Source organism: Pelotomaculum isophthalicicum JI, assembly GCF_029478095.1.
In the GTDB taxonomy this organism is placed as follows: Bacteria; Bacillota; Desulfotomaculia; order Desulfotomaculales; family Pelotomaculaceae; genus Pelotomaculum_D; species Pelotomaculum_D isophthalicicum.
On record NZ_JAKOAV010000019.1, the window covers coordinates 1 to 57,095 of the forward strand.

Consider the following 57,095-nt stretch of genomic DNA (forward strand, 5'->3'; position numbering starts at 1 on the left):
GATACCATATACGGAACTAAAAGCATACGCAATGCTGTGAGTCAATTTCCGAAGAGCCCGGTGCGGGAAATCTGCACGCCGGGTTCCGTGGGGGTTGGGCCACCAATTGGTGGCCTTTCTACCCAGAGGATAATGCTGCAGAAAATTACTGCAGCATTACCCTACTCGATTTGAATTGTTCTCAATTTCTTTGCATTTTCAGACAGCGTAACTACGAAGATAGACATGAAAATGCTGTTTATAGACATAATCCATAGACAAATTCTTTTATTAATGCTAAATTATTATCACCAGAATATGGGTGACGAAAATCTGTATGAAGGGGTGATTCCAATGGACCTTTTAATAAAAAGTGGTTCGTGAGGTAGCTCAGGGTCAGCCGTGCTAGCTAATTTCCCAAAAGTATCCTAACAAACCACTATCATTATTCTATCATCCTTTATCCCTTTATGTAATAGGGATTAATAAAACAAGGAGGTTATATAATGATTAAGAGAAAGACTATCATTTTTGTTACACTAGCTATTTTAATGTTTATTTGTATGCCTGCTGTTGCATCAGCTAATGCATTTGTTGGAGGAGCATGGACTTCATCATCATCTAACATAATAGGAGTAAAATGTGATATATATACAGCAGCATATGGAGTCTTAAATTCGCCCCATTTTACGTGTGCATGGCCTATGGTTTATGTAACCGGTACATCTTCATGGGCACAAGTTGGTTGGGATGTTGATCCAGATATAGGTGGCTGTCGTTATTTTTATCAGAGCTGCGATGATGGCACTCCCTATGAAAGTATCAGCTGGACCGGTCCGGCTTGGAATAGTTGGCATACTTACAAAGTATTAAAAAATAGTTCTGGGTCTTGGGTTGGAACAGAAGATGGTGCAGTTATAGGTTCACAAACTTTTTCCATGTCTCCCAATAGAGTTGAATATTATAATGAGAATGATTCAACTAGTACGCAGTATATTGGCACAAGTTCTAACAAACTAGAATTTTCTCAAGTTTCTTACACTACTAATGGAACTTCATGGTCCAAACCTTCACTGTCATTTAGTCACAGTTCTAATTCCAGCATTGATACTAGTCCATGGAGCAGTGGTGGGTATTGGTATTCTTGGGATTCTAGATATTAGGGAGGGAGTATTAATGAAAAAGAGTATTTTAAATAAAATCATATTGCTAGGTATTGTAGTGGCAGTATTGGTTTTTACTAGCTCATCTATAGTAAGTGCAAAAGATAATCTATCAACAAGCAACCTCAAATACCAATTTAATTCTGATATTAGTAAGACTATACAAGATTTGGATTCACTTAAAAAAAATAGTACAATATTAGAAAGCACATCAATTATAGCTAAAATTACTCCCGACCAGGCTTTTGAGACGGCTTCCAAGCTTGCACCCAAATATGCTACTCAAGCCGAAAACATTGTTGTCGAATATTATCAACTTACAAACACCGGTTTTAATGCGTTTACTGATAGTGCCAAGCAAAAAAATAATTCTCTTTCAAAAGATGGTATTATGAAAGTCCCATGTTACATCGTTACTTTTAAAGGAATAACAAGAATTGGAGAAGCACCTATGGGGATACAAGCTCCCATTTTTCACAATTTTAACATTGTAATTGATGCTAACACTGGTGAACCTCTTTACGGTTTTTCAACTATCTAATGAAGTCTATTTCGCTTAAGTCGTAACTGAAGGAAACGAAGCTTTCGGTGGATCTTCACTGCGTTCGGCTTCACCCGATGGGCAGGACCTTACTCCCTCTATAACAGGATATATCCCTGCAGATGGGTGTGCCTTTAACCCCGACGGCAGCGGCTTGGCCTTCGAAAACAAACATACGGATGTGCGGGCCACGCTGATATACAACTTGGTCTGGAACAAAACCCCAGTACCATTGATTACATCAGGAGACGGTGACTATGATGCGGACGCGCTCTGGGCAGAATCCTTTTCCTGGCGGTCGGTAAGCAAGGGGACGTTCTTTTTGCATCTTTGTTTCCTTTACAGGTTTCGAGGGCATATGAAACTGGAAATCTAGGAAACATGCCTTTATGATGAAATTAAACAAAGGAAAACCGATGGTGAAGTAAAGGCAGAGATTGAACTATGTTGAATGGGGAGCCTTTAACGATATTGCAAACCATTGAGAAGCAGAAGCGTGATGAGGTACTCAGACTGATCAAAGTTATTAAAGGGGCAACACAATAGCAGATCGCCCGGGTGACTGGATTGAATCAAAACATGGTCTTTAAGGTTCGAACAAGGAAGCAAAAGGAACGTCCCTTAGCTTCTACTCCTTAGCTTCTAGAGCGCTTGGAGCAATCTTTTGAAAATTCGGGAATGTGTGATACAAAATCTAACCTGTCATGGAAGGCTTTATTCGCTTGTGGAACAAGTGTCGGAGCGGCCTACATGAGGTCATTGGGTAAGACCACCGGAGGTGGGCAAGGTGTGGATGGGAAAGACGCCTAAAGTGACTCCCTATACCGAAGATGATTACATGGATTTTGAAGAAGACGAAGAGATGAAAGAAAAAGAAGCAGAGAAGAAAGAAGAAGACGTAGAAATGAAAAAGTAGATGTAATACAAAGATCAAGAAGGCAGGGGACTTACGATCCCCCGCCTTTTCAATGCCCATTCTTAATTAGTCTAGAATCCGTTACTGTGGATTGATCGCACCGTATACTACAAATTCCCCTTTTTCAACCATCTCCCAGACCCTGCCGCTAAAGTCATATTGGTAAGACTTGTTTGTCGCGGTGTTTACCCTGAACGCCACGGCTACTTTTATGCAATAATCACCGTTTCTGATTGCCGGGCGGTTGGGGTTAAACGGGTAGGGCGGATCGTCCCTGTCAATCGTCCACTGCGACCGGTCAGGAGTTACCGGCTCCGATAAAGGAGTAACAAACCGGTAAGGGCCTTCCCCATCCAGAGATGACTTACCGTCGCTTCCGGCTACGATCTTTGTTTCCATTAGAGGGAATCCATCGCGCTCGTAGGCGAGCAGGTAGTGCAGGTCTCCCGCCAATTGCTGGCCGTTGGTGTAGCCGGCTTGCGAGGAGAAGCCGATCCAGGGGTATTTGTTGTAAAACTTGCCCTGAGTATAGCTCTTCTTCAGATCGCTGATCACGAAGTTTCTGCTATAGCCGTCCGCGGCAAATACCGTGATGTCGGTCGCGTCATCCCTGACACCGGCGTCCTGGAGAAGCCGCCATACGTCCACACCGGCGTAAGTGCCGAAGTAGTCACCTGACTTGGCCGTGTCCACTGCCATAAACTGCGTTGTTTTGGCCAACTGCCTTATCTTCTCACTAGTGTAAACTACAGCTGGCGCCTGAACCACGTTCGGGTTGTCATTGCTGTCGCCGGGCAGGCGGCCGGCAAGGATTTCCTGCCCATTACTAAATCCGTCCCCGTCGGAGTCCAATGCGTCAATTGCCGCAAACGCAGCCGCGTCCCGCCCCGCGTTGAGGTAGGCTGTGCCATAAGTGTTAAGTGTCGCTGCGATGTTCCCGTGCGGCGGCTTAAATCCGTATTTGAAATGGCAATAGTCGCACGAATCCAAGTACTTGTTTGAGGTGTTATAGCCTCCGGTGTGACACAAGTAACAATTGTCCAGTTTTGTGCCCACCGCCGACGGGTAGGTCTGCAGGAACAGGCCCGCATCCGCGTCCGTGTTGTGCGCCTTGTAAGAAGCCGTGACAGGATGGGCCGCGAGCAGGAGAAGAAAAGATACTGTCAGCAGAAACCCCAGCCAGCTTTTATTAACCTTAACCATTTCCTACTCACCCCTTTCTAAGTTTAAGCTGTTCAGCACCCTGTACAGCATTACTGCCGCCTCAGCCCTGGTAGCGTTATTCGCGGGGGCAAAAAGCCCTCCCGACCCTTTAATGATTCCCTTGTCAACAGCCATGGCGCAGGATTCCGCCGCCCAATCGGAAATCAGGTTCTTGTCCGCGAACTGGTCTAGAACATCTATACCGGCGCTTTCTTTTGCGTTTTTATAGCGCAGAGCGTTTGCAGCCATCATAGCCGTCTGCTCGCGGCTGATTAGACTGTCGGGGGCGAAGCTGCTATCACTAATACCCTTTACAATCCCTGCGGTATAAGCCTGCGAAACAGCGTTGCGGAACCAGGCGTCTTGCGGCACGTCGGCAAACGGGCACTGCTGTTCCCCTAAGAGGCCGAGGCAGCGTGCCAACATAGCAGCGAATTCAGCGCGGGTGACGTTGTTCTCAGGGGCGAACAGGCCGCCGCCCACACCTTTTAGATAGCCTTTACCGGCCATAAACTCAACTTCTTTTTGAGCCCAGTGACCCTGAATGTCGCTGAAGGTTACAGGACCACCTAATGACTCCTTATAGACGAGCGCCCATTTGGACAGGTGGCTGGTCTGGAAGGAAAAGGCACCCTTTTCCGCGTCGTAAGTCCCGTTATCCAACGAAACCCATGAACCTGATTCCTGATCATAGTAAGCGGCTGTGAGTTCTCCACGCTGGGCGGCCTCTTTTGACTCAGCCGTCACCGGCAGAGCAACGCTGATAGTCCCGGCAAGCTTGTCTATCGATTGGGTTTTGCCATCCTGCATTAACGCTGTTATCGACAACTCGAAGACCTTCCCGGCAATCATAACTGCGCCGCCCGCGGGCGTGGCGCCGCTGTCGACAACCCTGGCGCCTATGCTGACAGATTGGGCCGTACCCTGTATACCGCCGAGCAAGGCGGCCGGATCCAGGGTCAGATTTACGTCAGCGTTACTTACCGTAACCTCTACCGGTTTGCCCATGGAGGCAATGGTACCCAACTGACTGATGGTTAAGCTCAACCCGGTGGTTGAACCTGAAGTACTCAGGGTTACTTTTGGAGATGTTTCCGCATTCTTCAGAGCACTTGCCACATCGGCATCGGAAAAGCTGGAAGTAAGCCCGCTGTTGGTGGCCGGACTTGTGCTGGAGGAGACAGGGTTGCTGCTTCCGCTGCTGCTTCCGTATGTCGTGAAGGACCAGCCAATTAAACGGTTATAGAAGCCCTGGCATACCGTGCCCTCAAGAGCCAGTTCGTGGAAGACCACCTGGTATGCAGTCCGGTAGCTAAGGGCGGCGGAAATAGTCACCGTGCTCCCGTCCACGGACACCTGGTTTTTCGTAACCGGTTTTCCGGTGTTCTTCTCATAAACCTGGATCTTGTCGTTATCCGTAATCCTCACCGGCTGGTTGAATACTGCAGTAATTGACCCGCCTATCGATGCATAGCCGCCGTCAACTGGTGTGGACTGCTGCAGGGTGACTGCCGGGATCGCGACCGCTACAGGCTGGGAAGCGGGACCATAGCCGTACTGGTTACCCGCCCTAACTTTAAAGTAATAGGTTTTACCGGCTTCAAGACCTCCGTTGCCTGTCCCTGAATAGCTGCAGGAGTTACTTGTCAATGACCACTCCTGACCCGGGTCAGGCTCTTTGCCGAAGTCACAAGCCTGAATATAAGTTCCTTCCGGGTCGCTGGAATACAACAACTGGTAGCGGGTAGCCCCAACTACAGTATCCCAGGTTGCGTTCACTTTTAAAGAATTTGCCGCAACGACCCCAAGGTTTGACGGCGCCGAGGCAGGCGGGTCGCCAAGTGTTACAGAAGCGCTTTTAGTATAACTGTTGCCGTTAGCCCCATAGACTGACAACGTAACCGTACCGGTTCCTACTGCGGGTGCATTGACGACCCCCGGAACGACCATGTAAATGTTGATGTTAGCGTTAGTATAAACCGAGCCGCTGACGGTAGGCTGGAAAATGAACCTGTATACATCTCCCGCGACGCTGACATCGCCATTGAGGACTGACCAGTATTTATCAGTGCTATTGTTTTTGTATTGGATACTGGCCAGAGTGCAGCCAGGATCTTCGCTGCTGATGCTGTTTTGCACAAAAGAAAAACCCTGCGGGAAATTAACATACACGTATGAACCAACCGACAAGTTCAACTGCTCTCCCGACTTAAAAGTCAGCGTGTAACGGCCCTCCTGCCCGGGAACATAAGTAGAGGATTGTACGCTCAGGCTTGTAAGATCCGTTGCCGAAGCCGAGCCCAGGAAAAACAGAAAGCATAATAAAGACAACAGGATGCCGGCTGACCGGCTGTTAAGTGACATAACGCTTTTCATCTCCTTTCTTGCCAATATTGTGCATCGCGCTATTACAGACAACATCACCTCCCCAATAAAAAAACCAATAAAAAAACCGGGCCTGCGGAAAGAACCCAGCCCGGCGTGTAAGCACATGACTTGGCTGGTCTCCTTTCCGGCGGGAGGCGCCGGCGTTTCCACCGGAACCTATCGGCCCTGGTCCATGGACTGATTCATTAGGTCCCAAGGGCTCGGAGACAATATTATTGTTTTGTTTCTAGTAGCTATGCGCCCCCGGCAACAGCAAGGTAACCCCTATGAGGGTGAAAACAACCGCTGCAAATCCTATCACGGCTATCAATGCGGCAAACCTGCCCTCCCATTGCCTGGCTCTGCGAAAATGCAGGTACACAGCATATATGAGCCATGTAATAAGCGCCCAGGTTTCTTTGGGATCCCAATTCCACCACGATCCCCACACTTCCTCAGCCCATATTGCCCCTGTCACCAGGACCAGGGTCATAAACGGGAAGCCGGCTGCTATGAAATAGTAAATTAACCTGTCCAAATTGCGGTCCGAAACGAAGGTCCCGTCTTTGCCTTTTTGCCATAGGTAAAGGATGGCGGCCGCAAAGGAAAGGGCAAAAAAACCGTAGGCAAGAACCGCAGCAGCGACATGCAGTTGCAGCCAGACGCTTTGTAGCGCCGGGATAAGCGGGCCGGCAGCCGTCTTTACCGTCAGGGCATACCCCAAAAACAATACCTCCAGCGGCAGGACTACAACACCGGCAATGTGAATCTTAAAACGGCGACACCCAATCAGATAAAGCACAGCCAGTCCCCAGCAAAAAACAATAATAAACTCGTACATACTGGCAAAAGGAAGGTGGCCGCCAGCAAGACTCCTTGCCGCCAGGGCGGCTGTATGGAGGGCCAGGCCTGCGGCAAAGAAGCCCGTGCCCGTACGGAGAGCCCTACCCGCCTGGAACCAGAAGGCGGCGAGGTAAAGGACGGAAGATATAAGATAAGTGATAAGAGCAGCAAAAAAAAGGTCGTTTTCAGGAAGTAACACCATGCCGCCTCCCTAATAAAATTAAAACCGACCCCGCAGCCAGCGACAACAGGCCTGTCCGGACAAAAGGGAGACCTTGTTCGGATTTTACTGTCAGGCCGCTGATATTACCACCGGGCGCTGTCCTAAAGGTGGACTGGTATATCTTGATTTCTTTATAACTGGCGGGATGGTTGACTGATATATGTTTTACGTCAACTTCCCGCCCGCTTTCCAAAATGCTGATAGTAGTGAAGTATTGCTTTACGGCCCCGCCGGCATAGTATTCAGCCTCAATTACCTCTGCCCTGACGGCGATGGGGAAACCCTCATGCTCCAGGTCCACCGTCTCGTGCTCTTTTATTTGAATGTAAGCGCTGTGCTTCGGCCCACCCAAGAGGCCGGCCAGGATGATCAGGGCAATGCCCAAGTGCAATAAAAGATCTCCCAGTTTCCTTGTTGTTATGTTGCATGTAAGACTCCTGAAACGGGCAATCACGCAGGACAAAATATTTAGGCACAATACCACAAACAAAATAGTCCTGAACAAAAAGCGCGGATTCTCCGGGATATACTCCATAAATACAAAATATACGCAGCAAACTGATATAGCCAAAATACCGAATGGCATTGAATTAAATATCTTAATTATTTTTTTCATACACCCTGCACCATGACTTTAATAAAAAATAAGGCTTTGTCCCATTTAAAGGAACAAAGCCACAAAATTGCTTCTAGCCATGTTCTCCTTTCCACAATGGGAGGCGCGTTTGTTTCCCAACACACCCTAACGGCCAGACAACCATACCTGCTACCGGCTAAGGTTTACCTGACTCGGAGATCTTTAATTTTAACATGTGAGTAAAGTAATTCTACATCTTAGAACAAATTCCTGCATGAATGATTAATTATTGTTACTATAACAAATGAAATTTCATCCCTGAATATCTTTATTTATCTTCATAACCTTCTTTTGTATATCTGTCAGCGGTTTCTCCTGCGGCCCATTTACTTGGTTTTCTATTTGCTGCAATTGCATAAAAAGTTTCTTATCTGATGTAACATGTACATTATAGTCTCTGTTCGATTCTTTAATTTTATTATGCACTTCTTCTTTAATTGGTTTTAAGCGCAGCCTGTCAAAGCCGCTCACTTTAATTGCTGTTTCACATGCCTCTTCCAACATTTTTCTTTCTGCTTTCTCATAACTATCCTGCCCGAGCCATATATCGCCATGAAGGATATCGAAATCCTCAGCTAGGGGCCCCTTGGCCTCAAAGGGTCCCCCAACGGCTGCCGCGGACAAAATGGTGGGCCTGTTGGGAAAGACCCAGGTTTGGTGTCCATGCAGCATGCTAGGAGCCTCCTAACAGTGTCAATATAGTTTTAATGAGGGCAACCACAAAGGCGGCAAAAACTCCATAGACAATTACCGAACCTGCCAACTGAAACATACTTGCCCCAACCCCCAGCACAAATCCCTCACTTCGGTGTTCGATAGCAGCCGAAGCGATGGAATTGGCAAACCCGGTTACCGGCACCGCTGTTCCGGCGCCTGCCCATTGGGCGATATGATCGTAGACACCTGAAGCAGTTAGAATAACTGAGAGTAAAATCAATACAGCCACTGTCGGATCTCCCGCTGTCTTCTCGGTAAAATTAAAATTCCAGAGAAAAAAATCTTGAATAAATTGACCGAGAAGATAAATTGTCCCCCCTGCTGAAAACGCCCTGATTACGTTTAGCAGAACTGGTCGTTGAGGCTCCCTGGCTTTAGAAAAGGAATGATACTGCTGTTGTGCCGGAGTTAATTTCTTCTTTTTCTTATTGGACAATTGCGAAAGCCTCCTTTACCAAATTAGGGAACAATGCCAAGAGCTATCGGGGACATTCCCCAACCGCATAGGAATACCCAAGATAGAGGTGTGTCCCCTTACCTTTTTAGCAAAGGCTCTAATTCCTGAATTACTTCCGACAATATCTCAGAAGATTTTTCGTACATCTTCTTAGCCTGCGGTTGTTTAGTACCTAAGGCGTATAATTCACAGTCCGCCTGACATTTTTTCATGGTAGCATAGGCAAGTTCTTTTGTTTTGGGCTTAGGCACCTGAATAGCATCGTCAAACAAGTCAAGATATAATTGTCCTACGGAATCCACTTGGCCAATAAAGACGTTTTCAGGCGCCACGCCCACTTTTTCCAGTTCTGTATGCAGCCAGCGCCTGTTTAGTCCCATTGCCGCAAGCGGTTCATCCATTATAATCCCGTCAAGCATAACCGTCTGGGGTACGCTTTCCTGCCCAACGTTTATACCCAGATTCTTGGCGGTAAGAGGTTGTTTATCTTTCTTGAGAAGGGTACTTACCTCTCCGGTAGGTTCAAGCACGGCGAATTCCACGTCGGCAAAATTAAAAACATTTTTCTTCCGCAGCTGGCTTAACAAATCTTCAAGTGTAAGACGGGCTTCCAATAATTTATCTTCCAGGACTTTACCATGGTTAATAAGGACTGTTTCTTTTCCGTGGATGATATCTCTTACCGTTTTGTATCTTATTGATAAAACGTAAATTAACGCTGGGAATACAGTCCAAACCGCCAGGGCAACAAGACCGTTGGCCAAGTCTTTGATCAGGTTCAAGGAAATGGCGGCAGCCATAACCCCGGTTACAATACCGGTAATTAGATCAAAAAAGGTCAACCGGGAGGTTTGCCTTTTTCCTATAAGACGAACAAGAAGTAAGGTGAGAAAAAATAAACCGATGGAACGGAGCAAAATGGTTAACCATTCAGGCATTAGGTTACTCCTTAATAATGTAATTGCTAGAAGCCTTTATATTGCGGCTCTTCAAATTCCAAAACACCAAGTCTTTTTTCCATGTCCCGTATAACATGGTTGATTCGTTGCGTATTTCGACTTAGGATAGCCTTCGCTTCTTGGTTTTCCTCGGATAAAGCAAAGGTTTCCAATGTGGCCTGAACGCCCTTAAGGCTGGCCACGGTTTGCTTGACCTGCGCACTGATTGTCATGTTTATTTACCTCTCTCGCTTTACAGTATTCTGTATAGATAATAAATTTATGCACCAAGGCCTGTACAAGCAGAAGCGAAAAAGAACGTCCCTTTGCTATAATGGTTCACCAAAGACAACACGGTAATGGTTAGGCCAATGGAAGATAGGGGAGGGTTAAGAGAAGTACCCATCGCCGAGTTGGTTGAAGGAACTATAATAACCTTGGCGAATATAAAAACAAATAATATTAAATAATTGACCGCCCATAAAACGGCGGTCGTTATTGTTTATATGCGATTCGACACAATAGGACAAATTATTCAAAGCAAATTAATAGTATATGGATGAGCCCATGTTTACACAGGGGCCTAAAACAACTCAAAATTCTCATAAAATTTCAGAAAAACATGATAAAACAAAAACGATTGAGCCAAAATCCACGCAAAGTGGTTTACCCCCTGGCTTCTTACAAACTCAAGAAAATATACTGCAACTCCAAAAAACAATCGGCAACAGAGCCGTCATACAATTGTTAAACTCTCATTTCCAGCAACAACCGGTAAATGACGATCCATTATATACGCCTGTAGTTCAGAGAATGAGAAATAAGCCTTCAGATGAAGAGATCAGAAATGCCGTGTCAAATTATGTTAGCTCTGAAAAAGGCACTTGTGACACTAAAGCGCCATTGGTTCAACAAGCATTAGAGGCATTTGTCGATAGTAAAAGTGAAATCACCGGTTATTCTTTGGCTTGGTGGCAATTGGAAGAGAATAGATGGGAAGCGCAGAACCATACTGCGGCCGCTGTTAAATGGAATGAAGGAACATATATAGTTGATACTACAATATCTCAATTTGGGCAGGTGGATAATAATATTCAAATATTGCCACTTAATGATTGGATTGGTCTAATCATGCGTTTGACACATGGTGAAAGACCCTATTGTGAGGAGGGAATAAGAAAAGGTAATAGCCTATTCTTTTTTGAGCCACAAGAGGAACGACCAGTTATCAGTGAAGAAAAGGAAAATAAGAAAGAGGAACTTCCGGAAAAAGGAAAGGGCGGTGGTTGTTGCTTCCTTACCTCTGCTTGTGTTCGGGCACGTGGCCTTTCTGATGATTGTGCTGAACTTACTACTTTGCGCGCATTCCGGGACGGCTGGTTAAGCTCTTTGCCGGAAGGACCGGAACTCATCGCGACTTATTATAAGATTGCTCCAATTATCGTTGACGCAGTGGAAGCATCAGGCGCCGCGAAGGAGATTTGGAACTACGTTTACCAAGTTATAATTGAATGCATCAGAGACATCGATAATCGACGACCTGAGCAGGCATTAGTTCGCTACCGTGACATGGTGTTCAGGATTAAACACACACTGGCAGTACTAACCTTAACGAGAATATAATTTTTAGAATATAATTGTCGTACTAATTATTAGTATACTAAGGGGATTTATTCATACAATTGGATTTATTCTTAACGTAACCAATGCAAAGGTAAAAAATGAATTGTGCCGAAATCTGAAGCCATATGATATTACACCGGAACAATGGGGACTGATAAATATTTTATTCAGGAAGGATGGTATTTCTCAAAAAGAGTTATCCGAAAAATCCTTCAAAGATCAGCCGACTATAACCAGAATATTAGATAATTTGGAAGCGAAAGGGATGATTGAACGTAAAATTAATCGTGAAGACAGAAGGACTTTTATGATTTTTTTAACGAATGAAGGACGTGATTTAAGAGATAAACTACTTCCTATTGCTGAAAAGACTTTGCAGAAAGTCTTAACAGGTTTTAAAGAAGAGGAAATAGAGCAATTAAAGATATGGTTAAACAAAATCTATAACAATTTAATTTGAAAACCATGGGGAAAGCGTCAATAATCTTTTAGCATCTAGTTTTGTGCAAATGGTTAAATTTACATGTAAGGAGATGACCATTTGTGGAAGATATACATGAGTTGCTAAAGAACCTATTTAAAGACACTTTACAAAAAATATTAGAAGCTGAATTTAACTGTCACCTTGATTATAAGAAATTCAGCATGGGAAGTAATAGTACAGGTTATAACCGTAATAGGTACGTTAATGCGGTAAGGAACCGTAAAGGTAAATTTGGGAATAGCAAAGGGAAGTTCTTTTTGCTTCCTTAACAGGTTTCAAGGGTATGGAAACTGGAAATCCAGAGAACATGCCTTGTTACAGGTCTCTCCAATACCATCTGGGAAACCATAAGGTAAAAACCAGAAATAGGGGAGTGGTAATGTTGCCGTACAGACTGCTCACCGTGTAATACAGGGCAGCTGGAGTCGAAAGCAGCAGCACCACGCGCAACAGCGCCTGGGATATTGATAAAATTCCCCATCCGGCTGTCAAGATTGTCCATGCCGAAGCGTATTTGGGGTGCGCGCGTAATGCTTGTGGAAAGGCATCCTTCATCTCGTATTCCGCAAATATCTGAATCAAGGGCCTGCCGAAAAGTAAGGATCCGAAGAATATAACGGCCAGCACCACATCCAGAATAATCGGAGACGCCAGGTAAAAAGTCGGATTGCTGGAAATGATTGTCCCAATCAGCCCAATAACAGAAAACCCTGCCACTATCATCGCATAGACGTTTACCCGGCGTTCCCTGGCTAATTTGACGGTGCCTGCCGCCAGTGCCCAGCTTCCTGCCAGGATGGTTCCCGGTAGGGTCATGTTGTAGCGGCTCGAAACAGCCAGGATGATAATCGGAATAATCACGCTTATGATGAATTCCCTGTTAAATATATGTCTTAATACTTCTCCTCTCTGTATTACACGTGCTTGTTCGAGCTTTTCAGCCATAAATGTTCGAACCTCTTTCTCTAGGCTTGAGATTATTACCTGTCTCCCAAGCTTGCTAATTACCCGGCAGCCGGTTTGGCGCCGTCGACGATCCTCTTCAGATCGGCAATCATGCCCGGCTTCATCTGCTTCTGGAACTCCCGGCGCGTTTTCGGCAGGCTGTTCATAGCCGCAAACAATAAGTTCATCATCCGTTGCCGCAGGCCTTTATGTTGGTCCTTGTACAAACCGTGTTTCTTATAGAATATGTGGTCGGCACGGAAGATGCCGCTCACCATAGGGACAAATTCTTTGAATAATAAGTGGAGACCATAACCCAGGTAATTCGGCGGCGCTTGGAGACCGTGCACCAACGCCCATACCAGTCTGTCCGCCAAGGCCTGCAACCCGGCGGTAATCGTCTCTGTGTCCCCCTCGTCGGTGGCAAAGCCGAGCAGAGTGCAGCGCTGAGCCTGCGTATGCGCTTCGAATATCTGCCGCAGGTTGGGCAGCTGGCGCAGGGGACCGGAGATGATGAAGCCGATCTGCTTCCCGCTTAGATAAGGGGTGTGCCCGAACACAAAGGTGCGGTCTATATACATTTTCCATCTGGAAGACAGGTAGCGATCCTTGATATTGCCGGCGTAAATGATCGCCTTCGCCGGCAACAGCTTCTCCTGGATGAACTGTTTCACACCGTCCTGGTAGACGCAGGTGTTGTCATAGGCGCAGTGGATGCAGCCCTGGCAGCCGCCTTTAATCGCAACATTGTTCAGGTCAAAAACTTCGACCGGGCTGGGCATGTGCCGCTGGAAGACCGAGATCATCCGGCCCAGGTTGCTTTCCGGGTCATTGCCATCGGTCAGTATTACGATCTTCCCGTCCCCTGTTCCGGGGTTTCCGGCGGGAGTGGCAGTAGCCTCGGCAAAATCTGCCGGTCTGTATGTGCCCGGGCTGTAGTTTACCGGTGCGAAGCTGCGCGGAGTTGGCGCCCCGGTTTCGATTGCATGCAAGAAGTAGGCCATGAAATTAATCAGGCTGGTGCGTTCTTTGGGGACCGTCAAGTCATCTGAGGCCGGAGTGAGCCCTCCCACAAAGCGCATTCCCAGGTCCTCGCTTATACCGGTAAGATAGTTCATGGCGGTGTGATCCATGCAGTGGATGGAGGTGACGAGAGCAGCCCCATACTTGCCCCGGAAGATCTCTTCCGCCCGCCGCTCCCAGATCAATTCAATGAAGCGCTTCAATTGCGAAGGCACCAGAAAGTAGTAGACCGGGGACGCCCACAGCACGCCGTCACAGGACTCTATCTCGTCCATGACCGTCTGCCGCTTTGCCTGGTCGCGCTCGAGCCCGTTGATTTCGTGGGCAACGCTGAGGATCTTTAGTTCATGCCCGGGGAACTGCTTCTGGAGGTACCTGACATACTGCACGGTGACGCTAACTTCCCCTTTAGGGCTACCGTTTAAGACAACGATCTTCATTATTCCCGGCTCCTTTCATGATCCCTAGTTTCCTGGAGGCCTTCTTTCTTCTCTATATCCCGGATGCATTCCTTAGCCCACTCAATGGCGGCCTTTGCATGGGCGATTCCATATTTCAGGGTCAGCCGCCAGTAGAAGCTCTCATCCGGATGTCCCGGAATCTCCGGCTGCTCGCTAATCAACCCGTCAACGGCCCCAAAGGCAGCCATTTGCTCCTGCTTCTCCCTTAGATACCGCTGCAGCTGGAACTTTAATTCCGATAGCGGCAGCCGGGATGCAAAGAAGATACGCACCAGCAGTTCATCCCTTACCGGGGTGGTTAGCGACTGGGGGAACTGCTTCAACCATTTCTGCAACTCCGTTTCTCCCGCTGCGGTGATGCTGTAAACCTTGCGATCGGGCCGGCCTTCCTGGGGCTCAACCCGCGAGTCCAGGAAACCCTTGCCTTCCAGGGCGGCTAATTCCCGGTAGATCTGGCTCTGGTGTGCCGACCAGAAGTAGTTGATGGAGTGGTCGAAATATTGCTTGAGGTCGTAGCCGGTCATCGGCTGGTAAGTGAGCAGCCCGAGAATGGCATATGGTAGGGACATGATCTGCCTCCTATTCTATAAATCATATATGTCTTATCTATTATTATAATTGTTATATATAACATGTCAATTTATTTTGTTGGTCCCTTTTTTGTTTTTCGGAATATTCCGGCCGGATAGGACAAAAATATAATTTCAGACACCCCAAATCTTGTGGATCATGGAGTATGTAAACATGGATTTTTCAAGACGCTTTTTGACGCTTTTTCTTTCCTTGCTGCCTATATTAGTTTTAGTTTCTGTTTTAACGATGCAGCCCTCCTTTGGCGCAAACGGAAAAACTCTCATTTATTCCATAAGCATAAACGATACGGTGACGGCGGGCACAGCTAAAAATGTCCAGAGAGGGATTCATCTGGCAGAGAGGGACGGGGCGGAAGCCATTGTTATATTGCTGAACACCCCCGGCGGTCTGGTCACAGCGACCCTTGACATCCTGCAGGCTATGTCCGCATCTGAAGTGCCCGTCATTACATATGTAAACCCGCAGGGCGCGATAGCTGCTTCGGCTGGCACTTTCATCTTTCTAGACGGGCATATGAACTACCCATGAACGCTAACGAAAAGCTCATACACGTCGTGAGCAATCCTATGCTGGCTATGATCTTGCTGATGCTCGGTATTTACGGGCTGATTATCGGCTTCCATTCACCCGGGTTTTACCTGCCCGAGATAGCGGGTCCAATCAGTCTCATACTTGGCCTTACAGGGATGGGCCTGTTCCAGGGAAGCCTGCCGGCCGTCCTGCTAATTCTGCTCGGGGTAGGTTCTATAGCGGCCGAACTGTTCACACCCACCCATGGCGTCCTGGGGGTGGGGGGGCTGATAAGCATGATCCTGGGCATCCTCTACTTCCCGGCAGAACCGTTAATGCCCCAGAGGTGGTTTTCCGTCTTCAACGCGGCGGCACTCGGGGTGGGGATTGGCGGTGCGGTTTTTGTTGCAATGGTTGTCCTGGGCGTATCCCGGTTACGACGGAGCAAGCCGGTTCACGGAGAGGCCGAATTCCAGAATGCCACGGCTTTGGTAGTTAAGGAGCTTAACCCTGGCGGGATGGTCAGAATTAAGGGTGAAATCTGGCAGGCTTTTTCAATAGATGGGCATACTATCCCGGAGGGAGAAAAGGTAAAGGTTTTGGAACGGCAGGGAATGACCCTTATGGCCGGCCGAATGCAGACAACGGGAAATGAAAACAGGAAAAAGGGGGATAACAAATGATTTACAACTGGATCACCACAATTATTGCGGCCTTTATTATTCTTTTTATCCTGACTTCGGCAATAAAGATTATTCCCGAATATGAAAGAGCCGTACTTTTCAGGCTGGGCAGACTGATCAATGCGAAGGGACCCGGTTTGGTATTAATAATTCCGTTTATCGACAGGATAATCCGGATTTCCCTGCGGGTGATTGTTTTCGATGTCCCGCCGCAGGAAGTAATTACCAGGGACAATGTCACCTGCAGGGTTAACGCGGTTCTTTTTTACAGGGTTGTCGCTCCGGACAAGGCAGTGGTTAACGTCGAAGATTTCCATGAGGCCACGAACCAGCTGGCTCAGACTACAATAAGAAGCATCGCGGGAACGGCCGAACTTGACCACCTGCTTTCCCAGCGCGAAAAACTGAACCAGACGATCCAACAGATAGTCGACGATGCCACAGACCCGTGGGGGATTAAAGTTGTCGGCGTGGAAATCAAGGACGTGGTGCTGCCTTCAGAAATGACGAGGGCTATTGCCAGACAGGCAGAAGCGGAAAGAGGCAGGAGGGCGGCGATCATTCAAGCCGAAGGGGAACGCCAGGCGGCCGAGAAGTTGGCCCAGGCTTCCGAGATTCTTACCGGCGCCAGCGGGGGGCTGACCCTCAGGATGCTTCGTTCGCTGTCGGAAGTGGCCAACGCGCCCAACACGACTGTGTTGTTCCCCCTTCCCGTAGAAATCAGAAAACTGTTCCCAAGTTCAGATTAAACAAGGGTATTTCCTCGCGTGTAATCATTTGGTTACACCCAAGAGGAGACAATATCTCGCATAGTTTCAAGATCAAATCGAAGAATTTCCGCCCCGCGACTCATGGTAATTTCATCTTTTTCAATAGCTTTACGAACTAATCTAGATAAACGATCCTCAACAAAGTGTGATGGTGATAAGGAATCTGGTTCTTGGGAACGCAATACTTCCGGTGATTGCTGAAATTTATCAGGGGATAGGGCTTCCGGTTCATCCTTAATACTCAAAGTTTTACCAGATCTCTGCTTGTAAGCACTCTGAAATTTACCCCATATAGAATTTCCCATACTTTCAGAAAGACGGTATAGGACAGTTTTGTAGCTAACCTGAAATATTCGCTTTACTTTAAGGACTCGGTCGACAAAGGATAAGCCGTAAGTATCGTCCCATTCTGATTTAAAAGCTTTTTCCGGCATTAAAAAATGGGAAGCAAAGACATTTGCTTCATTTTCCTGGTCTTCGTCTTCAGCACTTTCTTCTATGTCGTAGGTGTCCAGATGGAGAAGCAAATGGCCTAGTTCGTGAGCGGCGCTAAAAATCCACCGTTCAACGGAAATTCGTTCCCATACATTAACGATTACTGCAGGACCTCCATCTTCTTTGGCAACAGATAAACCAAAGAAACCGTCTGAAACAAGAATAAGAGGGTACACTTTTATTCCGCATGATTCTAGCAAACCAGCGATATCACGGATAGGCTCATTTTCTTTGAGCCTAATTATTCTTCTTGCTTGTTCGGCTGCATACTTAGCTCTATCATCTCCTCTGTCCATCGAAGACAATTTCCTGGTAAGAGCTTTGAACCGATAATCTTTACGGTCATCTAGTAATTTTTCCAGGTAATTAAAATCATCAAGCCACCGTCCTATTTCAATTAAAATATTGTCCCGGCTGTTCATCTTTTTGGATGCACGAAATCTTACTTTCTTTAAGGTACGTACCGGAACAAGCAGGTCCTGAAGTTTTACTCCAACACCTGAAGCAATATTTTGTAAGGTTGATACTTTTGGGATTGAGTTGCAGTTTTCAATATTCCGGTAAGCAACTCTTGAAATCCCGGCAAGATCGGCTACTTGGGATTGAGTCCAACCCTTTGCCTCGCGGATCCTACGTAAGTTTGCGCCAATAATTTTTTGATCCATGTTCACCACCCTTTATTTCTATTATATACATAAAAACAATATTGGTATACGTGATAATTAAACTTGCTAAAAAAATAATTCCGGTATATAATTGATTTCGACCAGTGGATATCCATAATAAACCAAAAGGGGGATGTTTATGGCTAATATCCATATGGTATACCGGGGAATTACCATCAAGTAAATATGGACCTGCTGAAGGAAAGCACTTTTAAGTTAAATAAGGCTAAGTTTTTTCTTGGACGAGACTTGAGCCATTGGGGGGGTATAATTTGATACAAGCAGTACTTGAAGGCAAGTCATTAGGTTATGAGTATACCGAAGATATCCTTACTTCAACTGTTTTTTGCACAGTAAAATATTTAAGGCCGGAAATGATATTAATACCTTTTATTGAATCATCGTTTTTATATAACGAGGAAAGAACAACTCTTTGGGAAAAATTAAATTCAGAAGGAATTGAATTGAGATGTTACCGCGAAGTTGAATATATATTTTGGACTTGGAATGAGAATTATGGAGAGCCGGATTTAATCCTTATATTTAGGGACCATGCACATGGTTTTGATGACTTGCTTCTTCTTGTTGAAGCTAAATTTAAATCCGGGAAAAGTGGAACAGAGGAAAATGATCAATTAGTGCGTTATTTTGAAGCAATAAATAATGATATTGAGAATTTTACAGATGCATCTGTATCATGCTTCAAAGGCAGAAAGGGATATATTATTTATTTGACAGAAGCCGAAGCTTACTCTGACATACTGGCAACTACGAAAATAATACAAAGCAGATATAATGAAATAAAAGAAAATGTATTTCATTTGAGATGGCATCAATTGTACAAAACAATTGAGAAAATGGATCCATTCTATTCATCATTTGAAAAGATTATTGCATATGACTTAATGAAATATATGGAAAAGCTAGGGTTGAGAGATTTTTCAGGGGTATCATTACCGGGTAAATCGTTGGATTCAGTGTTTTCATTGCCGTACCCAATCTTTTATAATGATGGGAATAATACTACTGAGAACAAAACTTATTTTGACCAATTGAACGATTCAAACATTTTTAAAGAAAAAAATATTTTTTATAGGGGGAACCAGCATGAGTGATATTCAAAAGGGTTACCAAATCACATCAGCTTTTCAATATATTCAACAAGTATTTAAAGAATGTCAGCGATTAATATTCAAGATCGACAACCAAATGGCTCCCGAATGGGGGAACTTATATGGCAATAGAATAACAAAAGATGTGAGCGCAAGCTTGCAGGAGGCTGACAGGTGGATTGTTGAAGCAATTTTCCGTGTTTATCAAAACAATAAAGATAAACTTGTAAATAAATGCATTACAATTACTTTTTGGGGAGATGAGGTGGAACAACCGATTATTACTGCCGGTAAAATTGTATACTCCGATGTTAATAAAAGGTCTCACTGGGATCTATGGTATATTTGGTTTGATTGGTCTGATGAAAATGAAGACAATAGATATGAATTGGATGGTAAAGTTAATGCATTCCGAGCTGCAGCTGATAATTGCAAGTATATTAATGAAGCGTTTGTTTTCAGTTTGCCACTCATTAGCATTACAGATGATGAAGCATTAATTGAAAAGATCATTAAACCGTTAAAAGAACTATAAGCAACCTTGCAAAATATTGCTTCCGGTGTTGGAGTAACATTGGGGATCAGATGGTCATAGAAGATTGAAAGGCTGTAACGAAATTGCCGGTTGATTCCATAGCATGAAAGAAATATAATATGGTTAGAATTCTGCTATAAGGAGTTGGTACCATGCAGATTAAACCTTCCGCAAGCATCCGGCAGAACTACAATGAGATTGCGGCATTATGCAAGTCCACCGGTGAGCCGGTGTATCTTACCAAAAACGGCGAGGGCGATCTCGTGGTGATGGATATAGGGGCTTTTACCCGCCGTGAAAAAATGCTGAAGCTGCGGGAAGAACTGCTGGCCGTTGAAGAAGACCGTCTGGCCGGTCGTGCCGGAACGACGCCGGATGAACTGGACAGCTATCTGGAAAGCATCATTGAAGAGGTGGAGCATGGAAAAGAAACCTCAATATAAGGTAATTGTTTCCGGACGTGCCCGTCAGATGCTGGCGGGCCATGTCCGTTTTCTGGCGCAGAAAAACCCCGCCGCCGCCCGCAGAGTGAAAAACGATCTAATAGAAGCCATCCTTTCCCTGCATCAAATGCCGGAGCGTTTCCCGTTTCTGAACGCTGAATTTATACCGCTCAACAAATATCACAAGATGTTCGTAGAGAAGTGGTATCTCATTCTGTATCAGATTAAGGATCAGACGGTATATGTTGAATATATCATGGATTGTAGGCAGGATTACGGGTGGTTGGTGCGGTAGATTTCGATATTATTCAAAATTTAAGATATTCGTCATGGTCTGGAGGCAGGGCAATAACGTAATTAATTCAAAAGTGTAACCATGAGAAGGAAAATGTAATTAATTATCGAAATATAAACAAAACATAATAATGTGCTGGTTGACCGCTGTGATTATTACGGCGGTCGTTGTTGTTTTTATGTGCTTCGACATAATTAGACAAATTATTCGAATTAATTATTCTCATGGAGGGGGCTAATGTTTACTAAAGCACCCAAAACGAACGGCAATAATCATGATATTTCCGGGAAACAACATGATAAAACAAAAACCTTTAAGCACAACACTGAGCAAAGGGGCTTACTCCCCGGCTTTTTAAGCAATCAAAAAAATATACTGCAACTTCAAAGAACAATCGGCAACAGTGCGGTTATTCAACTGCTAAAATTTCATTTGCAGCAACAGCCTGCCGGTCCGCCAATTCAGGCGACGGCACAGGCGGTGGAACTGCCGGTAAATGATGAACCTGCGCTAGAAAATAAGTCCGGTGTGATGGGTAGCAGAGCGGAAACAGCGCAAATGAAACGGGGAAAATTAGTTAAAATACCAGATATGCTGCCTTGGTTCTGGGGAGAAAATCTTAAAGCATCGTGGGGAGAATATGAAGTTCCCATTCATGCATGCCACACCACACATGTGGGGGTAAACCAGCTAGTGGGGGATATTCGGTAATAGATAAAGAAGGAAACTATAAAGAATCTAAAGTTTATGGTCCGTACGATCCCAAAGAAGGAAAAAAAGATGTTGGACATGTAGAACGACAATTTATGTCTGATGCGGAAGGTCCATTGAAAACAGATATGGCTGATGATAAAAAATTTGGGGATGATGTTCTGGCCTTAGTAGAGATTCACCAATGGTTCACACCATGCAGTGGGGGAAAGGGCTGCACAACATTTTTGGATCAAAAGGTGCAAGAGTTAAATGGCGAGTATAATGAAGTCCGCGTTAGTGGACGATTAAGCGCCGAATATCTGTATAGCCAATTATCAGAAACACACCCTAAAAAAGCAAAAAAAGAATTTATAACGGATATCGATGACGATACCGATTATATGGAGCTGGATGATGAGCTTAGCAAGAAAAAGTCGATGATCATGCATAACAATCCGGGAGAATTTGGATGAGAGCGCCTAAAAGCTACATTCATCCGCCCGGTTTCCTGACGGAAAGACCTTTTAAAGATTGTAGCAGATCTTTTAAAGGTCTTTCCACTGATATTCAGCCGGCAACTGAATTCCGCGCCAATACCCCGGAAATTCTTGAAAGCTTAAAGAAAAACCGCCGGACGATTATTTTAACGCAGCATGAATTTTTATCTTATTGAGTTAGGTAGCACTCTTTCCGGAGATCATCAGCAAATGCTCGCAATGGGCTGGGTACTGGTGGCTAAGCCGAAATTGTTTCTTCTGGACAAACTCACCATGGAGATGTCATGCTTATTGTTATGGGGGATCTTAAGGGATATTCTAATGTTGATGATGTCTATAATTGGAAGCTCAATAATAACAGTAGAAAGCCAATTTTAAGGTTATTATTGTTTTTCGCACTGTTGCTATAACGAATAGGAGGATTTCTATGCCAGACATTATAAACATCTTGAAAGTTCGGGATGACCATGAACCAATTTATTTTAAGCCTATTGAAGAGCAAAAATACATGATCGATGAAGGTTGCCCAAAACCAAATTGGTTTTCTGGAGAGGAATTATCTATAACTGATCTGCGTGGGAGAATTGAGCCTTGGCTGACTTCATTGTTCCAATCAGAACACTTATCGTTGTTAATTGGGAGTGGTTTATCTACAGCAATCCAGGTCTTGGCAGAAAAAAAAGCAAAGCAACCTGTTGAAAACTCCGATTCGAAAGAATGTAAAGATTCAGAGCAGTTACCCACTAAAGAGGTACATACTGAGGAATCCTCGAATGACATAACATCCGATTCAACAGAAGCACCACAAAACGGAATGGGAATACCGGAGATGGACAAAGAATTTGCGTATTCCGAGATGATTTACACTGCCGTAAAAAGAGATGCGAAAAAAAACAACCGAGGAGCAGGAAATATAGAAGACTATTTCAGAGTAATTAACGATTTGCTTCGCGGTTTGGAGATAATCGGAGATACAGACAACTCAACAAAATTGAAGAATATGAAGGAAACACTGCTAAACGGTTTTATATCTAATATTTCTGAAATTGAAAAGTGTATTGCAGAAGCTGACGAGGATAGCAGGACAAAGGCGTTTAACAATCTTGTGATGTTCTTGATGAGCTTTGCAAGCCGTACAGGAACGCGCGATCGTCTGCAAATTTTCACAACAAACTATGACAGAGTGATAGAGGCAGGAGCTGAATTGGCAGGATTGCACCTGCTTGATAGGTTTATTGGAAGCCTATCACCAATCTTCCGTTCATCTAGGCTTGATATTGATATGCACTATAATCCTCCTGGAATAAGAGGAGAGCCACGTTATTTAGAGGGGGTAGCAAGGTTTACAAAACTACATGGCTCTATTGACTGGGTAGAATCCGGAAACGATATTCGCAGAATTGGGTTGCCGTTTGGTGCGAAGGAAATAGCTCCTTACCTTGAGGCTCCCGGCTTACATGGTGTTGATTGCACGAAGATTATGATATTCCCAAATGCGTCGAAAGACCGAGAAACTGCGGAATATCCCTATGTTGAGTTGTTCCGAGATTTTTCAGCTGCCCTATGTCGTCCAAACAGCACCCTGGTTACATATGGATACAGCTTCGGAGATGATCATATTAACCGTATTATTCGTGATATGCTCACTATACCATCAACACATCTGGTAATAATTGCATATGAAGACGTCCTTGGGCGCATTATAAAAAATTATGAAGAAATTGGCCGGCCTTCACAAATAAGCCTGTTGATAGGGTCCGACTTAGCTGATATTGAAATACTTACGAATAACTTTCTACCAAAACCGTCAATTGATCGTGCGACCATCAGGATGAGTGAACTTCTTAAGCAGCGATATAGTGCCAATAAACCTATCCAAACACAAGATAATAAGGATGATAGTGAAGGAAGTGCTTCAGTATCATGATTACACCACTTGCCCAAGCTGACTCAGTTCGTATTGGAAGCGTCGATTTTGTATCCCCGGATGAAGTGAAAGTCTTGCTAGACATTGAAGCCCCAAACGATGTTGCTTTGAATACCGGCATACCACGTCCTTTTCCGAGAATAAACAGTTATATACTCATCCCAAGCGAAAGTGGATTTCTTGTGGCTCAAATTGAATGGATTACTATAGAGCGTTCACAATACCCAAAGCGAAAAGGCATGCAAGACTTTGGAGTTATTGACCTTCCCTACCCACTTCGGAAAATGAGCTTGAACCCATTAGGGGTTTTAAGGGAAAATGGGAAGGTCCCTAAGGGGGAACCTAAATACTCTTTCTCTAGAGGTGTTGAACTTTACCCTACTGTTGGCGACCCTGTATTGTTGCCATCGCAAACCCAGTTAAAAGCGATAGTAGAATCAAGCGGAAATCGCCGTGTTAATATCGGAATAAGCCCCCTTGCAGGGAATGCAGTGGTTTCAATAGATCCCGACCGACTATTTGGACGGCACTTAGCAATATTGGGAAATACAGGTAGTGGAAAGTCATGCTCTGTTGCTGGTGTAATTCGTTGGTCTATTGAAGCGGCAAAACAAGAGAGGCAGAACACTAAAAGTCCAATCAATACTAGATTCATCATCCTTGACCCAAATGGTGAGTATTCACATGCGTTCTCAGGTCTTGATAAAGTACGATTATTTGCAGTTGAAGCTGTTGAGCCAAATGAAGAACAAGGCATTAAACAAGTAGAGCAACTCAAAATACCTCTGTGGTTCTGGAATAGTGCCGAATGGAGTGCGTTTACACAAGCCACTGCAAAGACACAACGTCCCATATTAAGAAGAGCCCTGCGTGACATTAGGATGGGTGCAACTGTTGTGAATACGGGTGAAGAGACACAGTTACTAGCTCTGCGCCGTTATTTGTCGTATCAAATTGTCAAAATGCGTCGAGATATGGCCAATAATTCTATAAAGGAAGATGCAACAAAGTTCGGATACTACTTAAAAACATTATCCTCTGATCTGTCAAATAGACTTGCGGTTTTCCCTAAATACAATAAAGAGATCAAGGCTATTATCATAGCGGTTAATGACTCTTGTCAAAATAGATATAAATCGTTTGTAGAAAGGAAGAGCGGCGAAACGGTAGAGTATTATACCCCGTTTGAGAATAATGATATTCAAACTGTAGTTGGCCCAATCGAAACCCTTATAAGCAAAATTGGTGGAATCATTTATCAAGAAGAAGGCGTAAGTGAAGATACTCCCCTCCATTTTAATGTTAATGAGTTCGCTGATTATATCCAAATGCTTGGGATTGAAGAAAACACATCTCAGTTCATTGATTTCTTGGTAATGCGTATTAGAGCCTTGATTTCAGACAGGAGAATTCGAGAAATATCTGATGCAGATGATATGACACTTAATAAGTGGCTCGAAGACTATATTTGCAAAAGCAACTCTTCTGAAGGTTCTGTCACTGTAATTGATCTGTCGTTGGTTCCGGCAGAGGTTGTTCACATTATCACTGCCGTGATTGCGCGGATGGTGCTTGAAGCACTGCAAAGGTACAGAAAACTAAATGGCGGACAAACTCTGCCAACAACATTAGTGATGGAAGAAGCCCATACGTTTATCAAGCGCTACCAGAATGATTCAGAAGAATCATCGGCATCCTCAATGTGTACGCGAGTTTTTGAAAAGATCGCTCGTGAGGGACGTAAATTTGGATTGGGGCTTGTACTTTCATCCCAGCGTCCAAGTGAACTATCTCCAACTGTCTTGTCCCAATGCAATACTTTTTTGCTTCATAGAATTAGCAACGACCGCGATCAGGATTTAGTACATAAGCTTGTGCCAGATAATTTACGCGGATTGTTGCGTGAACTGCCTTCCCTTCCTTCGCGTAATGCTATATTATTGGGTTGGGCTTCAGAACTTCCTGTCATGGTTCAGATGAATTATCTCAAGGAAGAACACCGACCGCAGTCGAATGATCCTGATTATTGGGACATTTGGACGGGCAAAAAGGTAAGGACTGCCGACTGGAAAGCGATTGCTGATGATTGGCAGCAATTAAATCGGAATACTGAAGGAATAGAAACATCTGCTGATGAAGATGAAGCAGATGATCTTCCGTTCTAGGAAGGACATATACACTACAATTGATAAATACCTGGAATTAAGGGAAAGAAACTTCGATAAGTTATAAGTACATAACAAAAACAACACTTCCCATTATCCATACCCGTTAGGCTAATAACAGGAAGTTACAATATCTATGTTTGGTGGAAAATTGGTATAATAATGCGCAATAAAGATTAATTATAATTTGGGAAAGAATTAATACTATGTTTTCAGATGTAGAGATCAAATTAAAGAAAAGAAATAAAATTTTGTTTTCTCGTGACAGTCAATGCTTACAAGAATTGATAAAACTAATTCGATTGCAAAATCACAGAACCTTTGTGATGTGGGCATTGGATTGTGCAAACCTGCCATTGGATCAATTTGAAGCAAAGTATCCCGATGAACGAAGATCCAGAACCTGTTTGGAGCTTTGTGAGGCATGGGCAAGGGGCAAAATAAAAATGCCCATGGCGAAACAAGCTATTTTAGATTCACATGCAGTGGCAAAAGAAATTGATGACAGTGAATACGGTGCTTTGTGCCACGCAATTGGTCATGCTGGAGCTACTATACATGTAAAAACACATGCTTTGGGGTTGCCTATCTATGAATTGACGGCAATAGTCCTAAAATACGGAAAAGAAAACTTTCCAAAACCAGTCAGCGAAAAGATAAACTACTACTATAACCGTCTCCTGTACTGGCAAGAATATACCGATAAACTTGAAATTGCTTGGATAGACTTTTTATTGAATGACACCAGTCCTAACAAGGAAAGATTATTGAGTGAAAAACGAAAGTAAAGCAGCAAAGATTATGATCATCATATTTGTTCGCATTTTTCATATACCAGTTAGGCTATCAATGGGAAGTTTTTGTTGTACCATTATTATCCTATAAAATCCCAACCCAGGTTAGATTACGTACTTTTTGCGTTAATAATGATTAGGTAAAAGTCCAGCGGTTAAATAAAATGATACCACTGTTATTTTTTTAGGGAATCTATTACTGCCCTATCTTCATCAACAAAAAATAGTAATATAATTACAGCGGAAATAAATAATTTACAATGAGGCGGCTTTGGATTATATTGGTCCGTAAGAATATTACAGCAAAATTTTGTGGGTGGGAATTTGAGAACGAAATTAAAGTCGTTAGCATCAATCCAAATGGGCTATTCATTCAGGTCCCGGATGGAGGCGGTGGGTACAGGGCCTTTGCTGTGATCCAGATGAAAGATCTGACAGTTGAAAACCGTGTGGATTGCAGTGGCTTGGTGCGCGTTGAAATGGAAAAGCTCAAGGACCATCATCTGGTTAAACCCGGTGATCTTTTTTTTCGTTCTCGCGGGCAAGTTACATCATCCACCATACTGACCGATGATCCTGGAAAAGCAGTTGTTGCGGCCCCTCTTCTGCGGATTCGGGTAACGAGTGATTTTGTTATGCCTGAGTATCTCAACTGGTTTATCAGTCAGGAACCGGCGCAAGCCTTTCTGGCAGCTGTACGGAAGGAACCGCGCTGAAGATGATAAATAAACAGGCATTGGAGAATCTTGAAGTTTTGTACCCCCGGTTGCGCGGCAGAGAACGATTGTGGGACTAGCTTCTTTGGCGGAGGAAGAACAGAGTCTGATTACAAAGATTGCAGGCAAGCGCAGGCAATACATTTCATCGACATTAATGAGACTGGCAAAAGGAGACTGAAGCAGATGGAAGCCGTTAAAATCGATCAGAAGGACATTAACAATGCCGCGTGGGCGGCCTGCGACACTTTCCGTGGCGTTGTCGATCCCGCACAGTACAAGGATTACATACTGGTAACGCTGTTTTTGAAATATATCTCGGATGCATGGAGAGATCATTACGAAGAGTATCGCCAGCAATATGGCGACGATGACGTTCGTATTCGTAGAAAGCTGGAGCGTGAGCGCTTTGTTTTGCCGAAAGGCGCAAGCTTCTATGACCTCTATGAACAACGCAACGAGGCCAATATTGGTGAGTTGATTAACGAGGCTCTTGATGCTGTTGAAGAGGCCAATAAGACTAAGCTTGAAGGCGTGTTCCGCAATATCGACTTCAACAGCGAGGCCAACCTCGGCAAAACGAAGGACCGCAACCGCCGCCTCAAAATGCTGCTGGAGGATTTCCACAAGCCGCAGCTTGATATGAGGCCCAGCCGGGTTTCCGAGGATGTCATCGGCAATACATATATCTACTTAATTGAACGCTTTGCGTCTGATTCCGGTAAAAAAGCCGGTGAGTTCTATACGCCACATAAAGTGTCGGAGTTGGTGGCCAAGCTGGCCGGTCCCAAGCCTGGAGACCGCATTTGCGACCCGGCCTGCGGTTCCGGCGGCCTTTTGATTGAAGCGGCCCGTGAAGTGAAGGATCGAAACTTCGCTCTCTTCGGTATGGAGGTGAACGGAAGCACCTGGGCGCTAGCCCGTATGAACATGTTCCTGCATGGGGCGGACGGCGCCCGCATCGAATGGTGCAATACGCTCACCGGCCCGGCGCTGGTGGAAAATGACCGGCTAATGAAATTCAACATTGTAATCGCCAACCCGCCGTTCTCACTGGACAAATGGGGTGCCGATGAAGCAGAAAACGACCGTTTCAATCGTTTCTGGCGCGGGGTGCCGCCCAAGAGCAAAGGCGACTGGGCCTTCATCAGCCACATGGTGGAGGCGGCGCTAATAAAGGAAGGTCGCGTGGCTGTGGTAGTGCCGCACGGCGTTCTCTTCCGTGGGGCTGCCGAAGGCCGTATCCGGCAGAGCATGATTGAAGAAAATCTGCTGGACGCCGTTGTTGGACTGCCGGGGAATCTTTTCCCGACCACCAACATCCCGGTAGCCATTCTGGTCTTTGACCGCAGCCGGGAAAAAGGCGGAGCCAATGAGAACCGCAAGGATGTGCTTTTTATTGACGCCAGCCGGGATTACCTGCCGGGTAAAAACCGGAATGCCCTTTCAGATGAACATATTCGAAAGATCGTGGATGTCTATAGAGCCCGTAAGAATGTAGATAAGTATGCTTATGTAGCTACCTTTGAGGAAATTATGGAGAACGATTTCAACCTCAATATTCCACGATATGTTGACACTTTTGAGGAAGAAGAGGAAATTGACATTGATGCCGTGCAACGAGAGATTGAACAGTTGGAACATGAGTTAACTAATTTGCGTACCAAGATGGCGGAGATGCTCAAAGAGATAGTGAGATGAACTAAAAAGTAGAAAAAGAATCATTCAAACGTTTTGAAACTAAGAAAAACATGAAAAATGTTGGTTTAATGCTTCTTCTTTTTGCTAATTTGGGGGTAGGAGTATGACTTGGGAAAAAATAAAGTTGAAGAAAATCTTATCACAGCCAATACAGAACGGTTATTCCCCTGTTTGTCCTGAAGCGCCAAATGGGAAATGGATTCTTGGGCTTGGGGCGTTAAACGGAACATCGCTAGATATAAATGAAAAGAAACCAGCACCTTTAAATGATGAAAAAGTTGACAATTTTTTGTTAAGGTCAGGAGATTTTCTTGTAAGCCGTTCTAATACTTTAGATAAAGTAGGTCGATCTGCCTTGTTTAAAGGTGAAATTGAGAATTGTTCTTACCCTGACTTGATGATGAGGTTTAGAATAGATTCTTCCAAGGTTTTTCCAGAGTTTCTTGAACACTATTTAAAAGGGTTCGATGCTACACTTCATTTTCAGCGCTCTGCTTCAGGAACTAGTGGAAGTATGGTTAAAATTAACAAAGGTGTACTTGAAAATCTATTAGTTCCATTACCGCCTATTACTGAGCAGAAAAAGATTGCTGGAATACTTAAGTTATGGCAAGAAGCCATCGAGAAGATCGAGCGTTTGATTACGGCAAAAGAGAAGCAATTTCATTGGCTGTTGTTTAAATGTTTAACTGGAAAACTACGAATAAATAGAACACCTAAAAAATGGAACAATGTTACGTTTGGAGAAGTTTTCCAACAGTATAAAATTGTGAATGAGCACAATGAAAATCTAGATGTTTTATCTGTTACCAGGAACGGGATTGTCCATCAGAGTGACTATTTTAATAAGGAAATCGCTAGCGAGGACAAAAGCAAGTACCTTATTGCCGAACGTGGCACACTTGTCATGAGCGGGCTGAACTTTTGGATGGGGTCTATAGATTTTCAGACTATCTGTGATGTCGGAATTGTTTCACCGGCTTACAAAGTTTTCCGAATTATTAATTCCACTGTAAATGTTGAATATATACGTTTTTTTGTACGTAGTCCATTAATGACGAGAATGTTGATCAACTCGTCAGTGCAGGGTGCGAGTATTGTCCGTAGGAATCTTGACATGGATTATCTCAATGAGTCACCTATTTTGCTACCTTCAATTGAAGAACAGAAAGGAATTGCTGAAATACTACGGATTGCTGAGAAAGAACTGCAATTACAACGAATACTCTTGGACTCCTACCGGAGACAAAAACGCGGCTTGATGCAGAAACTGCTGACTGGTAAGTGGCGGGTAAAAACCGGTGAGGGTATCGAATCATGAGCGGTGATACTTTTTAGAATATGGAGTTATCAAATACGATTGTATTCGCGGCGTATTCGCGTTTTGAGTACATAAGACGTGATACATGATTCTGTTCATGGAGGTGAGCAAATGAACGGATTTCAGTTTAATGAAAAATACCTTTCCCAGATCCCGGCGCTTCAGGTCCTGATGAATCTGGGGTTTGAATATCTAACCCCCGCACAGGCTTTGAAAGAGCGCCGGGGCAGATACGGCAATGTGCTGCTGGAGGGCATTCTGCGAGACCAGCTCAAGCGGATCAACAGCATCAGCTACAAAGGGCGCAAATATCTATTCAGCGAGGAAAATATCCATTCGGCCATTCAGAAATTAAAGAATGTCAAATATGACGGCCTGCTGAAGACCAATGAGGCGATATACGATCTGATCACCTTGGGCACGGCTCTGGAACAGACCATTGAAGGTGATTCAAAAAGCTTTAATTTGAAGTACGTCGACTGGCGCAACTGGGAGAACAACAAGTTTCACGCAACCGCGGAGTTCAGAGTGGAGCGTTCCCGCAGTACGGAAACTGTTCGTCCCGATATCGTTCTCTTTGTCAACGGTATTCCACTTGCCGTAATTGAGTGCAAATCGCCCAATGTCGAAATTGAACAGGCTGTCTCCCAGTCCATCCGTAATCAGAGCGACGAATACATCCCTAAGTTATTTGTCTACACGCAACTGGTAATGGGGATCAATAAAAATGCCGCGCAATACGCCACTGCCGGAACACCCGCTAAATTCTGGAGCGTGTGGAAAGAGCAGCGCGATAAAGAGGCGAACGTTGCCGGAATGGTCAATTCCGCCCTTTCAGACAAGCAAAAAAGACAGCTTTTTAGTGGCGAATTCGCTGTTGCGCGCCCATTTTTCGATTCTCTGGAGGCTGAAGGCCAACGTCTGGTTACGGAGCAGGACAAGGCGCTCTACAGCTTATGCCGTCCGGAGCGCCTGTTGGAGATGGCTTTCAAATTTACTGTTTTTGACGGCGGAATCAAAAAGATTGCCCGTTATCAGCAATTTTTCGTCATTAAGTCCACCCTGGAACGTGTCAAGCAGCCGGACGGCCAGGGCAGGCGCAGGGGTGGAATAATCTGGCATACTCAAGGTTCCGGCAAATCGTTGACCATGGTAATGCTGACGAGAAATCTTGCCCTGGATCCGGATATCGCCAACCCGCGAATCGTGTTGGTGACTGACCGTGACGACTTGGATAAACAGTTGGGTAACACCTTTGCCGCCTGCGGCCTGGAGCCGCACCGGGCGACATCGGGAAGGAATCTGTTGGATTTGGTTTCGGAACGCAAAGCGGGCATTATCACGACCTTGATTCACAAGTTCGACAAAGCTATGAATATCAAAAAATATCAGGATGAGTCTACCGACATTTTTATGCTGATTGACGAAAGTCACCGTACAAATTTCGGCTCATTCTCGGCACGCATGCGGCAGATGTTTCCGAACGCCTGTTACCTCGGCTTTACCGGCACGCCTTTGATGAAGAAGGAAAAGAACAGCTTCGCAAAATTCGGCGGTTTAGTCGAACCGCACTATTCCATAAACCAGGCGGTGCAAGACGGGGCGGTCGTTCCTTTATTATATGAAGGCCGCCATGTGGAGATGGAACAGAACAAAGCCGCTATTGACCTATGGTTTGACCGGCATACGCAAGGGCTGACCAAAGAACAGAAGGCGGACCTGAAAAGGAAATATGCCCGGGCCGAGATGCTGAACAAGGCGGATCAGGTCGTTTACATGCGCGCTTTTGATATCAGCGAGCACTTCCGTGCCAACTGGCAGGGAACGGGATTCAAGGCTCAACTGGTCGGGCCGAATAAGGCTGCCGCGTTGAGGTATCACCAGTATCTCAATGAAATTGGTTTTGTGTCGTCCGATGTGGTCATTTCCCCGCCGGATACCCGTGAAGGCTATGAGGAGACAGATGACGAGCCGGCGGACGAGGTGGTCAAGTTCTGGCAGAAAATGATGAAGCGATACGGCAGCGAAGAGGAATACACCAAGCAAATTATCAATCAATTCAAACATGGGACGGAGCCGGAAATTCTGATTGTGGTCGACAAATTGTTAACCGGATTTGACGCTCCGCGCAACGCGGTTATTTACTTATGCCGCATTTTACGCGAACACGCACTGCTGCAGGCCATAGCCAGAGTGAACCGGCTTTATGAAGGCAAAGAGTTTGGTTACATCGTGGACTATGCGAGTATCCTGGGCGAACTGGATAAAGCCCTCACCATGTATGGCGCGCTTGAAGAATTCGACGAGAATGATTTGGCCGGCACCCTGACCTCAGTTAACGCGGAGGTAGAGAAGCTTCCTCAACGATACTCCGATCTCTGGGATCTTTTCAAGGAAGTCAAAAACAGTTATGATGAGGAAGATTACGAGGTTCTCCTGTCCGATGTCGCCGTCAGAGAGGATTTCTATCAGCGGCTGGCGGAGTACGGCAAAACATTGGGGATCGCCTTGTCGGCCGAATCTTTCATTATGAATACCGATGAGGCGAAACTGCGCCGGTACAAGGCTGACTTGAAGCGGTTTCAGAATCTTAAAGCAGCCGTTAAGCTCCGTTACGCTGAAACTATCGACTACCGGGATTATGAGCCCAAGATTAAAAAATTGCTTGACACGCACATTCAGGCCAATGAAGTCATTCAATTGAATGAGCCGGTGAATATTTTTGACGACAAAATGTTCAATCAGGTGAAGGAAGAGCAGGGCATATATATAGCATGCAAAACAACGGCGGCCAAAGCGGATGCCATCGCACACGCGACCAAGCGGGTTATTACCGAAAAGATGGGTGAGGACCCGGCATTTTATGAAAAGTTTTCAAAGCTGATTCAGCAGGCCATTGAGGATTTCCGGGCAAAACGTATTTCCGACCTGGAATACCTGAAGAAAGTTTCCGATATGCGGAATAAAATTGTTAATAAACATCATGATGATATTCCCGTCAAACTGGCTGGGAACGAAGATGCTATGGCTTACTACGGCGTGCTCAAGCCATTTTTTGAGCAAGATCATCTTGAAGATAGTGCATGCCAGGAAATAACTGCTGATGTGGCTTTGGCTGTTCAGGAAATATTGAGCCGTCATTGGAAGGTTCAGTTCTGGGACGATGATGATGCCCAGAAACGGGCTATTAACGATATCGACGACTATTTATATGATGAGGTCAAAGGGAATATGGGTATCGCAATCAGCCTTGACCAGATGGACGGGATTATTGAGCGAACAATGCAGGTGGCCAAGCACAGGAGCCTGAAATGAGTTTAAATAGCGGCATATTAACTTATGGCAAAAAGGATATTAGTTACCGCGTTTTCTATGTCGACAGAAAAACCCTGGAAATTGCGGTCCATCCGGATGGCAGCGTAGTGATTAAAGCGCCGCTCGGGACGGAATACGAAGAAGTGCGGAAGATAATTGTTAAACGTGCCCGTTGGATAAAGAGGCAACTGGATTATTTTGCGCAGTTTAATCCGAGAACGCCTCAAAGACAATATATCGGCGGGGAAACGCACCTGTATCTGGGCAGACAATACCGGCTGAAGATAGTCACCGGTGATAAGGATGAGATAAAGCTAACTAAAGGCTATTTCCGTGTTACCGTCAAAGAGAATCCCGCATATGAAAAGGTTAAAAAGCTGCTTGAAGATTGGTACTTGGAAAAGGCCGCGGATAAATTCGGTGAGAGCTTCGAGCGTTGCTGGCCTCATTTTGGAAAGCACTTCTTGTCTAAGCCAAGAATCCGGATCCGGCGGATGAAAAAGCGCTGGGGGAGCTTGTCTAAGAACGGGACGCTCACGTTGAACGCGGATTTGATACGTGCGCCCAAGGAATGCATTGATTATGTCGTTACTCATGAATTGTGCCACTTGCAATACCACGACCATAGTCCAGCTTTTTATCAATTATTGGAAAAGATAATGCCCGATTGGGAAAAGCGAAAGCATAAAATGGAACTGGCATTGGTATAAGATGAAGGGAGAGACAAGTATTGAGTGACGTCAAGTTGTTCCGTATAGATGGTCAAAATGTATATGAACTAGAAGGAAAGTCTGTTGCTGTGGAAAAATCGCTTCAAACACTTATTGAAAAACATTTGGAATCTTTCCTGGGGGTACGATTTCTTGCCTCGGAATATTCAACTGGCAAAACACACGGCGGCCGTATAGATACACTGGGAATCGATGAGAATAATTGTCCAGTTATTATCGAATATAAAAGGGCATTAAACGAAAATGTGATTAACCAAGGACTTTTTTACCTGGATTGGCTAATGGACTATAAAGCGGAGTTTACCTTGATTGCACTTAAACTCCTTGGTGAAAAAATAGCGGACGCTATAGAATGGTCAAATCCACGGCTTTTATGCATTGCCGGTGATTTTACTAAATACGATGGGCATGCTGTACAGCAAATAAACCGGAATATTGAATTGATTCGGTATAGGCACTATGGTAGTGACTTAATAATGTTTGAACTGGTAAATGCTGTTACATCGCAGATTTTTTCTGAGGATGGGGGACAACCAGAAAAGAAGAATAAGACAGAGAAAACCATCACTTATTATTTGGCCCAAGCAAACGAAATAATAAGAGACCGCTACGAAGCGCTAAAGGCTTTCTTGCTGGCACTTGGCGATGATGTCCAAATAAAGGTACTCAAGAATTATATTGCTTTCAAACGCATAAGGAACTTTGCCTGCATTGAATTTAGCCCTCAAGCTGGGAAGATATATGTTTATATCAAGGTTAATCCGGATACTGTTAATTTAATAAAAGGATTTACACGTGATGTTAGAAATATCGGTCACTGGGGAACAGGAGATTTAGAAATTACCATATATATCCGATGATGACATTGAACGTGCCAAACCTTTATTGGCAAAGAAAGGGAAGTTGTCAAAGCTGGCGTGTATGTTGAGTGTTTTAAACAGCCTCAAGGTGAAGGAACAGGAGGACAAAAGCGCTGTGCTTTCCCTGGATTTTAATGATATCCCCGAAGAGATGAAAAAAATGTGTCATGAAAAGCTGCTTGAAAAGAAAATGCACCATGAAAAACACGGGCATCAGCATCTATGCAAAGAATTTTCCAACGTGGAAATATTAAAGGGAGAATTGAATATCCTTATCAACAAGGACAAGGAAGTGGAAAAAATTACGTTAGCTGTTGAAGGTACGCAAAAAGATGATCTCAATAATCCACACGACATGAATCTGCAGGCGGAGTTGCGCCTTGCCTGGTGAGCGGGGTATAAGCCGCCGGTTCATTGCAGGTACGGAGGGCATGGAAAATGAGAAGGCGGCATCGTAATCGTTCTCACAGGCATGGCGTCAAACGGAATACGACCGCTTATATTGCGCTAAATACCAGGCTGTGTAAGGCCTGCTGGAAATGTGTAGCCGCGTGTCCAAAGGGCGTGATGGGAAAGATTGATTTCTTTTTTCACCGGCACGCGCGCATTATCAACCCAGAGGATTGCACCGGCTGCCGGGCTTGTGAAAAAGCGTGCCCGGAAGGGGCTATTGTGGCTTTTAAAAGGACGGAGGACCCGTTCAAAGGTTGATCGGTTAATCACCGATTTTTCTTTTCCAGTATAAAAGCTTTATCTTCTGATAAGTTATTGAGAAAAATATACCTACTCCTGGAATGAAGGATAGGTATATTTTTTACCGGGTAAGTTGGCGGCGGGTGGAACAAGTGATAAGGGCCCCGTTGTAAAAGAGTTGGCAGGTTTATAGGCAAAAGGCCTTGTTGACAGATATGTATACAATAATGTATACTTAAATAAAAATAAATTTGGGGGTCTGTTTATCATGTCTGCCACAGTCAGAATTAGTCAAGCGTCTTGGCAAATACTACGGCAAATCGCCGCACAAGCGGGTGAGCCAATGCAAGCAGTCCTCGACAAGGCCGTTGAAGAATACCGGAGAAAGTGCTTTTTACAAAAAGCGAATGAAGCATTTGCAGCTTTGAAAGAAAATACTGAAGCCTGGCAGGAAGAAATTGCGGAACGTAAGGCTTGGGAGATTACTTTGGAAGACGGAATAAAGGGAGATAATTAATGGACGGTAAACAACCTACCCGTGGCGAAGTTTGGTTTATAGACCTTAACCCTGTCCGTGGGCACGAACAAGCGGGTAAAAGGCCCGCCCTTATTGTCTCAGTAGATTTATTTAACAATGGTCCTGCAGGGCTTGTAGTTGTCCTTCCGATTACAACTAAAGGTAAAGGGATACCTTTTCATACGGAGATTTTCCCGCCAGAAGGGGGTTTGAAAGAAAAAAGTTTTATTAAGTGCGAAGATATAAGGTCCATCTCAAAAGAGAGGCTTATATCACAGGTAGGTAAAGTCTCTTCACTAACTATGGCAGCAGTTGAGGACAGGGTTCGTATACTATTAAACCTGTAAGGTATACTACGGCTTAGGTTATCAGGTTTATTTGAGCAAGTCCACCCGCCTACAGCAGGCGGGCTTATTTTTTTGGAGTCATTAATAGAAGATATTGTTAAGATATAATAAAACTAGCATATTTTCCATCAAAAAAGGACTGGTTGCTTGGCATTATTAATGTTCCTAAATTATTATTGTCTATTTAATGTTATTATAGTATGATTTTTCCATATGTTTTGGAAAGATGAAGGTATATAAAAAAATGGTAATAGGTTGTATCGTTGAGCGTTGTGCCATATAAATTAAAATTCTAAAAATAACGAAGGTATTTTAAGATAATTGAAAATGTGTCAAGGGTGAATTTTACTTGTTTAATAAAGCATTTATCAGTGCTTTTTCCTTTAACGAACGGTACTTGAGTTTTCCTTGTAAATATTGGGCTATATGATAGCGCCTTTGCCGCTTTAATAATTCCGCGGTTTATGACATCTAAAAATGATGCGTGGAAAATATGAGTTGCATTTAGGAAATCCAATAAAGGGAGGTGATTAAAATGAAAAGATTAGTTTGCAAAGTTTTTCTTTTAACAACCGCGTTATTGCTGCTCCTAGCGAACGTCGCATCGGCTTCAGCTTGCATATGGTGCTCCTACCAACCGGAAGTACCGGCGTCACTGAGGAAGTAAACTAGGGGTGGAATTTCCACCCCTTAACATGTGGGGTGATATGATGAACTACAACATAAGCAGAAAGACGGAATTGTATGAATATGTTACCACTGCCCATATACTATGTATTATCGTTGCAGTATGCGCTTTGATTCTTAGCAATGATGTCATTCCTTATAAAAATTATTATCCTTTAATTAATTTTAAGTTTTTTGCTGTGGTATGTTTAATAGGATTTGTGGCTGTTTTGTTGTATAACTCTAAAAAAATCCTGCTATCAAAGAACCCAGAATCTTTAACATTGATAGATTTGACTTACATAATGGCTTCATTCCTGGTGGCAATATTTACCGTATATGTAATTGGAGATAAGGTTCCTTATATTTACGCGATTCTAATACTGCCGATTATAATTACCGCCTCAAGCATTGGTAGAACCGCGGGTTTAATTGCTGCCACAGTGAGCACTGTATTCCTAGTTTTTTATAATATAATCTCAAGAAAAAGTTCTCTGATACCCAACGCGTTGGAATCTAACCTGATTCTTATAATGATAATTTATATAGTCGGTTGGTTAATCGGAGGGTTGAGGGATATTGAAGCTCAGCACCGGAAACAGCTGAAAACAAATTTGCAGAAACTTAAAGAAGAGATAGCCATGCGGGAACGTGCTGAAGAGCAGTATCGGAAATTGTCCAGCGCGCTTGAACAAAGTCCCAGTATCGCTGTGATTACCGATACCATGGGAAATATCGAATATGTTAACAGGAAGTTTACCGGGGTAACAGGTTACCTTCCAAAAGAAGTGATTGGCAAGAATATGTTTGAACAGCAATATGGCAGTTCTACAGAGAAATATAAGGAAATACTTGATACAGTAAATTCAGGCAATGAATGGAGCGAAGAATTATTCAACACGAAAAAAGATGGCGAATATTATTGGGAAAGCATGTCTATATCGCCATTTAAGAATACAAAAGGGATCATCACCCATTTTATTAAAATGGCCGAAGATGTAACCCATCGGAAAACAATGGATCTGGAAATAGCGCGTCTTGACCGGATGAATCTGGTGGGGGAAATGGCCGCGGGAATCGGCCATGAAATAAGAAACCCAATGACTACCATAAAAGGTTTTCTACAACTTCTTAGGATAAAAGACAAATATGTTCAGGATAGAGAACACTTTGACCTTATGATATCCGAACTGGACCGGGCAAATTCTATTATAACTGAATATTTATCGTTAGCGAGAAACAGGGCAGTTGAATTAAAAGAACAAAACTTGAATTCAATTATTAATAACCTTTTCCCCTTGATTACTGCGGACGCGCTGATTACTGATAAAAATATAGTGAAGGAGCTTGGAGAGATTCCCGATTTATTCCTTAATGAAAAAGAAATACGTCAAATGATCTTAAACCTTGTTCGCAACGGGCTGGAAGCAATGTCTTCTGGTGGGAACCTGACAATTAAAACTTTTACAGATGGAGACGAGGTGATCATAGCCGTTCAGGATCAGGGCAAAGGAATAGAGCCTGAGGTACTAGAAAAAATTGGCACTCCCTTTTTCACTACTAAAGACAGTGGAACGGGTTTAGGTTTGTCGGTATGTTATAGTATTGCATCCAGGCATAACGCTAGAATTGATATTAAGACCGGGTTGGGAGGCACTACATTTTATGTTCGTTTTAATGGGAATATTAGTAACCCAGGTTAAATATTTTGCTTCACCCCGCTACCGGCCAAGTGCCCAGCCGGGGCTTTTTCTTTTTATGGGGCCGGTTCCGGCTAAGAAAATATGAGAGGGGAAGTTGGGGATTTAAAATTTCAGGGTTTTTTGCTGTTCTGGTATATAATGAAGTAAGGCTATGAAACGAGGGCGGTGGGTGATTGATTTGAGAAGGCCTGAAGAGTGCTGTGACTTCTTTGAAAAATTTGAGCGCCACCGGATGTATCACCGGGAATTCCACCGGATGCACAAATCCGTGAAATATTTTCAACCGTTTGCTTTGCTGTTCAACTTGCTGATCTTGTATTTATTGTTTAAGATGGCGGATATCAAGGGGATCGTGCTCTTTATCGCGGCGCTGCTGATCGTTAGAGAAGTAATGCAGGTATTGTTTCTCCTGCGCCTGCAAAAGAGAGTTTTTAAGCCGATTGAGGATTTGAAAAACGGGGTGGAGGAGATTGCGCGGGGCAATTATGACGTCAGGGTAGAATGTCATATGAGAAATGAAATCGGCCTGCTGGTTACTTCTTTCAATGAAATGGCGCGTAAGTTGGGGGAAAGCGAGAGAATCAAGTCTGAATACGAGGAAAACAGAAAGGCGCTGATTGTCAACATATCCCATGACCTGAAGACGCCCATCACCTCCTTGCAGGGTTATGTCGAGGCTATCCTGGACGGGGACGTGCCACCGGAAAACAAAGATAAATACTTGCAGATAATCCACCGGAATATTATTTATGTAAACAGACTGATAGATGACCTTTTCCTTTTTTCCAAGCTGGATATGCAGAAGTTGAGCTTTCAGTTTGCCAGTGTGCCGATTGGGGCTTTTATGGCTGACCTGATGGAGGAATTCAGGTTTGAGCTTGAGGAAAGACAGGTGCGGCTTGAATACACAGACAGGACGGAGCAGGTTTTGCCGGTTCGCCTGGACGGCAAGAGAATGCACCAGGCTATCAGGAATATCATCAGTAATGCTTTAAAATACGGGCCGGAAGAAGGTCTGGTTATTAAAGCCGTATTGTCGAAACAGGGTGATTCCGCCTGTATTGAGCTTAGCGACAACGGGCCGGGAATCCCCGCGGATAAACTCCCGCATATTTTCGAAAGGTTTTACCGGATTGATAATGAGCGCACAAAGGATCTATCGAGCACCGGCCTTGGGCTGGCCATCGCCAGGGAACTGGTGGAAGCCCACGGGGGGAAAATCACAGCTGCGAGCGAGGAAGGCAAGGGCACATGCTTTACAATCACGCTTCCGCTCGCCGGTTGAGCTGGGAAGGGGGCTGCGATGAAACACATTTTGATCATTGAGGATGATCTTAATATTGCCGAGTTGGAAAGGGACTATCTCCAGTTGAACGGGTTCAAGGCCGACATCGTCCAGGATGGAGCCCAGGGGCTGAAAAGGGCGCTTACGGGTAACTATGATGTTATCATTGTTGATCTGATGCTGCCCGGCAAGGACGGATATGAGATAATTAAAGAAGTTCGGGAAAGGCTGGATGTCCCGTTGGTGGTTGTTTCGGCCAAGGGTGAGGATATCAATAAAATCAGGGGACTGGAGTACGGAGCCGACGATTATTTGACCAAACCGTTCAGCCCCGGGGAACTAGTGGCCAGGATCAAGTCCCATATCAAAAGATATGAGCGGCTCAAGGGCAACGCAATGTCCACTGAAGTGATCACTCACGGGGGGCTGGAAATCAATACGGCGTCTCACCAGGTATCCGTCAACGGCAGGGAAGTGCAAATGACCGCGAAGGAATACGAGCTTCTGCTGTTTCTCGCTTCTCATCCGAACATGGTGTTTTCCAAAGAGCATCTCCTGACCGCCATCTGGGGGGACGACAACTATGGGGATACGGCTACTGTGGCCGTGCATATTCAAAAAATAAGAAAAAAGATTGAAAAAGACCCGTCAAACCCGGAGTTTATTGAAACGCTTTGGGGAACCGGATACAGGCTGGCAAGCTTGCCGGGACCTCTAATGCGGGAATAATATTAATCGAGCTATATTTTTGGGGAGTATTGCATGAAATTACAGTTTGCAATTTTTATTGGTGTTTTCATTGCGATCTACGGGACGGTTAATTATTATATCGGGCTGCGCGGATGGCAGGCTTTCGGCAGGCTGATTCCTGACGGTTACGGGAAAATATACTGGTTTTTATTCTTCTTACTGGCCTTTTCATATCTCGCCGGCAGGTTAGGCGAAAGGTATTTGCCCGCCGCAGTCTGCGACGGCTTTACCATCGCCGGTTCGTACTGGCTGGCCGCTATAAATTACTTGTTTTTTACTTTGATTGCAGTCGACCTGATCCGTTTGGCTGACCGCTGGCTCGGCTTTTTGCCGGAGGGCCTGAAACAGCGTCCGGTAGCCGCCGGGCTGGCTGTTGTTTTACTGGTAGTAGGCATTGTTATTTACGGAGCATGGAATTCTAGGAACCCGCAGTTTCGTTATTATGATATTGATATTGCGAAGCCGGCAGGGAGTTTGAGCCAGTTGCATGTGATTATGGTATCTGATATCCATCTGGGAAAGATCGTTAATAACGGCAGGCTCATGACACTGGTAAACATGATCAATAGTAAAAATCCTGATCTGGTTTTGCTTCCTGGAGATATCATCGACGAAAATATCGGCCCTTTTATCGAGCAAAAAATGCCTGACGTATTACGTATGTTAAAACCAAAGTACGGTACTTTTGCTGTGTTCGGCAATCACGAATATATCGGTGGACACGCTGAAGAAGCTTTTCACCACTTGCAGGAAGCCGGGATAACGGTGCTGCGCGATGATTATAAGAAGGTGGACGGGAGCTTTTATATCGTGGGGCGGGATGAAAGCAGCGGGGGACGCTACAATGGCAAGCGCCGCCAGGAGTTATCCGCGTTGATGGAGGGAGTGGATCACTCCCTGCCGGTAATTTTGTTGGACCACCAGCCGTCTCATTTAGAGGAAGGTCAGGAGCAGGGTGTGGATTTGCAGCTCTCGGGACATACTCACCACGGGCAGCTGTTTCCATTTAATCTAATCACCCAAAGAATATTCGAAGAGGACTGGGGGTACCTGCGTAAGGGTGACTTCCAGATTATTGTTTCGTGCGGCTTTGGCACCTGGGGGCCGCCGATTCGCATAGGCAGCACGCCGGAGATAGTGGATATCACCATTCACTTCAACAATGTAAGTGAACAACCCATGTATTCTCTGCGATAAGAAATATATACCGCCAACTTGTGAAGGACTATAACGTAAAATATCGAAGTATTGAGATAAACACGGCCACCTGTAAGCGTGGTTGTACTGAAAGGAGTATTTACAGCTATGGCATTTAACGAAGAACCAACGGTAGCTAATGAGTCAGTCGGGGACGCAAAAGGCAAGGCTGACATATTGAATAATGAGGCCGGTTTGCTGGCGCAGCGCGGAGAATTCGAGCGCGCTGTCGCACTATTGGAAGAATCCCTGGCAATTAGAGAGTCAATAGGAGACGCGAAAGGCAAGGCGGCCACGTTGGGTAATATAGCCTGGTTGCTTGAAAAACGCGGCGAAGACGAGCGCGCTATCGCGCTATTGGAGGAGTCACTTGCGATCGAGGAGTCAATCGGGGATGTAAAAGGCAAGGCGGTGACGCTGAATAATATAGCCTGGTTGCATGAGAAACGCGGCGAATCCGAGCGCGCTATCGCATTATTGGAAGAGTCCCTTACAATCGAGGAGTCAATCGGAGACGAAAAAAGCAAGGCTGACACGTTGAATAATCTAGCCGGGCTACTGTCGCAGCGCGGAGAAAAGGAGCGCGCCATCGCACTATTGGAAGAGTCCATTACGATTGAGGAGTCAATCGGGGACGCTGAAGGCAAGGCTGACACGTTGAATAATCTGGCCGGGCTGCTGGCTCAGCGGGGTGAATTTGAGCGCGCTATCGCACTATTAGAAGAATCCCTGACGATCGAGGAGTCAATCGGGGACACTATAGGCAAGTTAACCACATTGAATAATTTGGCCGGGCTGCTGGATCAGCGGGGAGAATTTGAGCGTGCTGTGGCACTGTTAAAAGAAACCCTGGCTATCAGGGAATCAATTGGGGACGTTAAAGGCAAAGCGGCTACGCTGCACGCAATTGCAGTAATTTTAATGACAAACAGAGATGGAGAAGAAGCTATTAAATTATGGTCCCAATCACTAAAAATTTGTGAGGAGATTGGGGATAACCAATTAAAACAGGACATATTGAGTGTTATGAGGCAGATAATAGAAGTATCAAGTATGTCGGAAGAAGATTATATTTAGATTTTGCCCTTTTCCCTGGCGATGCGGGTAAATAGCTCCGTTTTATTCCTGGGGGGGACGTGTAAAACCGGCCTGCGGGACATGGTCAGCGCGCCGCTTGGACAGGCGGAGGCGCAAGCGCCGCAGCCAAGACAGATTTCTTTATTAACTACCGGCACTTCACCCTCGTTGCCGTCATCGCGCATGGTAATGGCTTTAATCTGGCATTTATCGGCGCAGGTGCCGCACGCGGGGCAGCTATCCCGGTCCAGAGCCGGGATAAAATTACTGGGGTGCGCGAACGATTTTCCATACTTCCTGACGGGACGCAGAGCCTCGCAGCAGCAGCCGCAGCAGTGGCAGAGGTAAGACGGCTGGTTTAGCACATTATCACATAGATGGACTAACCCCAGCTTTTCTGTTTGGTCAAGCACCCGCAGCAGTTCGTCCACAGTGGCCGGCTCAGCCATACCCCGGCGCACAAGCCAGTTTGCAGTGTCACCCATGGTGGTGCACGTCTCCATAGGCGCGCCGGCGTTACAAGTCCTGTCGAGATGGCTTGCCTTGTGGCGGCATGTACACAAGGACAGCGCTCCGCCGCCGGACTGGCGGATGATTTCAGAAGCCTTTTCGTAGCTTAAAACCTCTGTTTCCACTATAGCCGGTATCAGATTTTCGTATACCAGAGTCCTCATCAACTTGGTGGCGGCGCCGGTGAACTCTTTCCCCACTTCAGGCCTTCGAAAATAGTTTTCGAACAGTTCCGCCAGTTCCTTCATATTTATCTCGTCTCTCACCCGCATGAAGGTAAACTCAAAAAATCCTACCACCATCGGGGTTAGCATATAGTAGGTGCCTCTCTTCATGGGCAGTTCCTGCACAAGCCCCTTTTCTGACATACTGACCAGTGTTTTTTTTAGCGTTTCTTCTTCCATTCCGGTGATGCGGGCTATCTTATCCAGCCTTATGGGAACCATGGGGAATTTACTGCCCACCATGGCTTCGCCCTCGGTGTATAGGCGGTGGAGAATTTCCATCAATATCTCGTTTACGGGCGCTCCCACCGGATTCTTATTCAAACGTTCGGCCAGCGCCAGGTAAACCTCTTCTTTGGCATTTACAATATGTCCCATCAGGATTTCCCCCTTGAAAAGTTAATTAACAATTCTCTTTCAATTTTGATAATCCTCCGGAGCACGATTAAAAAGAGATTAAATTATAATGAATATAATCATTTCCATTATAGATTAATTTTACTAAATCTCAAGAAATTACTGCACAAATAAATAACGGAAAAAATTAACCCCCCCTAAAAAAATTTTTTAGAGCGTATTTAATAAATAAGAAGAAGCTTGGTTGGCCAACCACTTTTGAAAGCTGTATCAACTTGGTGTGAAAATTGAAAAATAGTGAATGTTCAGATTGCCTGATGAAAGACCTGCAAAAGCTTCACCGGCTGTTGGAAAGGAAAGTCGTTGAAAAAATGCCGGAAGAAGCGCGTGAACCGCTGCTCGAAGCGAAAAAACAGATGCGCCTGGCTTTACGGGGTTTTTTAAAGCAAGCGCTTAGGGAAGCGGAAGCATGCATCGAAAAACATCCAGTCAAGTCGCGCGGTATTAAATTAGAATAAGTTGGGGCTTGGGGGTGGTCTGAAAATGATGCTTGAAGCAAGCGGGATGGCAAATAGCAGGAAACTAAACAATTATCTGCCGGAATATGATTTTGCCGAAAAACATAAAATTGTTGTTAAGTCGTCACCGGAAAAGATATTTGAGGCTATTCAGAATTTAGATATGGGCAAATCAAAAATTATCAAGAACCTTATTAAGATACGCGGTATTTATAGCCTTTTAAATCCACGTGAAAAATCGGTATACCAGTCACCGATAAAACTTACGATCGAAGAAATGACCAGGAAGTCAGGTTTTATTTCTCTTGAAGATGTTAGCAATCAGGAAATGGTGATGGGATTTATAGGCAAGTTTTGGCAGCCGACCAGCGGTATAGTCCAATTATCGGGAGCGAATGATTTTATTCATTTTAACCAAACAGGTTACTGTAAAGCTGCCTGGAATTTTTATTTACAACAAAACACCGGCGATACGGTAACATTATCAACGGAAACAAGGGTCTTATGCCTTGGTTGCCGGGCAAAATTTTTGTTCCGTATTTACTGGTTGGTTATAAGGCCTTTTAGTGGCTGGATACGGCTTGAAATGTTAAAGATGACAAAAGAACTGGCAGAAGGGAAAAACGGAAAAGATTGATGAACCTTTATTTCATATCTAACGTCTAAAAGGTAAAGTTAATATGAAAGAGGTTTGAATATGAAAAAATTTGTTTTTTTAATTGTGGCTTTGGCCTTGGCAGTAATCTTTATCCCCTGGCTTCAGCCAAAAGGCAGCGCCATGGATCAGCATCAGGCAACTTTTTTAGTTAACCAAAAAACTTATATCAACGACGGCCAAACGATTGCCACGGATGTGTCGCCATTTGTCCGGGATGGCCGCGTATACGTTCCGGTGCGGTACCTCGGCCGTGCTTTGGGTATTTCAAATGATAATATCACCTGGGACGGTATGTCGCAGACAGTCACTTTTGACACGGATGCCGCGGCGATCCGGTTGACCGTGGGCAGTAATTTGCTGTATGTGGGTGAACAGGAGCGCTCGATGGATGTCGCTCCTCTGGTCGTGTCCGACCGGGTGTTTATACCGGCCCGCTGGCTGGCTGAAGCTTTGAAATATGAAGTAGAGTGGGATGAAGCAACTCAGGCTGTTTTGATCGGACCTCCCGGCAACTTGCCCGGACCACCGCCAGAAGCCGCAGACCTCCCGGTAGTGGGTACATATGACAACTTGAAAAGCCTTCTGGCAAATTTGCAGACCCAGGCTAGCAATGACAGAAGAGTGATGGTGGGTGCTCCTGCGGGAACGGGAGCGATGAAGCAAGAATCAGCAAAGTCAGCGGTTACGAACAACCAGTCAGTCGCCGCGAATGATGCCGACTATTCCAAGACGAATGTCCAGGTAGAAGGTGTTGACGAGGCGGATATAGTTAAAACTGACGGCAGTTATATTTATTTGGTTAAGGGGCAGCGTGTCATAATAGCGCTTGCTTACCCCGCCGGTGATATGAAAATAATCAGCACCCTGGATTTTACTGATAAAAACTTTGCTCCGAATGAAATGTACGTGGATGACAAGTACTTGATTGTAATCGGTCAAACCTACAGGTACCGGGAGAATCCTCCAGGGATCATGCCGATGAATGAAACGAGTAAGAAAATCAGTTCGCTTATATACCCGCCGCCCTACCAGCGTGACACGGTGAAAGCAATTATTTATGACATCGGCGATAAGTCGGCTGTTAAACAGGTGCGCGAGTTGGAACTGGACGGAAGATACGTTTCTTCACGGAAAATAGGCGAAGCGTTTTACCTGCTGGCTAACAGGAGTATTTATTATTATTCCCAAAAGGAGATAGAGGATCCCAAACCTTTCTACCGTGATACGGCTGCGGGCGATGCCTATGTAGACATAGATTATTCATGCATTAAATGCTTTCCCGGCTTCATGGAACCAAATTACCTGATTGTCGCGGGTATAAATTTAGACAGGCCGGATGAAAAAGCAGACGTTAACACTTACCTTGGTTCCGGTGAAAATATCTATGCTTCCATGAAAAACCTGTATGTCGCGGTAACGAGTTACCAGTATAGAATATTGGAAGATAGTAAGACCGGGCTGCTGCCTGAACCCGGGTATGTTGACAGCAATAAAACCAAGGTTTATAAGTTTGCCTTGAATGACGGAAAATTGTCTTACACGGCCGGCGGCGAAGTGCCGGGAACCATTCTGAACCAGTTTTCCATGGATGAGTATAACGATTACTTCCGTATCGCCACTACCAGTGGAGACATATGGCGCACCGGCGAATATACTTCGAAGAATAATGTATACGTCCTGGATAGCGGGCTGAATGTATCCGGGAAGTTGGAGGATATCGCGCCGGGTGAAAGAATTTATTCTGTGCGTTTCGTGGGAGACCGCGGGTACATGGTAACATTCAAGACGGTTGACCCCTTCTTCGTGATCGACTTAAAAGAGCCGGGCCGGCCTCAAATACTTGGCGCTTTGAAAATACCGGGCTATAGCGATTACCTGCACCCCTATGACGAAAATCATATCATCGGCTTCGGGAAAGACACAATTGAGCTTGGGCAAAAGGGCGGTAATAACGGCGGAACGAATAGCATGGCTTATTACACGGGTATGAAAATGGCCATCTTTGATGTGACGGACGTAAGCAACCCGGTGGAAATGTACAAAGAGAAGATCGGCGACCGGGGCACTGATTCCGAATTGCTGCGCAACCATAAAGCCTTGCTGTTCTCCAAAGATAAGAATTTACTGGCCTTCCCTGTCAGCTTAATGGAGGTAAAGGGCAGTGAAGTGCAGGATTCCGGCTTCCCCGCGTATGGCCAGTTTGTTTATCAGGGCGCTTATGTCTATAACATAGACCTTGCCAGTGGTTTCACTCTGAAAGGACGGATTTCTCACCTTTCGGACGAGGACTACAAGAAGGCGGGCAACTACTGGTATGACAGCGACAAAAACGTCGATAGAATTATCTATATCAATGATGTACTGTATACATTGTCAGGAAAATATATCAAAGCCAACAGTTTAAACGACCTCGCGGAAATAGGGACACTGGAAATCAAATAGAAACAACAGCAGGGGAAGCAAAGGGACGTTCTTTTTGCTTCCTTTGCAATTATTTGGTATAATAAAAGAAAATTAGAAAGAGCGAATAGAAATGGCGAGACAAGCAAGGGAACGATGTGAGAGTCGAGTTTACCACATCGTAATGAGAGGAATCAACCGGCAAGACATCTTCTGCGACGAAGATGATTATCAACGTTTTTTGATAACTATTGAACGTGTTAAAACTGACAAGTTTGAGGTGTATGGATATTGCCTGATGAGTAATCATGTCCATCTGCTCATTCATGAGAAAAGTGAAGAGATTCCTCAAATTATGAAACGGATCGGCACCAGTTATGCTTGGTGGTATAACCTGAAATACCAAAGAACCGGCCACGTATTCCAGGGGCGCTATGCAAGCGAATGCGTTGAAGATGATGGATACTTATTGACAGTTATCAGATATATTCATAACAACCCGGTGAAAGCAGGGATGGTAAGAAAACCGGAAGACTATTGCTGGAGCAGCATCCAGGCATATTATGGCAGGCATGAAAATCCGATTTGTCTAACCGATGTCGGCTTCATTTTGGGGATATTTGCCGAAGAGAGGGCTGAGGCGATACGTAGGTTTCGAGAGCATATGAAAATAGAAGCCCAGGAAACATGTCTTGATGATAAAATCAAACAAAGGAAAACAGATAGTGAAGTAAAAGCAGAGATTGAATCTATGCTGAATGGGGAATCTGTAATGATATTGCGAACCATTGAGAAGCGGAAACGTAATGAGATATTAAGGCGAATCAAGGTTGTTGAAGGAGCAACGCAACGGCAAATTGCACGGGTGACTGGATTGAATCAAAGCATAGTCTTTAAGGCTTGAAAAAGGAAGCAAAAAGAACGTCCCCTTGCTTCTCCGGTACTTCCACCGTTATCAGGAAAATATATTAAAGCAAGTAGTTAAGACAGCCTCGCGGAAATAGGGCTGCTGAAAATTAAATAGTTAAATAATCAGCAGGATTTTTCCTGATTTTGAAGAATACTAGTAAAATAATTCAATAATATAAAACAGGTTAAGAGAAGTTGGTGAAAATCCAACGCGGTCGCGCCACTGTAAGGTCAAGTTGTCTGCTATGTAATCCACTGGGCTTAAGAGCCTGGGAAGGAAGCAGGCGGCGATGAAGCTGAGCCAGGAGAACTTCCTGTTTTAGCCGCACCACTGCGCCACGCGAGATGGAGAGGTGAGGTAATAGTGTTTATTGTTCATTGAACCCTGGCTATTTTGCGTGGCCGGGGTTTTTATATCTGTTTATCTGTTTGTTGACATTGATGAAGGAGGTTAGTTCATGGACCTGAAAAAGAACATTTTTCTTGTTTTGCTCCTGAACGCCATTTTGTGGCAATACCCTGGTGAAGCGTATGCCATGCATATAATGGAAGGTTTTCTCCCGGTTGGTTGGTGCCTTTTTTGGTCATTATTGACCCTGCCTTTTATTATTGCCGGCTTTCTTTCTATAAGAAAATCAATTAAAGACCACCCTGAAACAAAGATGCTGTTAGGCCTCGCCGGGGCTTTCGCTTTTGTCCTGTCAGCTTTAAAAATTCCTTCAGTTACAGGGAGTTGCTCTCATCCTACGGGAGTGGGGCTGGGGGCCGTGCTTTTCGGACCGGCGGCGATGAGCGTTCTCGGCTGCATTGTGCTGATATTTCAATCTGTCCTGTTGGCCCACGGGGGTCTCAGCACTTTAGGGGCCAATACTTTTTCCATGGCTGTTGTCGGACCTTATGTGGCGTACGGAGTGTTTAAGCTTTGCCGGAGGTCGGGGGCGCCGCTGGGATTTTGCGTATTTCTGGCCGCCGCGTTGGGAGATCTGCTCACCTATGTTGTCACCTCTCTGCAACTGGCGCTGGCTTTTCCGGCAGAAGCAGGGGGAGTCGCGGGAGCATTTGAAAAGTTCGTGGGGATTTTTGCCCTCACCCAGGTTCCACTTGCTGTCAGCGAAGGGCTGTTGACAGTGGTTGTTTTCAACCTCCTGCTCGTGCATAACAAGCGAGAGCTTCAGGAATTGGCCGTCTTTCCGGGCAACATTTCCTCCAGTGAGGTGAAATTATAATGGCTTATAGAGTTAAAAACATTGTTTTGATTGTCTTTGTGCTTGTTTTGGCGGTGCTTCCCTTGCTGTTTATACACGGGCGGGAGTTTAGCGGGGCTGACGGTCAGGCTGAGCAGGTAATAGCCGAGACAAACCCGGATTATCAGCCATGGCTTTCTTCAATTTGGGAGCCGCCCAGCAGTGAAGTGGAAAGTTTTCTTTTTACCGTGCAGGGAGCCGTCGGCGCTTGCTTTATCGGTTATTATTTCGGATATATGAAAGGCAGGAAAGATGCTAAGAATTGACCAGTTTGCCTATGCAAACCGGCTGCGTACCGTTCACCCGGCGGAGAAGCTTTCTTTTGCAGTCCTCACCTTGGTTATCTGCCTGGCGGTTTCACGCCCGCTCATCTCCATGGTGGTTATTCTTATTATGGGCGTAGGTATAGTCTTGCGGGCGGGGATACCGCTAAGATTCTATTTAAAGCTGATGCTGGTTCCGCTGGTGTTTCTGCTGATTGGTGTCTTTACCGTCGCTTTTCAGATTTCCCGATATTCATTGCCCCTTGAATGGGGTTTTACGGCATGGGATGTAAATGTCGGTGTTACGGCAGCCAGCCTTGGTTTGGCAGGCAACTTGTTTTTGAAATCCCTCGGGACGGTTTCATGTCTTTATTTTCTCGCGTTGACCACACCGGTGCTAGAGATTATGTGGATTATGAAGAAAGCCAAAGTACCCGCTCTTTTTCTGGAATTGATGCTGATTGTTTACCGCTTTATTTTTGTCCTGATGGAGACAGCTTCCGGGATTTATATCTCTCAGGCTTCCCGTTGGGGGTACGCTTCTTTAAAAACGTCTTATTATTCACTGGCCTGGCTGGCGGCAAACCTTTTCGTCAAGTCTTACCACCACGCCCGGCAGCTTTTCGCGGCTTTACTGGCTCGGTGCTATCAGGAGGAACTCAAAGTGCTGGAAATGCCTTATTCTATATCCGGGAAGAACATTGCCCTGGTGGCATTATTTGAACTGGCTTTACTTGTCTTGGTTTGGCGGACGGGGGTTGGTGTCGCTGCCTGAAGTTATATTAGAAGCTGTGGATGTTGAATTTGCTTTCCCCGATGGCGCCAGAGCCTTAAAAGGAGTATCGCTGCAAATTTATCAATCGAAAAAGACCGCCATAATCGGTCCGAACGGCGCCGGTAAAACCACCCTTTTTCAGCATTTCAACGGCATTTTAATGCCTGACGGGGGAAAGATCCGTTTTGACGGCCGGGATATCGGCTATCAGCATGCATCCCTTCTGAATTTGCGCAAAAACGTGGGCCTGGTCTTTCAGGACCCTGACACCCAGCTTTTCGCGGGCAATGTCCTGCAGGAAATTTCTTTCGGCCCCTTAAACCTTGGCCTGTCAAAAGAAGAAGCGCGCAGCCAGGCTGAGCAGGTCATGGCTGTTCTGGAGATTGAGGGATTGAAAGATAAGCCTACCCATTTCTTGAGCTATGGTATGAAAAAACGGGTTGCCCTCGCAGCCGTCCTGGCCATGCGGCCGCGGGTGTTAATCTGCGACGAACCCACGGCCTGGCTGGATTCCCGCCAAAATCAGCGGATAATTGATTTCTTTCAAAAGATAAACGACCAGGGAGTGACCGTTGTTTTTTCCACCCATGATGTTGATTTGGCCTATACCTGGGCTGATTATATCTATGTCATGAAAGAAGGGGCGGTCATTGCGTCGGGAGTGCCTGAAAGTATTTTTCAGAACGAGGCTTTGTTAAAGGAAGCGGAATTAAACAAGCCATGGCTGGTTGAAATGGGGCAGGCCCTGAAAAGGAATGGTTGTCTGCCCGGGGAGATTCCTCTCCCCAGGACTAAGGAAGAACTGCTTGGCAATCTAATGGATTATGGCGGCATGGTAAACGTACAATAGATGGGGGTAAGAGTATTGCCTGTTAAGCGTCTGCGCCAGGGCTATACTACAGGCTCCTGCGCGGCGGCGGCGGCGAAGGCGGCTATTATGGCCCTGCGGCAAGAGTCACTGCCTGACCGTGTAAAAATAAATACGCCGGGTGGGCGGGAACTGTGCTTGCCCGTTCAGGTTGCGCGGGAGCGGGATTGGGCTGAGGCGCTGGTGATTAAAGACGCCGGTGACGACCCTGATATCACCAATGGGATAGAAGTGCACGTTACAGCCCGGCTGTGCCCTGGGCCGGTGCGAATCCTGGCCGGACGCGGTGTGGGCACTGTCACCAAGCCGGGTTTGCCGGTCCCTGTGGGAGAGCCGGCCATTAACCCGGTGCCCCGCGCCATGATTTTAAATGAGGCCGCGCAGTTGTTGGAACCGGGGCAAGGAGTGGAACTGACCATCAGCATTCCGGGCGGCGAGGAATTGGCCCGCCGGACTTTAAATCCCAGGCTGGGGATTGTGGGAGGCCTTTCCATCCTTGGCACTACCGGTATTGTCGAGCCTATGTCTGTTGAGGCTTTCAGGTCTGCTCTCGTGCCACAGGTCAGCATGGCACTAGCGGCCGGCCACGAAACACTGGTACTGACACCGGGCCGGATGGGTCAGCGGCAGGCGGTGGAAAACTATGGTTTTTCGGAAGAAGCAGTGATTTTGACCAGCAATTTTATCGGACACCTCCTGGAAGCCTGTGCGGATGCCGGGGTAAAGCGGGTATTATTGTGGGGCCACGCCGGTAAGCTGATCAAGGTGGCTGGGGGTATCTTTTACACACACAGCCGGGTGGCGGACGGCAGGCGGGAGATTATCGCGGCGCACCTGGCGGCAGGCGGGGCCTGCGCCGAGGCGGTGCGGGCAGTCCTGGCGTCTCCGACCGTTGAAGCCACTCTGGAAATAGTGCGAAACAGCGGGCAGGTTGATTTTTGGGATATGATGGCCGGACTGGCCAGCAGGCAGGCCGGGGACTATGTTCACAACCGCCTGACGGTGGGAACCGCACTGTTAAACCTCAAAGGTGAAATTATCGGCCGGGATGTGGTTGCCCGGCAAATTATGGAGGAATATCTGCATGGTTGAGCCTGAAAAAAGCTGGCTGACTGTGGTGGGAACCGGCCCCGGCAGCCCGGATTACCTGACGCCGGCAGCCCGGGAGGCGGCGTCGCAGGCCAGGGTTTTAATCGGCGGGACAAGGGCGTTGGGCCTGTTTGAACACCTGCGGGCTGAAAAGTTCCTTCTAACCGGGGATTTGGGAGCCCTGGCGGTCTACCTGAGAAAAATTCACGGGCAGCCGACGGCCGTTCTGGTTTCCGGGGACCCCGGTTTCTACAGCCTGCTCCCCTGGCTGAAAAAACAGTTTCCCCGGGAAAAAATACGGGTTATTCCAGGGGTCAGTTCCATACAACTGGCTTTCGCCCGCCTGGGGGCCACCTGGGAGCGAGCCACGTTTGTCAGCCTGCACGGGCGGGATATCGCCCTGCTGGAGCCTTATTTGCCGGAGCTGCGGCAAGGCGAGGCCAAGCTTGCCGTGCTTGCCGGCGGGCGCAACTCACCGGCTGCTGTCGGGCTTTACCTTGAGAATAACGGTCTGGGGGAATACCCGGTCTGGATTGGGGCCGCGCTGGGTACTTCAGTGGAGTGCTGCCTGATGCTTAAAGCGTCCGAACTGGCTGGGCGGGATTTGCCGGACGCTGTAATGGTGCTGGGCTATGACTGAAATTAAATGGCCTTTTCTAACCCCGGGCATCCCCGACGCCCTGTTCCGGCGGGAAGAGGGTGTGCCCCTGACCAAAGAGGAAATCCGTGTCCTGACTATGGCCAAAGTACGCCTGAAGCCCGGGCAGACAGTTTACGATATCGGTTCCGGAACGGGTTCTTTGACAGTTGAAGCCGCGCGACTGGTCAACCCCGGCCGGGTATACGCCATAGAGAAAGAACCTGTGGCCGCGGCCCTGACCTGGGCCAATGCAAACCGGTTTGGCCTTAGCAACGTGGAATTTGTGGCGGGGGCGGCGCCTGAGGTGTTAGCCGGTTTGCCGGAACCGGACAGGGTTCTGGTTGGAGGGAGCAGCGGCAAGCTTGCGGCTATCCTTGAAGAATGTTTACATAGACTTAGGCCCGAAGGCCGGATTGTGATTAACGCCGTGACCTGGGAAACTCTACGGGATGGTATGGACTACGCCCGCGAGCGTGGACTTGATCCGGAAGTGATCAACGTTAATGTTGCCCGGCTGGCGGCTGCCGGAAAAAGTCAACTCTGGAAGTCAATGAACTCAATTTATATTATTACTCTACAGGTATAGGAGGCCTTGCAGGTTGGCTGGAAAACTTTACGGCCTAGGCGTGGGGCCGGGCGATCCCGAACTGATCACTCTCAAGGCGCTGCGGGTTCTGCAACAGGTTCCGGTAGTCGCCGTGCCGGTCTCCCGCCACGGGGAGGATAGCCTGGCCCTTACAGTGGCAAAATCCCACCTGAGGCCGGAACAGGAAATCATTACCTTGCAAATGCCCATGAGCCGGGACCAGGAATGCCTGGAAAAAGCCTGGGAGGCGGCGGCGGGCAGACTGCTGGAGAAGCTGGGCAAGGGATTGGACGTTGCTTTTCTGACCCTGGGTGACGCGAGCCTTTACAGCAGCTACAGCTACCTGATGGAAAAGGTCGGAGAACTGGAATCCGGGGTAGAGATTGAAACAGTTCCCGGCGTCACATCATTCGCGGCGGCGGCGGCGCGGCTTAACCAGCCCCTGGCCAAAGGCGACGAACCGCTGGCGGTCGTTCCCCTGCTTGAGGATCCAGAGGTTTTAGGCGAATTGCTGCCCCATTTTTCAAATATGGTTCTAATGAAAGTGGCGCGCCGCTATGATGAGATCGTACGGGTATTGAAAGAAAACGGCAGGGCCGAAAACGCGGTCCTCATCAGCCGCTGCGGCCTCGACGGGGAAATCGTCAGCCGTGACTTAGATGAAGGTATCGGCAAGAAACATGATTATCTTACCGCGATTATCGTAAAGGGGGCGGAATCAAAGTGAAAGTATATTTTGTCGGGGCCGGTCCCGGCGATCCGGAGCTCATAACCGTGAAAGGTCAAAAGTTGCTTGCCCGGGCGGATTTAATCATTTATGCCGGCTCGCTGGTCAACCCGGATTTGCTGAATATCGCCCGCCCCCAGGCCAGGTGTTTTAACAGCGCGGGGATGACGCTGGAGGAGATGTTGGATCTGATGGCGGAGGCTGTGGACTGCGGTGAACTGGTCGTAAGGCTGCATACCGGCGACCCTTCCCTATACGGCGCCGTTCAGGAGCAGATGGACGGGCTGGCTCAGCGGGGGGTGCCTTTTGAGGTGGTGCCGGGAGTTAGTTCCTTCGCGGCGGCGGCGGCGGCCGTGCGGCGTGAATTTACCCTGCCGGGTGTTAGCCAGACCTTGATCCTGACCCGCCATGAAGGGCGTACACCGGTGCCTCCAGGAGAAGGTCTCGCGGCTCTGGCCGGGCACCATGCTAGTCTGTGCCTTTTCTTGAGCGCCGGCTCTCTAGTGGCAGCCGCGGCCGAACTGGCTCAGGGCTATGGTCCGGACACACCGGCGGCGTTGGTGTATAAGGCCTCCTGGCCGGAAGAAAAGGTAATCCGGGGAACGCTGGAAGATATCGCGCGACAGGCTGCCGCGGCCGGCATCAACCGTACGGCGCTGCTGCTGACCGGCAAGTTTCTTTCCGCGCCTTATCTGCGCTCCAGTTTGTACGACCCCGGCTTCGGGCACAGCTTTCGGGGGAAGAAAGATGAATGTTGCAATTGTAACCCTGACTGAAGCCGGTCTGGAGACAGGCCTGCGCCTGGCCAAAGGCCTGGGTGGCAATGTAACAGTCTATACCAAACAGGCTGTGCCTGATGGTATTGAGGCAAAGCCTGTCGAAGGCAGACTGCGCGATTTCCTGGGGATACTCTGGAGCCGCCATGAGGGCTTGATCCTGATCATGGCGGCCGGGATTGCCGTGCGCTGCCTGGCGAATTACCTTGAGAGCAAATACAGGGACCCGGCTGTAGTTGTTTTGGATGACCAAGGCCGGTTTGCCGTCAGCCTGCTGTCAGGCCACCTGGGTGGGGCGAACGAATTAGCCCGGCGGGCAACTGCTGTTCTGGGTGGTGAGGCGGTAATCACCACCGCTAGCGACGTGCGGGGTTTGCCTGCCCTGGACTTGCTGGCGCGGGAACTGGGGCTGAAGCCATCGCCGCCCGCCAGGCTGGCGGCGGTAAGCGCCGCCTTGGTTAACGGCAGGCGGGTGGGGATCTGGGCCGAAGAACCCTGGTTGAGCCGCTGCCGCAAGCTGGCGCCGGAGTTGCCGTGTTTTCATATGAAATCCTTTAATGGTTCGTCAGGTTGGGATGCGGGGGTGCTGGTGACAGCGTTGCGCCTGACTGACCCCGGCCCACGCTGGCTCTTTTTCCGCCCGGCCCAAATTGTTGCGGGCATAGGCTGCCGGCGAGACGTTGGGGAAGGCCAAATTCTGGCAGCCCTCGGGCGGGCATTGCGTGAAGCCGGCTACAGCCGCTGGTGCCTGGCGGCCCTGGCCAGCATGGATATTAAGGCTGGTGAGCCGGGCCTGCTGGCGGCGGCGCGGCGGCTGGGCTGCGGACTGAAGACTTATCCGGCGGAGGACCTGGCTGCTGTGCTTGAAACAAGACCGGATCTGGCTTTTTCTTCAACAGTACAGGCAAAGGTGGGAGTTGGTGGCGTATGCGAACCGGCGGCTCTGCTGGCTGCGGGGAGAGGGGAACTGATTT

At 46.3% G+C, this 57,095-nt stretch carries 61 protein-coding genes, 1 pseudogene and 3 riboswitches (1 of these 65 running past the window's edge); of the genes and pseudogenes, 49 read left to right on the top strand and 13 right to left on the bottom strand.

Going from position 1 to position 57,095, the window contains the following annotated elements; genetic code table 11:
• The first annotated feature begins 485 nt into the window (after positions 1-485).
• The 3 genes from L7E55_RS10560 to L7E55_RS10570 all read left to right on the top strand — a co-directional run bounded on the left by L7E55_RS10560 (position 486) and on the right by L7E55_RS10570 (position 2,599).
• Positions 486-1,142, top strand: coding sequence for a hypothetical protein (locus L7E55_RS10560; RefSeq protein ID WP_277444188.1), 657 nt, complete (start codon positions 486-488; stop codon positions 1,140-1,142).
• Between the two features lie 13 nt (positions 1,143-1,155).
• Positions 1,156-1,683, top strand: coding sequence for a hypothetical protein (locus L7E55_RS10565; RefSeq protein ID WP_277444189.1), 528 nt, complete (start codon positions 1,156-1,158; stop codon positions 1,681-1,683).
• A gap of 793 nt (positions 1,684-2,476) precedes the next feature.
• Positions 2,477-2,599: a hypothetical protein gene (locus L7E55_RS10570; protein WP_277444190.1), complete on the top strand. Its 123-nt coding sequence runs from the start codon at positions 2,477-2,479 to the stop codon at positions 2,597-2,599.
• Positions 2,600-2,680: 81 nt separating this feature from the next.
• On the opposite strand, the gene L7E55_RS10575 is transcribed toward L7E55_RS10570, so the two are convergent.
• The 8 genes and pseudogenes from L7E55_RS10575 to L7E55_RS10610 form a co-directional block, all read right to left on the bottom strand.
• The gene (locus tag L7E55_RS10575; RefSeq protein ID WP_277444191.1) at positions 2,681-3,802 is read right to left on the bottom strand and encodes a GEGP motif-containing diheme protein; all 1,122 of its coding nucleotides are present in this window, start codon (positions 3,800-3,802) and stop codon (positions 2,681-2,683) included.
• Between the two features lie 3 nt (positions 3,803-3,805).
• Complete coding sequence (locus L7E55_RS10580; RefSeq protein ID WP_277444192.1) at positions 3,806-6,166, bottom strand: S-layer homology domain-containing protein; 2,361 nt, start codon at positions 6,164-6,166, stop codon at positions 3,806-3,808.
• 125 nt (positions 6,167-6,291) lie between these two features.
• Positions 6,292-6,408, bottom strand: a riboswitch (molybdenum cofactor riboswitch).
• Between the two features lie 8 nt (positions 6,409-6,416).
• On the bottom strand, positions 6,417-7,214 hold the full coding sequence (gene ccsA / locus L7E55_RS10585; protein WP_277444193.1) for a cytochrome c biogenesis protein CcsA: 798 nt from the start codon (positions 7,212-7,214) through the stop codon (positions 6,417-6,419).
• The gene (locus L7E55_RS10590) at positions 7,198-7,851 is read right to left on the bottom strand and encodes a cytochrome c biogenesis ResB family protein (protein WP_338091212.1); all 654 of its coding nucleotides are present in this window, start codon (positions 7,849-7,851) and stop codon (positions 7,198-7,200) included. The genes ccsA and L7E55_RS10590 overlap by 17 nt, the downstream gene beginning before the upstream one ends.
• A gap of 68 nt (positions 7,852-7,919) precedes the next feature.
• A riboswitch (molybdenum cofactor riboswitch) is annotated at positions 7,920-8,042 on the bottom strand.
• Positions 8,043-8,325: 283 nt separating this feature from the next.
• A pseudogene (locus L7E55_RS10595) lies at positions 8,326-8,544 on the bottom strand (stage V sporulation protein AD); the annotation flags it as partial.
• Between the two features lies 1 nt (position 8,545).
• The gene (gene spoVAC, locus L7E55_RS10600; RefSeq protein WP_277444194.1) at positions 8,546-9,025 is read right to left on the bottom strand and encodes a stage V sporulation protein AC; all 480 of its coding nucleotides are present in this window, start codon (positions 9,023-9,025) and stop codon (positions 8,546-8,548) included.
• 98 nt (positions 9,026-9,123) lie between these two features.
• On the bottom strand, positions 9,124-9,984 hold the full coding sequence (locus L7E55_RS10605) for a DUF421 domain-containing protein (protein WP_277444195.1): 861 nt from the start codon (positions 9,982-9,984) through the stop codon (positions 9,124-9,126).
• Positions 9,985-10,010: 26 nt separating this feature from the next.
• Complete coding sequence (locus tag L7E55_RS10610) at positions 10,011-10,217, bottom strand: DUF1657 domain-containing protein (protein WP_277444196.1); 207 nt, start codon at positions 10,215-10,217, stop codon at positions 10,011-10,013.
• A gap of 334 nt (positions 10,218-10,551) precedes the next feature.
• On the opposite strand from L7E55_RS10610, the gene L7E55_RS10615 reads away from it, so the two are divergent.
• The 3 genes from L7E55_RS10615 (at position 10,552) to L7E55_RS10625 (ending at position 12,360) form a co-directional block, all read left to right on the top strand.
• A complete protein-coding gene (locus tag L7E55_RS10615) occupies positions 10,552-11,607 on the top strand; it encodes a CFI-box-CTERM domain-containing protein (RefSeq protein ID WP_277444197.1) in 1,056 nt (351 codons plus the stop codon).
• Between the two features lie 103 nt (positions 11,608-11,710).
• Positions 11,711-12,067: a MarR family winged helix-turn-helix transcriptional regulator gene (locus tag L7E55_RS10620; RefSeq protein WP_277444199.1), complete on the top strand. Its 357-nt coding sequence runs from the start codon at positions 11,711-11,713 to the stop codon at positions 12,065-12,067.
• An 83-nt stretch (positions 12,068-12,150) separates the two neighbouring features.
• Positions 12,151-12,360, top strand: coding sequence for a hypothetical protein (locus L7E55_RS10625; RefSeq protein ID WP_420852036.1), 210 nt, complete (start codon positions 12,151-12,153; stop codon positions 12,358-12,360).
• Between the two features lie 46 nt (positions 12,361-12,406).
• On the opposite strand, the gene L7E55_RS10630 is transcribed toward L7E55_RS10625, so the two are convergent.
• From L7E55_RS10630 to L7E55_RS10640, 3 genes are read right to left on the bottom strand one after another with little or no spacing between them, the layout of a single operon-like run.
• Positions 12,407-13,036 carry a VC0807 family protein gene (locus L7E55_RS10630; protein ID WP_277444200.1) on the bottom strand — a complete coding sequence of 210 codons (630 nt, stop codon included), beginning with the start codon at positions 13,034-13,036 and terminating at the stop codon, positions 12,407-12,409.
• A 59-nt stretch (positions 13,037-13,095) separates the two neighbouring features.
• Positions 13,096-14,499, bottom strand: coding sequence for an NAD(P)H-dependent oxidoreductase (locus tag L7E55_RS10635; RefSeq protein ID WP_277444201.1), 1,404 nt, complete (start codon positions 14,497-14,499; stop codon positions 13,096-13,098).
• Positions 14,499-15,089, bottom strand: coding sequence for a PadR family transcriptional regulator (locus L7E55_RS10640; protein ID WP_277444202.1), 591 nt, complete (start codon positions 15,087-15,089; stop codon positions 14,499-14,501). Before L7E55_RS10640 ends, L7E55_RS10635 begins: the two co-directional genes overlap by 1 nt.
• A gap of 175 nt (positions 15,090-15,264) precedes the next feature.
• On the opposite strand from L7E55_RS10640, the gene L7E55_RS10645 reads away from it, so the two are divergent.
• The 3 genes from L7E55_RS10645 to L7E55_RS10655 are packed head-to-tail and all read left to right on the top strand — an operon-like array spanning position 15,265 to position 17,056.
• Complete coding sequence (locus L7E55_RS10645) at positions 15,265-15,642, top strand: ATP-dependent Clp protease proteolytic subunit (RefSeq protein WP_277444203.1); 378 nt, start codon at positions 15,265-15,267, stop codon at positions 15,640-15,642.
• Entirely contained in the window at positions 15,639-16,307 is a 669-nt protein-coding gene (locus L7E55_RS10650) for an NfeD family protein (RefSeq protein WP_277444204.1), read from the top strand. The genes L7E55_RS10645 and L7E55_RS10650 overlap by 4 nt, the downstream gene beginning before the upstream one ends.
• Complete coding sequence (locus L7E55_RS10655; protein ID WP_277444205.1) at positions 16,304-17,056, top strand: slipin family protein; 753 nt, start codon at positions 16,304-16,306, stop codon at positions 17,054-17,056. The genes L7E55_RS10650 and L7E55_RS10655 overlap by 4 nt, the downstream gene beginning before the upstream one ends.
• A 32-nt stretch (positions 17,057-17,088) precedes the next feature.
• Here L7E55_RS10655 and L7E55_RS10660 read toward each other — a convergent pair whose 3' ends face one another.
• Positions 17,089-18,237 (bottom strand): helix-turn-helix domain-containing protein, encoded by a 1,149-nt coding sequence (locus L7E55_RS10660; protein ID WP_277444206.1) that lies wholly within the window; start codon positions 18,235-18,237, stop codon positions 17,089-17,091.
• 272 nt (positions 18,238-18,509) lie between these two features.
• On the opposite strand from L7E55_RS10660, the gene L7E55_RS10665 reads away from it, so the two are divergent.
• The 26 genes from L7E55_RS10665 (at position 18,510) to L7E55_RS10790 (ending at position 43,577) form a co-directional block, all read left to right on the top strand.
• Positions 18,510-19,352: a hypothetical protein gene (locus L7E55_RS10665; RefSeq protein WP_277444207.1), complete on the top strand. Its 843-nt coding sequence runs from the start codon at positions 18,510-18,512 to the stop codon at positions 19,350-19,352.
• Positions 19,345-19,884 (top strand): hypothetical protein, encoded by a 540-nt coding sequence (locus L7E55_RS10670; protein WP_277444208.1) that lies wholly within the window; start codon positions 19,345-19,347, stop codon positions 19,882-19,884. Before L7E55_RS10665 ends, L7E55_RS10670 begins: the two co-directional genes overlap by 8 nt.
• A 152-nt stretch (positions 19,885-20,036) precedes the next feature.
• Positions 20,037-20,327: a type II toxin-antitoxin system Phd/YefM family antitoxin gene (locus L7E55_RS10675; protein WP_277444209.1), complete on the top strand. Its 291-nt coding sequence runs from the start codon at positions 20,037-20,039 to the stop codon at positions 20,325-20,327.
• Entirely contained in the window at positions 20,305-20,622 is a 318-nt protein-coding gene (locus L7E55_RS10680) for a type II toxin-antitoxin system RelE/ParE family toxin (RefSeq protein ID WP_277444210.1), read from the top strand. The genes L7E55_RS10675 and L7E55_RS10680 overlap by 23 nt, the downstream gene beginning before the upstream one ends.
• A 237-nt stretch (positions 20,623-20,859) precedes the next feature.
• Entirely contained in the window at positions 20,860-21,333 is a 474-nt protein-coding gene (locus L7E55_RS10685; RefSeq protein ID WP_277444211.1) for a hypothetical protein, read from the top strand.
• Positions 21,282-21,788 carry a hypothetical protein gene (locus L7E55_RS10690; RefSeq protein WP_277444213.1) on the top strand — a complete coding sequence of 169 codons (507 nt, stop codon included), beginning with the start codon at positions 21,282-21,284 and terminating at the stop codon, positions 21,786-21,788. The genes L7E55_RS10685 and L7E55_RS10690 overlap by 52 nt, the downstream gene beginning before the upstream one ends.
• Positions 21,785-21,988: a type II toxin-antitoxin system Phd/YefM family antitoxin gene (locus L7E55_RS10695; protein WP_277444214.1), complete on the top strand. Its 204-nt coding sequence runs from the start codon at positions 21,785-21,787 to the stop codon at positions 21,986-21,988. The genes L7E55_RS10690 and L7E55_RS10695 overlap by 4 nt, the downstream gene beginning before the upstream one ends.
• 251 nt (positions 21,989-22,239) lie before the next feature.
• Positions 22,240-23,739 (top strand): SIR2 family protein, encoded by a 1,500-nt coding sequence (locus L7E55_RS10700; protein WP_277444216.1) that lies wholly within the window; start codon positions 22,240-22,242, stop codon positions 23,737-23,739.
• Complete coding sequence (locus L7E55_RS10705) at positions 23,736-25,904, top strand: ATP-binding protein (protein WP_277444217.1); 2,169 nt, start codon at positions 23,736-23,738, stop codon at positions 25,902-25,904. Before L7E55_RS10700 ends, L7E55_RS10705 begins: the two co-directional genes overlap by 4 nt.
• Before the next feature lie 206 nt (positions 25,905-26,110).
• On the top strand, positions 26,111-26,692 hold the full coding sequence (locus L7E55_RS10710; protein ID WP_277444218.1) for a putative immunity protein: 582 nt from the start codon (positions 26,111-26,113) through the stop codon (positions 26,690-26,692).
• A 287-nt stretch (positions 26,693-26,979) separates the two neighbouring features.
• Positions 26,980-27,414, top strand: a complete 435-nt coding sequence (locus tag L7E55_RS10715; protein ID WP_277444220.1) for a restriction endonuclease subunit S domain-containing protein — start codon at positions 26,980-26,982, stop codon at positions 27,412-27,414.
• A 186-nt stretch (positions 27,415-27,600) separates the two neighbouring features.
• Entirely contained in the window at positions 27,601-29,115 is a 1,515-nt protein-coding gene (locus tag L7E55_RS10720) for a type I restriction-modification system subunit M (protein WP_277444222.1), read from the top strand.
• 103 nt (positions 29,116-29,218) lie between these two features.
• On the top strand, positions 29,219-30,436 hold the full coding sequence (locus tag L7E55_RS10725) for a restriction endonuclease subunit S (RefSeq protein WP_277444224.1): 1,218 nt from the start codon (positions 29,219-29,221) through the stop codon (positions 30,434-30,436).
• Between the two features lie 111 nt (positions 30,437-30,547).
• Positions 30,548-33,751 carry a type I restriction endonuclease subunit R gene (locus L7E55_RS10730; RefSeq protein WP_277444225.1) on the top strand — a complete coding sequence of 1,068 codons (3,204 nt, stop codon included), beginning with the start codon at positions 30,548-30,550 and terminating at the stop codon, positions 33,749-33,751.
• A complete protein-coding gene (locus L7E55_RS10735) occupies positions 33,748-34,461 on the top strand; it encodes a M48 family metallopeptidase (protein WP_277444227.1) in 714 nt (237 codons plus the stop codon). Before L7E55_RS10730 ends, L7E55_RS10735 begins: the two co-directional genes overlap by 4 nt.
• A 20-nt stretch (positions 34,462-34,481) precedes the next feature.
• Positions 34,482-35,342 carry a DUF5655 domain-containing protein gene (locus tag L7E55_RS10740; RefSeq protein WP_277444229.1) on the top strand — a complete coding sequence of 287 codons (861 nt, stop codon included), beginning with the start codon at positions 34,482-34,484 and terminating at the stop codon, positions 35,340-35,342.
• Between the two features lie 61 nt (positions 35,343-35,403).
• Positions 35,404-35,733, top strand: a complete 330-nt coding sequence (locus L7E55_RS10745) for a hypothetical protein (RefSeq protein ID WP_277444230.1) — start codon at positions 35,404-35,406, stop codon at positions 35,731-35,733.
• A gap of 47 nt (positions 35,734-35,780) precedes the next feature.
• Positions 35,781-36,053 (top strand): 4Fe-4S dicluster domain-containing protein, encoded by a 273-nt coding sequence (locus L7E55_RS10750; RefSeq protein ID WP_277444231.1) that lies wholly within the window; start codon positions 35,781-35,783, stop codon positions 36,051-36,053.
• 250 nt (positions 36,054-36,303) lie between these two features.
• Complete coding sequence (locus L7E55_RS10755) at positions 36,304-36,552, top strand: toxin-antitoxin system protein (protein WP_277444232.1); 249 nt, start codon at positions 36,304-36,306, stop codon at positions 36,550-36,552.
• Positions 36,552-36,899, top strand: coding sequence for a type II toxin-antitoxin system PemK/MazF family toxin (locus tag L7E55_RS10760; protein WP_277444233.1), 348 nt, complete (start codon positions 36,552-36,554; stop codon positions 36,897-36,899). Before L7E55_RS10755 ends, L7E55_RS10760 begins: the two co-directional genes overlap by 1 nt.
• Before the next feature lie 535 nt (positions 36,900-37,434).
• A complete protein-coding gene (locus tag L7E55_RS10765) occupies positions 37,435-37,566 on the top strand; it encodes a cyclic lactone autoinducer peptide (RefSeq protein WP_277444234.1) in 132 nt (43 codons plus the stop codon).
• Between the two features lie 568 nt (positions 37,567-38,134).
• A complete protein-coding gene (locus L7E55_RS10770; protein WP_277444235.1) occupies positions 38,135-39,268 on the top strand; it encodes an ATP-binding protein in 1,134 nt (377 codons plus the stop codon).
• A 169-nt stretch (positions 39,269-39,437) separates the two neighbouring features.
• Positions 39,438-40,553, top strand: a complete 1,116-nt coding sequence (locus L7E55_RS10775; RefSeq protein WP_277444236.1) for a HAMP domain-containing sensor histidine kinase — start codon at positions 39,438-39,440, stop codon at positions 40,551-40,553.
• An 18-nt stretch (positions 40,554-40,571) separates the two neighbouring features.
• Entirely contained in the window at positions 40,572-41,282 is a 711-nt protein-coding gene (locus L7E55_RS10780; protein ID WP_277444237.1) for a response regulator transcription factor, read from the top strand.
• A gap of 33 nt (positions 41,283-41,315) precedes the next feature.
• Positions 41,316-42,500, top strand: a complete 1,185-nt coding sequence (locus L7E55_RS10785; RefSeq protein ID WP_277444238.1) for a metallophosphoesterase — start codon at positions 41,316-41,318, stop codon at positions 42,498-42,500.
• 108 nt (positions 42,501-42,608) lie between these two features.
• Complete coding sequence (locus L7E55_RS10790; RefSeq protein ID WP_277444239.1) at positions 42,609-43,577, top strand: tetratricopeptide repeat protein; 969 nt, start codon at positions 42,609-42,611, stop codon at positions 43,575-43,577.
• Here L7E55_RS10790 and L7E55_RS10795 read toward each other — a convergent pair.
• Positions 43,574-44,689, bottom strand: a complete 1,116-nt coding sequence (locus L7E55_RS10795) for a 4Fe-4S dicluster domain-containing protein (protein WP_277444240.1) — start codon at positions 44,687-44,689, stop codon at positions 43,574-43,576. The two genes, L7E55_RS10790 and L7E55_RS10795, sit on opposite strands and share 4 nt — an antisense overlap.
• A gap of 266 nt (positions 44,690-44,955) precedes the next feature.
• Between L7E55_RS10795 and L7E55_RS10800 the strand changes: the two genes are divergently transcribed.
• The 14 genes from L7E55_RS10800 to L7E55_RS10865 form a co-directional block, all read left to right on the top strand.
• On the top strand, positions 44,956-45,186 hold the full coding sequence (locus tag L7E55_RS10800; RefSeq protein ID WP_277444241.1) for a hypothetical protein: 231 nt from the start codon (positions 44,956-44,958) through the stop codon (positions 45,184-45,186).
• Positions 45,187-45,211: 25 nt separating this feature from the next.
• A complete protein-coding gene (locus L7E55_RS10805) occupies positions 45,212-45,823 on the top strand; it encodes a hypothetical protein (protein WP_277444242.1) in 612 nt (203 codons plus the stop codon).
• 60 nt (positions 45,824-45,883) lie between these two features.
• Positions 45,884-48,286, top strand: coding sequence for a beta-propeller domain-containing protein (locus L7E55_RS10810; protein ID WP_277444243.1), 2,403 nt, complete (start codon positions 45,884-45,886; stop codon positions 48,284-48,286).
• Between the two features lie 91 nt (positions 48,287-48,377).
• Positions 48,378-49,148 (top strand): transposase, encoded by a 771-nt coding sequence (locus L7E55_RS10815; RefSeq protein ID WP_277444244.1) that lies wholly within the window; start codon positions 48,378-48,380, stop codon positions 49,146-49,148.
• Positions 49,149-49,318: 170 nt separating this feature from the next.
• A riboswitch (cobalamin riboswitch) is annotated at positions 49,319-49,485 on the top strand.
• 126 nt (positions 49,486-49,611) lie between these two features.
• A complete protein-coding gene (locus L7E55_RS10820; protein ID WP_277444245.1) occupies positions 49,612-50,379 on the top strand; it encodes an energy-coupling factor ABC transporter permease in 768 nt (255 codons plus the stop codon).
• Positions 50,379-50,663, top strand: a complete 285-nt coding sequence (locus L7E55_RS10825) for an energy-coupling factor ABC transporter substrate-binding protein (protein WP_277444246.1) — start codon at positions 50,379-50,381, stop codon at positions 50,661-50,663. The genes L7E55_RS10820 and L7E55_RS10825 overlap by 1 nt, the downstream gene beginning before the upstream one ends.
• Positions 50,650-51,435 carry a cobalt ECF transporter T component CbiQ gene (gene cbiQ, locus L7E55_RS10830; protein WP_277444247.1) on the top strand — a complete coding sequence of 262 codons (786 nt, stop codon included), beginning with the start codon at positions 50,650-50,652 and terminating at the stop codon, positions 51,433-51,435. The genes L7E55_RS10825 and cbiQ overlap by 14 nt, the downstream gene beginning before the upstream one ends.
• Positions 51,380-52,285, top strand: a complete 906-nt coding sequence (locus L7E55_RS10835; protein WP_277444248.1) for an energy-coupling factor ABC transporter ATP-binding protein — start codon at positions 51,380-51,382, stop codon at positions 52,283-52,285. The genes cbiQ and L7E55_RS10835 overlap by 56 nt, the downstream gene beginning before the upstream one ends.
• A 15-nt stretch (positions 52,286-52,300) precedes the next feature.
• Entirely contained in the window at positions 52,301-53,395 is a 1,095-nt protein-coding gene (gene cbiD / locus L7E55_RS10840; RefSeq protein ID WP_338091213.1) for a cobalt-precorrin-5B (C(1))-methyltransferase CbiD, read from the top strand.
• Positions 53,388-54,032, top strand: coding sequence for a precorrin-6y C5,15-methyltransferase (decarboxylating) subunit CbiE (cbiE, locus tag L7E55_RS10845; RefSeq protein WP_277444250.1), 645 nt, complete (start codon positions 53,388-53,390; stop codon positions 54,030-54,032). Before cbiD ends, cbiE begins: the two co-directional genes overlap by 8 nt.
• The gene (gene cbiT / locus L7E55_RS10850; protein WP_277444251.1) at positions 54,025-54,618 is read left to right on the top strand and encodes a precorrin-6Y C5,15-methyltransferase (decarboxylating) subunit CbiT; all 594 of its coding nucleotides are present in this window, start codon (positions 54,025-54,027) and stop codon (positions 54,616-54,618) included. Before cbiE ends, cbiT begins: the two co-directional genes overlap by 8 nt.
• 13 nt (positions 54,619-54,631) lie before the next feature.
• A complete protein-coding gene (gene cobI, locus L7E55_RS10855; protein ID WP_277444252.1) occupies positions 54,632-55,345 on the top strand; it encodes a precorrin-2 C(20)-methyltransferase in 714 nt (237 codons plus the stop codon).
• Positions 55,342-56,121, top strand: coding sequence for a precorrin-4 C(11)-methyltransferase (gene cobM / locus L7E55_RS10860; RefSeq protein WP_338091214.1), 780 nt, complete (start codon positions 55,342-55,344; stop codon positions 56,119-56,121). Before cobI ends, cobM begins: the two co-directional genes overlap by 4 nt.
• Positions 56,093-57,095, top strand: partial view of a cobalt-precorrin 5A hydrolase gene (locus tag L7E55_RS10865; RefSeq protein ID WP_277444253.1) — the 5' portion only. The gene runs 59 nt beyond the window's last position; the window shows 1,003 of its 1,062 coding nt (coding positions 1-1,003); its start codon is at positions 56,093-56,095; the stop codon falls past the right edge of the window. Before cobM ends, L7E55_RS10865 begins: the two co-directional genes overlap by 29 nt.

Bases quoted from the DNA above. Each gene is read 5' to 3' on its own strand.
- L7E55_RS10560 (WP_277444188.1), top strand. From the start codon at position 486: ATGATTAAGAGAAAGACTATCATTTTTGTTACACTAGCTATTTTAATG.
- L7E55_RS10565 (WP_277444189.1), top strand. From the start codon at position 1,156: ATGAAAAAGAGTATTTTAAATAAAATCATATTGCTAGGTATTGTAGTG.
- L7E55_RS10570 (WP_277444190.1), top strand. From the start codon at position 2,477: ATGGGAAAGACGCCTAAAGTGACTCCCTATACCGAAGATGATTACATG.
- L7E55_RS10575 (WP_277444191.1), bottom strand. From the start codon at position 3,802: ATGGTTAAGGTTAATAAAAGCTGGCTGGGGTTTCTGCTGACAGTATCT.
- L7E55_RS10580 (WP_277444192.1), bottom strand. From the start codon at position 6,166: ATGTCACTTAACAGCCGGTCAGCCGGCATCCTGTTGTCTTTATTATGC.
- ccsA (WP_277444193.1), bottom strand. From the start codon at position 7,214: ATGGTGTTACTTCCTGAAAACGACCTTTTTTTTGCTGCTCTTATCACT.
- L7E55_RS10590 (WP_338091212.1), bottom strand. From the start codon at position 7,851: ATGAAAAAAATAATTAAGATATTTAATTCAATGCCATTCGGTATTTTG.
- L7E55_RS10605 (WP_277444195.1), bottom strand. From the start codon at position 9,984: ATGCCTGAATGGTTAACCATTTTGCTCCGTTCCATCGGTTTATTTTTT.
- L7E55_RS10610 (WP_277444196.1), bottom strand. From the start codon at position 10,217: ATGACAATCAGTGCGCAGGTCAAGCAAACCGTGGCCAGCCTTAAGGGC.
- L7E55_RS10615 (WP_277444197.1), top strand. From the start codon at position 10,552: ATGTTTACACAGGGGCCTAAAACAACTCAAAATTCTCATAAAATTTCA.
- L7E55_RS10630 (WP_277444200.1), bottom strand. From the start codon at position 13,036: ATGGCTGAAAAGCTCGAACAAGCACGTGTAATACAGAGAGGAGAAGTA.
- L7E55_RS10635 (WP_277444201.1), bottom strand. From the start codon at position 14,499: ATGAAGATCGTTGTCTTAAACGGTAGCCCTAAAGGGGAAGTTAGCGTC.
- L7E55_RS10640 (WP_277444202.1), bottom strand. From the start codon at position 15,089: ATGTCCCTACCATATGCCATTCTCGGGCTGCTCACTTACCAGCCGATG.
- L7E55_RS10645 (WP_277444203.1), top strand. From the start codon at position 15,265: ATGGATTTTTCAAGACGCTTTTTGACGCTTTTTCTTTCCTTGCTGCCT.
- L7E55_RS10650 (WP_277444204.1), top strand. From the start codon at position 15,639: ATGAACGCTAACGAAAAGCTCATACACGTCGTGAGCAATCCTATGCTG.
- L7E55_RS10655 (WP_277444205.1), top strand. From the start codon at position 16,304: ATGATTTACAACTGGATCACCACAATTATTGCGGCCTTTATTATTCTT.
- L7E55_RS10660 (WP_277444206.1), bottom strand. From the start codon at position 18,237: ATGGATCAAAAAATTATTGGCGCAAACTTACGTAGGATCCGCGAGGCA.
- L7E55_RS10670 (WP_277444208.1), top strand. From the start codon at position 19,345: ATGAGTGATATTCAAAAGGGTTACCAAATCACATCAGCTTTTCAATAT.
- L7E55_RS10675 (WP_277444209.1), top strand. From the start codon at position 20,037: ATGCAGATTAAACCTTCCGCAAGCATCCGGCAGAACTACAATGAGATT.
- L7E55_RS10680 (WP_277444210.1), top strand. From the start codon at position 20,305: ATGGAAAAGAAACCTCAATATAAGGTAATTGTTTCCGGACGTGCCCGT.
- L7E55_RS10685 (WP_277444211.1), top strand. From the start codon at position 20,860: ATGTTTACTAAAGCACCCAAAACGAACGGCAATAATCATGATATTTCC.
- L7E55_RS10690 (WP_277444213.1), top strand. From the start codon at position 21,282: ATGCCACACCACACATGTGGGGGTAAACCAGCTAGTGGGGGATATTCG.
- L7E55_RS10695 (WP_277444214.1), top strand. From the start codon at position 21,785: ATGAGAGCGCCTAAAAGCTACATTCATCCGCCCGGTTTCCTGACGGAA.
- L7E55_RS10700 (WP_277444216.1), top strand. From the start codon at position 22,240: ATGCCAGACATTATAAACATCTTGAAAGTTCGGGATGACCATGAACCA.
- L7E55_RS10705 (WP_277444217.1), top strand. From the start codon at position 23,736: ATGATTACACCACTTGCCCAAGCTGACTCAGTTCGTATTGGAAGCGTC.
- L7E55_RS10710 (WP_277444218.1), top strand. From the start codon at position 26,111: ATGTTTTCAGATGTAGAGATCAAATTAAAGAAAAGAAATAAAATTTTG.
- L7E55_RS10720 (WP_277444222.1), top strand. From the start codon at position 27,601: ATGGAAGCCGTTAAAATCGATCAGAAGGACATTAACAATGCCGCGTGG.
- L7E55_RS10725 (WP_277444224.1), top strand. From the start codon at position 29,219: ATGACTTGGGAAAAAATAAAGTTGAAGAAAATCTTATCACAGCCAATA.
- L7E55_RS10730 (WP_277444225.1), top strand. From the start codon at position 30,548: ATGAACGGATTTCAGTTTAATGAAAAATACCTTTCCCAGATCCCGGCG.
- L7E55_RS10735 (WP_277444227.1), top strand. From the start codon at position 33,748: ATGAGTTTAAATAGCGGCATATTAACTTATGGCAAAAAGGATATTAGT.
- L7E55_RS10745 (WP_277444230.1), top strand. From the start codon at position 35,404: ATGTTGAGTGTTTTAAACAGCCTCAAGGTGAAGGAACAGGAGGACAAA.
- L7E55_RS10750 (WP_277444231.1), top strand. From the start codon at position 35,781: ATGAGAAGGCGGCATCGTAATCGTTCTCACAGGCATGGCGTCAAACGG.
- L7E55_RS10755 (WP_277444232.1), top strand. From the start codon at position 36,304: ATGTCTGCCACAGTCAGAATTAGTCAAGCGTCTTGGCAAATACTACGG.
- L7E55_RS10760 (WP_277444233.1), top strand. From the start codon at position 36,552: ATGGACGGTAAACAACCTACCCGTGGCGAAGTTTGGTTTATAGACCTT.
- L7E55_RS10765 (WP_277444234.1), top strand. From the start codon at position 37,435: ATGAAAAGATTAGTTTGCAAAGTTTTTCTTTTAACAACCGCGTTATTG.
- L7E55_RS10780 (WP_277444237.1), top strand. From the start codon at position 40,572: ATGAAACACATTTTGATCATTGAGGATGATCTTAATATTGCCGAGTTG.
- L7E55_RS10785 (WP_277444238.1), top strand. From the start codon at position 41,316: ATGAAATTACAGTTTGCAATTTTTATTGGTGTTTTCATTGCGATCTAC.
- L7E55_RS10790 (WP_277444239.1), top strand. From the start codon at position 42,609: ATGGCATTTAACGAAGAACCAACGGTAGCTAATGAGTCAGTCGGGGAC.
- L7E55_RS10795 (WP_277444240.1), bottom strand. From the start codon at position 44,689: ATGGGACATATTGTAAATGCCAAAGAAGAGGTTTACCTGGCGCTGGCC.
- L7E55_RS10805 (WP_277444242.1), top strand. From the start codon at position 45,212: ATGATGCTTGAAGCAAGCGGGATGGCAAATAGCAGGAAACTAAACAAT.
- L7E55_RS10810 (WP_277444243.1), top strand. From the start codon at position 45,884: ATGAAAAAATTTGTTTTTTTAATTGTGGCTTTGGCCTTGGCAGTAATC.
- L7E55_RS10815 (WP_277444244.1), top strand. From the start codon at position 48,378: ATGGCGAGACAAGCAAGGGAACGATGTGAGAGTCGAGTTTACCACATC.
- L7E55_RS10820 (WP_277444245.1), top strand. From the start codon at position 49,612: ATGGACCTGAAAAAGAACATTTTTCTTGTTTTGCTCCTGAACGCCATT.
- L7E55_RS10825 (WP_277444246.1), top strand. From the start codon at position 50,379: ATGGCTTATAGAGTTAAAAACATTGTTTTGATTGTCTTTGTGCTTGTT.
- cbiQ (WP_277444247.1), top strand. From the start codon at position 50,650: ATGCTAAGAATTGACCAGTTTGCCTATGCAAACCGGCTGCGTACCGTT.
- cbiE (WP_277444250.1), top strand. From the start codon at position 53,388: ATGGTTGAGCCTGAAAAAAGCTGGCTGACTGTGGTGGGAACCGGCCCC.
- cbiT (WP_277444251.1), top strand. From the start codon at position 54,025: ATGACTGAAATTAAATGGCCTTTTCTAACCCCGGGCATCCCCGACGCC.